The 57671-nt window shown below is 72.4% G+C and carries 47 protein-coding genes (2 of these 47 cut by a window edge); 15 read left to right on the forward strand and 32 right to left on the reverse strand.

The window, feature by feature from the left end; translation table 11 throughout:
- The 9 genes from WMF43_RS00210 to fadI form a co-directional block, all read right to left on the reverse strand.
- On the reverse strand, positions 1 to 914 hold the 5' portion of the coding sequence (locus tag WMF43_RS00210; RefSeq protein ID WP_437676484.1) for a tetratricopeptide repeat protein. 103 nt of this gene lie to the left of the window's left edge; 914 of the gene's 1017 nt are visible here — the first part of the coding sequence; its start codon is at positions 912 to 914; its stop codon lies off the left edge, out of view.
- Positions 901 to 2316 (reverse strand): serine/threonine-protein kinase, encoded by a 1416-nt coding sequence (locus tag WMF43_RS00215; RefSeq protein WP_437676485.1) that lies wholly within the window; start codon positions 2314 to 2316, stop codon positions 901 to 903. The genes WMF43_RS00210 and WMF43_RS00215 overlap by 14 nt, the downstream gene beginning before the upstream one ends.
- A gap of 152 nt (positions 2317 to 2468) precedes the next feature.
- Positions 2469 to 3452: a M14 family metallopeptidase gene (locus tag WMF43_RS00220; RefSeq protein ID WP_437676487.1), complete on the reverse strand. Its 984-nt coding sequence runs from the start codon at positions 3450 to 3452 to the stop codon at positions 2469 to 2471.
- Between the two features lie 214 nt (positions 3453 to 3666).
- Positions 3667 to 4626 carry an agmatinase gene (gene speB, locus WMF43_RS00225; RefSeq protein ID WP_437676489.1) on the reverse strand — a complete coding sequence of 320 codons (960 nt, stop codon included), beginning with the start codon at positions 4624 to 4626 and terminating at the stop codon, positions 3667 to 3669.
- An 8-nt stretch (positions 4627 to 4634) separates the two neighbouring features.
- Positions 4635 to 5414, reverse strand: a complete 780-nt coding sequence (locus tag WMF43_RS00230) for a lysophospholipid acyltransferase family protein (protein WP_437676490.1) — start codon at positions 5412 to 5414, stop codon at positions 4635 to 4637.
- A 12-nt stretch (positions 5415 to 5426) separates the two neighbouring features.
- Positions 5427 to 5996, reverse strand: coding sequence for a GNAT family N-acetyltransferase (locus WMF43_RS00235; RefSeq protein ID WP_437676492.1), 570 nt, complete (start codon positions 5994 to 5996; stop codon positions 5427 to 5429).
- Positions 5997 to 6164: 168 nt separating this feature from the next.
- Entirely contained in the window at positions 6165 to 7139 is a 975-nt protein-coding gene (locus WMF43_RS00240; RefSeq protein ID WP_437676493.1) for an SDR family oxidoreductase, read from the reverse strand.
- 241 nt (positions 7140 to 7380) lie between these two features.
- Complete coding sequence (gene fadJ, locus WMF43_RS00245) at positions 7381 to 9618, reverse strand: fatty acid oxidation complex subunit alpha FadJ (RefSeq protein ID WP_437676495.1); 2238 nt, start codon at positions 9616 to 9618, stop codon at positions 7381 to 7383.
- The gene (fadI, locus tag WMF43_RS00250; protein WP_437676497.1) at positions 9615 to 10925 is read right to left on the reverse strand and encodes an acetyl-CoA C-acyltransferase FadI; all 1311 of its coding nucleotides are present in this window, start codon (positions 10923 to 10925) and stop codon (positions 9615 to 9617) included. The genes fadJ and fadI overlap by 4 nt, the downstream gene beginning before the upstream one ends.
- 278 nt (positions 10926 to 11203) lie before the next feature.
- Here fadI and WMF43_RS00255 point away from each other — a divergent pair, with 278 nt between their 5' ends.
- Entirely contained in the window at positions 11204 to 11413 is a 210-nt protein-coding gene (locus tag WMF43_RS00255) for a hypothetical protein (RefSeq protein WP_437676498.1), read from the forward strand.
- A complete protein-coding gene (locus WMF43_RS00260) occupies positions 11410 to 11616 on the forward strand; it encodes a hypothetical protein (protein WP_437676499.1) in 207 nt (68 codons plus the stop codon). The genes WMF43_RS00255 and WMF43_RS00260 overlap by 4 nt, the downstream gene beginning before the upstream one ends.
- Before the next feature lie 199 nt (positions 11617 to 11815).
- On the opposite strand, the gene WMF43_RS00265 is transcribed toward WMF43_RS00260, so the two are convergent.
- From WMF43_RS00265 to WMF43_RS00310, 10 genes are all read right to left on the reverse strand, one after another.
- Complete coding sequence (locus tag WMF43_RS00265; protein ID WP_437676501.1) at positions 11816 to 13765, reverse strand: glutamate-cysteine ligase family protein; 1950 nt, start codon at positions 13763 to 13765, stop codon at positions 11816 to 11818.
- 157 nt (positions 13766 to 13922) lie between these two features.
- A complete protein-coding gene (locus WMF43_RS00270) occupies positions 13923 to 14819 on the reverse strand; it encodes a hypothetical protein (protein WP_437676502.1) in 897 nt (298 codons plus the stop codon).
- Between the two features lie 183 nt (positions 14820 to 15002).
- A complete protein-coding gene (locus WMF43_RS00275; protein WP_437676503.1) occupies positions 15003 to 15857 on the reverse strand; it encodes a hypothetical protein in 855 nt (284 codons plus the stop codon).
- A gap of 47 nt (positions 15858 to 15904) precedes the next feature.
- Entirely contained in the window at positions 15905 to 17596 is a 1692-nt protein-coding gene (locus tag WMF43_RS00280) for a CHASE3 domain-containing protein (RefSeq protein ID WP_437676505.1), read from the reverse strand.
- A complete protein-coding gene (locus WMF43_RS00285) occupies positions 17593 to 18591 on the reverse strand; it encodes a CheR family methyltransferase (protein WP_437676507.1) in 999 nt (332 codons plus the stop codon). The genes WMF43_RS00280 and WMF43_RS00285 overlap by 4 nt, the downstream gene beginning before the upstream one ends.
- The gene (locus tag WMF43_RS00290; protein WP_437676509.1) at positions 18588 to 19142 is read right to left on the reverse strand and encodes a chemotaxis protein CheW; all 555 of its coding nucleotides are present in this window, start codon (positions 19140 to 19142) and stop codon (positions 18588 to 18590) included. Before WMF43_RS00290 ends, WMF43_RS00285 begins: the two co-directional genes overlap by 4 nt.
- 64 nt (positions 19143 to 19206) lie before the next feature.
- A complete protein-coding gene (locus WMF43_RS00295; protein ID WP_437676511.1) occupies positions 19207 to 20895 on the reverse strand; it encodes a chemotaxis protein CheA in 1689 nt (562 codons plus the stop codon).
- Between the two features lie 5 nt (positions 20896 to 20900).
- Positions 20901 to 21365 (reverse strand): chemotaxis protein CheD, encoded by a 465-nt coding sequence (locus WMF43_RS00300; RefSeq protein WP_437676513.1) that lies wholly within the window; start codon positions 21363 to 21365, stop codon positions 20901 to 20903.
- Between the two features lie 148 nt (positions 21366 to 21513).
- The gene (locus tag WMF43_RS00305; RefSeq protein ID WP_437676515.1) at positions 21514 to 21885 is read right to left on the reverse strand and encodes a response regulator; all 372 of its coding nucleotides are present in this window, start codon (positions 21883 to 21885) and stop codon (positions 21514 to 21516) included.
- A gap of 488 nt (positions 21886 to 22373) precedes the next feature.
- Positions 22374 to 24179 carry a hypothetical protein gene (locus WMF43_RS00310; RefSeq protein ID WP_437676517.1) on the reverse strand — a complete coding sequence of 602 codons (1806 nt, stop codon included), beginning with the start codon at positions 24177 to 24179 and terminating at the stop codon, positions 22374 to 22376.
- Positions 24180 to 24259: 80 nt separating this feature from the next.
- Between WMF43_RS00310 and WMF43_RS00315 the strand changes: the two genes are divergently transcribed.
- Positions 24260 to 25594 carry a hypothetical protein gene (locus WMF43_RS00315; RefSeq protein ID WP_437676519.1) on the forward strand — a complete coding sequence of 445 codons (1335 nt, stop codon included), beginning with the start codon at positions 24260 to 24262 and terminating at the stop codon, positions 25592 to 25594.
- 84 nt (positions 25595 to 25678) lie between these two features.
- Positions 25679 to 29581, forward strand: a complete 3903-nt coding sequence (locus tag WMF43_RS00320) for a DUF4215 domain-containing protein (RefSeq protein WP_437676520.1) — start codon at positions 25679 to 25681, stop codon at positions 29579 to 29581.
- Between the two features lie 104 nt (positions 29582 to 29685).
- Here the strand turns inward: WMF43_RS00320 and WMF43_RS00325 are convergent, their stop codons facing one another.
- The 5 genes from WMF43_RS00325 to WMF43_RS00345 form a co-directional block, all read right to left on the reverse strand.
- The gene (locus WMF43_RS00325; RefSeq protein ID WP_437676522.1) at positions 29686 to 30708 is read right to left on the reverse strand and encodes an ABC transporter substrate-binding protein; all 1023 of its coding nucleotides are present in this window, start codon (positions 30706 to 30708) and stop codon (positions 29686 to 29688) included.
- A gap of 355 nt (positions 30709 to 31063) precedes the next feature.
- Positions 31064 to 31696, reverse strand: coding sequence for a hypothetical protein (locus WMF43_RS00330; protein ID WP_437676524.1), 633 nt, complete (start codon positions 31694 to 31696; stop codon positions 31064 to 31066).
- A gap of 601 nt (positions 31697 to 32297) precedes the next feature.
- A complete protein-coding gene (locus WMF43_RS00335) occupies positions 32298 to 33032 on the reverse strand; it encodes an STAS domain-containing protein (protein WP_437676526.1) in 735 nt (244 codons plus the stop codon).
- 251 nt (positions 33033 to 33283) lie between these two features.
- Positions 33284 to 34639, reverse strand: a complete 1356-nt coding sequence (locus WMF43_RS00340) for a cyclic nucleotide-binding domain-containing protein (protein ID WP_437676528.1) — start codon at positions 34637 to 34639, stop codon at positions 33284 to 33286.
- A 233-nt stretch (positions 34640 to 34872) separates the two neighbouring features.
- On the reverse strand, positions 34873 to 35547 hold the full coding sequence (locus WMF43_RS00345) for a dienelactone hydrolase family protein (protein ID WP_437676530.1): 675 nt from the start codon (positions 35545 to 35547) through the stop codon (positions 34873 to 34875).
- 254 nt (positions 35548 to 35801) lie between these two features.
- On the opposite strand from WMF43_RS00345, the gene WMF43_RS00350 reads away from it, so the two are divergent.
- Positions 35802 to 36587, forward strand: coding sequence for a hypothetical protein (locus WMF43_RS00350; RefSeq protein WP_437676531.1), 786 nt, complete (start codon positions 35802 to 35804; stop codon positions 36585 to 36587).
- A gap of 57 nt (positions 36588 to 36644) precedes the next feature.
- On the opposite strand, the gene WMF43_RS00355 is transcribed toward WMF43_RS00350, so the two are convergent.
- Positions 36645 to 37829 carry a PLP-dependent aminotransferase family protein gene (locus WMF43_RS00355; RefSeq protein WP_437676533.1) on the reverse strand — a complete coding sequence of 395 codons (1185 nt, stop codon included), beginning with the start codon at positions 37827 to 37829 and terminating at the stop codon, positions 36645 to 36647.
- Positions 37830 to 38383: 554 nt separating this feature from the next.
- Complete coding sequence (locus tag WMF43_RS00360; RefSeq protein WP_437676534.1) at positions 38384 to 38779, reverse strand: RidA family protein; 396 nt, start codon at positions 38777 to 38779, stop codon at positions 38384 to 38386.
- A gap of 164 nt (positions 38780 to 38943) precedes the next feature.
- Between WMF43_RS00360 and WMF43_RS00365 the strand changes: the two genes are divergently transcribed.
- The 4 genes from WMF43_RS00365 (at position 38944) to WMF43_RS00380 (ending at position 41498) form a co-directional block, all read left to right on the forward strand.
- The gene (locus tag WMF43_RS00365; protein WP_437676535.1) at positions 38944 to 39840 is read left to right on the forward strand and encodes a LysR family transcriptional regulator; all 897 of its coding nucleotides are present in this window, start codon (positions 38944 to 38946) and stop codon (positions 39838 to 39840) included.
- Between the two features lie 47 nt (positions 39841 to 39887).
- Positions 39888 to 40586 carry a helix-turn-helix transcriptional regulator gene (locus WMF43_RS00370; protein ID WP_437676537.1) on the forward strand — a complete coding sequence of 233 codons (699 nt, stop codon included), beginning with the start codon at positions 39888 to 39890 and terminating at the stop codon, positions 40584 to 40586.
- Between the two features lie 103 nt (positions 40587 to 40689).
- Positions 40690 to 41058, forward strand: coding sequence for a VOC family protein (locus WMF43_RS00375; RefSeq protein WP_437676539.1), 369 nt, complete (start codon positions 40690 to 40692; stop codon positions 41056 to 41058).
- The gene (locus WMF43_RS00380) at positions 41055 to 41498 is read left to right on the forward strand and encodes an EVE domain-containing protein (RefSeq protein WP_437676541.1); all 444 of its coding nucleotides are present in this window, start codon (positions 41055 to 41057) and stop codon (positions 41496 to 41498) included. The genes WMF43_RS00375 and WMF43_RS00380 overlap by 4 nt, the downstream gene beginning before the upstream one ends.
- Before the next feature lie 203 nt (positions 41499 to 41701).
- Here WMF43_RS00380 and WMF43_RS00385 read toward each other — a convergent pair whose 3' ends face one another.
- On the reverse strand, positions 41702 to 42211 hold the full coding sequence (locus tag WMF43_RS00385; RefSeq protein WP_437676543.1) for a cellulose binding domain-containing protein: 510 nt from the start codon (positions 42209 to 42211) through the stop codon (positions 41702 to 41704).
- Here WMF43_RS00385 and WMF43_RS00390 point away from each other — a divergent pair.
- Positions 42183 to 42596 (forward strand): hypothetical protein, encoded by a 414-nt coding sequence (locus WMF43_RS00390; RefSeq protein ID WP_437676545.1) that lies wholly within the window; start codon positions 42183 to 42185, stop codon positions 42594 to 42596. The two genes, WMF43_RS00385 and WMF43_RS00390, sit on opposite strands and share 29 nt — an antisense overlap.
- 481 nt (positions 42597 to 43077) lie before the next feature.
- On the opposite strand, the gene WMF43_RS00395 is transcribed toward WMF43_RS00390, so the two are convergent.
- A complete protein-coding gene (locus tag WMF43_RS00395) occupies positions 43078 to 43881 on the reverse strand; it encodes a nucleotidyltransferase domain-containing protein (protein ID WP_437676547.1) in 804 nt (267 codons plus the stop codon).
- Positions 43882 to 44142: 261 nt separating this feature from the next.
- On the opposite strand from WMF43_RS00395, the gene WMF43_RS00400 reads away from it, so the two are divergent.
- The 3 genes from WMF43_RS00400 to WMF43_RS00410 are packed head-to-tail and all read left to right on the forward strand — an operon-like array spanning position 44143 to position 47323.
- Positions 44143 to 45288, forward strand: coding sequence for a sugar ABC transporter substrate-binding protein (locus WMF43_RS00400; RefSeq protein WP_437676549.1), 1146 nt, complete (start codon positions 44143 to 44145; stop codon positions 45286 to 45288).
- 23 nt (positions 45289 to 45311) lie between these two features.
- Entirely contained in the window at positions 45312 to 46082 is a 771-nt protein-coding gene (locus WMF43_RS00405; protein ID WP_437676551.1) for an ATP-binding cassette domain-containing protein, read from the forward strand.
- Entirely contained in the window at positions 46082 to 47323 is a 1242-nt protein-coding gene (locus WMF43_RS00410) for a sugar ABC transporter permease (RefSeq protein ID WP_437676553.1), read from the forward strand. Before WMF43_RS00405 ends, WMF43_RS00410 begins: the two co-directional genes overlap by 1 nt.
- A 42-nt stretch (positions 47324 to 47365) precedes the next feature.
- On the opposite strand, the gene WMF43_RS00415 is transcribed toward WMF43_RS00410, so the two are convergent.
- A complete protein-coding gene (locus tag WMF43_RS00415; RefSeq protein WP_437676555.1) occupies positions 47366 to 47830 on the reverse strand; it encodes an SRPBCC family protein in 465 nt (154 codons plus the stop codon).
- Positions 47831 to 47992: 162 nt separating this feature from the next.
- Between WMF43_RS00415 and WMF43_RS00420 the strand changes: the two genes are divergently transcribed.
- Positions 47993 to 49627: an FAD-dependent monooxygenase gene (locus WMF43_RS00420; protein ID WP_437676557.1), complete on the forward strand. Its 1635-nt coding sequence runs from the start codon at positions 47993 to 47995 to the stop codon at positions 49625 to 49627.
- Between the two features lie 205 nt (positions 49628 to 49832).
- Positions 49833 to 50468, forward strand: a complete 636-nt coding sequence (locus WMF43_RS00425) for a TetR/AcrR family transcriptional regulator (RefSeq protein ID WP_437676559.1) — start codon at positions 49833 to 49835, stop codon at positions 50466 to 50468.
- Between the two features lie 27 nt (positions 50469 to 50495).
- Here WMF43_RS00425 and WMF43_RS00430 read toward each other — a convergent pair whose 3' ends face one another.
- From WMF43_RS00430 to WMF43_RS00440, 3 genes are all read right to left on the reverse strand, one after another.
- Positions 50496 to 51359, reverse strand: coding sequence for an Hsp33 family molecular chaperone HslO (locus WMF43_RS00430; RefSeq protein WP_437676561.1), 864 nt, complete (start codon positions 51357 to 51359; stop codon positions 50496 to 50498).
- Between the two features lie 205 nt (positions 51360 to 51564).
- A complete protein-coding gene (locus WMF43_RS00435) occupies positions 51565 to 55839 on the reverse strand; it encodes a hypothetical protein (protein WP_437676563.1) in 4275 nt (1424 codons plus the stop codon).
- A 14-nt stretch (positions 55840 to 55853) separates the two neighbouring features.
- On the reverse strand, positions 55854 to 57671 hold the 3' portion of the coding sequence (locus tag WMF43_RS00440) for an OmpA family protein (protein WP_437676565.1). It continues 3 nt past the right edge of the window; only the last 1818 of its 1821 coding nucleotides appear in the window; its start codon lies beyond the right edge, outside the window; its stop codon occupies positions 55854 to 55856.

The following is a 57671-nucleotide window of genomic DNA, read 5'->3' on the forward strand; positions in this document are numbered from 1 at the left end:
GAAGGGCTCAGCAGGAGCAGCGTGACGCCGGCGCCGAGCCCGACGATCCCCACGCCGGCGAAGACGCTGGCGAGGGTCGAGGCGGTCGAGCCGGTCCGGTGCTCGTCCGCGAGCTCCGGCGGGCACACGTAGGTGCCCCCGGCGCGCGTGCACCCGTCCTCGACGGCCGACAGCGCGCTCGCGCGCACGGCGGCGGCCACGACGGTGGCGATCGCGCTCGCGCCGCCGACGCCGAGCGCGACGTAGCCCGCGACGCGGTAGCCGCTGGACGACGAGGAGGAGCCGAGCGGCGCGGGCGCGTCCGGCGCGGCGCGCGGGCCGGGCGGCGCCGGGACGGTGAGCGTCACGACGCGGCGGGCGCCGGGGGTGAGATCCACGCGCTCGGTGAGCGGCGCGGCGCCGCCGTAGAACAGCTCGACCGTGTGCGGGCCGAGATCGCGCTCCAGCTCGACGCCGAGCAGCCTCGGATCGATGGGCTTGCCGTCCAGCGCCACGCGGACGTTCGGGGTCCGCTCGGCGCCGCGCACCTCCAGCGTCAACGTCGCGACCTTGTCGCCCAGCGCCCGGAAGCGGCCCTCGGCGTCCTCGCTCCACCCGGCGTACTTCGCCTCCGTGGACTGGAGCGCGGCGCGCCGGAGATCCCACCAGTCCCGCCGCGCCGAGGCGTAGAGGCCCAGCGCCTCCTCGCACTCGGCGATGTTCCGCAGCGCGCCGAGGCCCTCGGGGTAGACCTCCAGCGCGCGCCGGAAGGCGAGGATCGCAGGCTCGCACTGGCCGGCGCTGCGCAGCTCGCGGCCCCGGGCGAACAGCGTCTTCGCGTCCTCCTCGGCGCCGGCGGCGCGCGCGGGCGCGGGCGCCGCCGCGAGCAGGGCGGCGCCCGCGAGCGCGAGGAGGTGTCGCTCAAAGGATCTCACTCTTGTCGATCTCCTTGCGGCGAGGGATGGCAGGCGGGGGCGGCGTCCTCGGCGCGGCCGTCGCGGTGGCGCGGGGAGCGGCCCTGTCGCCCGCAGGGCGGGGCCAGGTCGAGCGCGGCTGCGCGGACGCGGCCGCCGACGCGGCCTCCGGCGCAGGCGGAGCGACGGGCGCCTCCGCGGCGGCCGGCGGCTGCGCCGCGGGCGCCGCCGCGGAGGGACCCGCCGCGGCCGCGGACGGCAGCTGCGACGGCGGCCGCGACGCGAGCTCCTGGAGCGCGCCGCGCACCCCGGGGGACACGCGCCGCGCGGCTGCCTGCGCGGGGCGCGGCGCGTCCAGGAAGCGCGAGGCGACGAGGGCGGCGGCGGCGACCGTGCTCGCGCTGGCCAGCGCCACCGCCGCCAGCGCGGCGACCGGACGCCGCGCTCGCGCGGGCGACGCCGAGAGCGCGGCGCGGTAGGCGCGGGCCATCTCGCCCACCGAGGCGAACCGCCGCGCCGGCTCCTTCGCGAGGGCGCGCGCGAACCACCCGTCGAGCCCCCTCGGGAGCGACCGCCGGATCTTCGTGGCAGGCTCGATCTCGCGCGTGCTGATCGCGATGATGATCTCCGCGATGGTGTCGCCCTGGAAAGGCGGCCAGTCCGTCAGCACCTCGTAGGCGAGCACGCCGAGCGCCCAGATGTCGGAGTGCGCGTCGACCTCGAGCGGCGACGTGAGCTGCTCCGGGCTCATGTAGTTCGGCGAGCCCAGCATGACGTGCTCGTCGGTCTCCTTGGGCCGATCCAGGCCGAGATTGCCGCGGATCGCCTTCGCGATGCCGAAATCCGCGACCTTCACCGCCGGCGCGCCGTCGGGGTCCTCGAAGAGCATCACGTTGGACGGCTTCAGGTCGCGGTGCACGATCCCGAGCTCGTGCGCGACGGTGAGCGCGTCCGCGATCTGATCGAGCAGGTCCGCGAAGCGCAGCGGATCGATCGGGCCCTTCTCGGTCACCTCGGCGTACAGCGTCCGTCCCTTCACGTACTCCATCACGAGGTACGGGATGTCGTCGTGGACCCCGGCGTCGTACACCGCGACGATGTGCCGCGTGCGCGCGCTCAGGCGGGCGGAGATCTGCGCCTCGAACCGGAACCTCTCGAGGATGGTCCGGCTCCGCTCCGGGTCGCCGGTCAACGTGACGCTGAGGAACTTGATGGCGAGCTCGGTCTTGAGGTGCACGTGCGCGGCGAGCCAGACCTCCGCCATGCCCCCGCGCCCGAGCGGGCGGACCAGGCGGTATTTGCCCTCGACGAGCTCGTCCGGCTCGTGCTGCCAGATGTCCGATTCGTCTGCGGAGGGCGCCTTGACCGTCCCGTGCGAGCTGACCCGGAGGGTCGTCGGCGTTCGGCGCGAGGCGGCGTCCACGCCTTGAAGGATAGTGGATGGCGCCTGCGGGAACGGCACTATTCGACGGCGCTCGCGCGCGGGTGCCGCGGAGCGTAGGCCCGGAGCGCCGAGGTTCGTTCCACGGCGCGCGCGGCGCGAGGCCCGGGCTCGCGGAGCGCGGGGCCGGCCTGCTACTCGGCGGCGTCGGCGAAGAGCTCCGCGGGCGCGGCGTGGGGCAGCGGCGCCGCTGCTCCCACCTCGAGCGCGTCGAGCGCAGCGCAGAGCAGCGCGTGCACGCCGGGGACGACGTTGTCGATCGCCGCGTCGGCCTCCCGCGGGTTCAGCCACCAGAACGGGTTCAGCAGCCGGCGGAGATCGCGGTAGGAGCGCGAGGGGCGGCTCACCTCGACCGTGAACGCGAGCGCGCCGAGGTTCGCGTCCAGCCAGTCGTCCATGTCGCCGACCGTCGGGTACCAGTCCGCCGCCTGCCGGACCGCGTACGGCTCGCGCGGCAGCGCGCGGCAGAAGGCGTCGCCGAGCGCGCGGTACAGCGGCGCGCGCGGGTTGGGCGCGGCCGTGTGCGCCCACGGATACACGAGGAGGTTGCCGCAGCTGTGGAAGCCGAGCGCGAGCGCGGGCCTCGTCTCCAGCGCGACGTCGCGCAGGGCGCGCGACTCGGGCTCGGAGAAGGCGTGGGGGCCGGTGTAGTGCGGCGACCAGCGGAGCCGCGAGCCCGCGAACGGGTGCAGCGGCCGCGACGCGGACAGCGGCGCGAAGTTCCGGTTCAGGTCCACGCCGCGGGCGTTGCACCGCTGGGCCGCCACCCGATCGCTGCCGAGGCGCTCCAGGTTCTCCGCCACCGCGTCGGGGTTGACCACCGGCACGACCACGAGCCGCGCCCGCGCCGCCGCGCCGCCACGCCCGCTCGCCAGGATGGCCCGGACCGCGTCGAGCAACGCCAGCCCGCCGATCAGCTCGACGCCGTGCATGAGCGACGTCAGCAGGATCGTCGGCCCGCGCGGGTCGCCGAAGTCATACCGCCGTAACGGTCTCCCGTTCGCGGACGTCCCGACCGTCATCTCCCGTCCACCATAGGCGTTCGCCAGGCGCGCCCAGGAGTCGTCAATCTGCGGAAGATCCGCGTAGCGCCCGAGGAGGTGGAGAGAGCATGCCATCCCAGTGTCGTTGATGTGACACCGGGGTGGCGGCGGACGCCAGCGGATTGAGCCGCCGCGCGGCGCGGCGGAGGGGCGCGTCAGGCGCGTCGGTCGGGCCGTTGCGCGTGGTTGCGCGTGGTTGCGCGTGGTTGCGCGTCGTTGCGCGTGGTTGCGCGTCGTTGCGCGTCGTTGCGCGTCGTTGCGCGTCGTTGCGTCTGATTGCGTCAGCGCATCAGGGCGATCCCTTCTTCGCGGCCAGGAGGGCGAGGCCCTCGAACAGGAGATGCGCGCCGAGATGGAGGGTCATGTCGGCGTGGTCGAGCGCGGGACACACCTCGACGAGATCCATGCCCACCAGGTTGATCCCCGCGAGGCCACGGAGGAGCTGGATCGCCTCGCGCGAGGTCAGCCCGCCGGGCACCGGCGTGCCGGTGCCCGGGGCGAAGGCGGGATCGATGCCGTCGATGTCGAACGACAGGTAGACCGGCGCGTCGCCTACGGCGGCCGCGATCGCGGCCGCGACCGCGCTGGCGCCGTCGTCGTCGATCCGGTCCATGTCGTACATCGTCGCCCCGGCGTGCGCCGCGAACGCGCCCTCCTCGGGGTGGCCCCACGTCGCGCGGATGCCGATCTGGTGGAGCGCGCCGCGCGCGAGGAGGCCTTCGTCGATCGCATTGCGGAACGGCGTGCCGTGGTGGAACGGCTCGCCCCACACCTCCGAGGTGCTCGTGTCGAGGTGGGCGTCGACGTGGACGACGGCGACGGGGCCGTGGTGCCGCGCGAGCGCGCGGAGCACGGGGAGCGCAATGGAGTGATCGCCGCCGACGACGAACGGGACCGCGCCCGCCGAGACCACCTCGTCGACCGCGGCCTGGATCAGGTCGCGGACGGACTCGGCATGGAAGGGCGGGAAGGCGACATTGCCGCCGTCGAGCACGTTGAGCGCGCGGAACACGTCGATCCGGTGGCCGGGGTGAAACGACTGCACGAGCGCGCTCACGCGGCGCAGCTCGTAGGGGGCGAAGCGCGCGCCCGGGCGGTAGGTGACGCTCCCGTCCCAGGGGACGCCGAGGAGCACGGCGTCGGCGCCGGCGTAGGCCGCGGCGCCGGCCTCGTGGAACGCCGCGGTCGCGAGGCGGAAGAAGGGGGTTTGCCCGTGCCGCAAATAGGCGGCTGCACGTTGCTGAGGCATGAGAACTCCTAGAGGCTCAAGAGGTCCACGATGACGGCGCGGGCGCGCTCGGCGAGCTCGGCCGCGCCCCCGTGCTCGCCGAGCGGCGGACCGAAGGTGACGAAGGCGGTCGCCTCGCGGCGGCGGGCGAAGCGGAGGTAATGGGGGACGAAGGTCTCGTCGCCCGCCCAGCAGAGCTCCGGGGCGTCGTAGGTGACCGCCGCGGGCACGATCGGGACGCCCGCGATGCGGGCGAGGCCGAAGATGCCTTTGCGGAAGGGGAGGACCTCCTCGCCGCGCGTGGTGGAGCCCTCCGGGAAATTCAGCACCGGGACGCCGTGGCGCAGGGCGCGGAGCGCGCCCCGGAGCACCCGCGCGCCGCTCGCCGGGCGCGCGCGGTCGACGAGCATCACGCCGAGCTCGCGCGCGCGGTCGCCGATGAGAGGCCAGCCGCCGACCTCCTGCTTCGCGATCGCGGTGCAGGGGGTGAGCGACGCGAGGACGATCGGGTCGAGGTAACTCACGTGGTTCGCCACGAGCACGAACGGCGGCTCGGGCGGGGAGCCGGTCACGCGGACGCGCAGGGCGTGCATCGCGCAGAGATCCTGCGTGACCCGGTGAAGGAGGTGCGCCCTGGCGCGGGCGCGGTAGGCAGGCACCTCGGGCAGCCGGCTCGTCCGGAGCACCGTGTCGAGCGCGAGCCCCATCACGCCGGAGACCCGGCGCGCGACGGAGAACGCCTCGGTCCACAACCCGTCGAGAGGCCCGCCCAGGCGGCGGCCGGCGTCCAGCGGAGCGGTGGTCGTCATGGTCCGTCCGCCTCAGGCCAGCGCCGCCGCCGAGGCCATCGCGCCGCCCTCCGCCGGCCGCGGCTCCGCCGCGCCGACCGGGCGGTCGACGAGCCCCACCTTCTCGAAGCGGGCGCGGAGGGCCATGAAGGCGTCGCGATCGATGCGCGAGATGATGCGCGGGTGGCCGGTGCCATAGAAGTCGGGGCGGACCTCGATCTCCTTCGCGCCGAGCATCGCGTGGAGCGCCCGCGCGGCGTGGTTGTCCTCCTCGACGGTGAACCAGCACGACTCCGCCCAGCCGAGGATCGAGCCGACGAACGCGCGGAGCAGCGTGTGCGTCGCCCGGGACCCCTGGTACGCGGGGAGGACGGCGAGCGTCGTGCAATAGACCTCCTTGCCGCGCGCGAACGAGAGCAGGTAACCCGCAGGCTTGCCCGCGGCCTCGACGACGAAGCAGGAATCCTTGAAGAAGTCGCAGCAAAGACGGATGTAATACCGCCCGAGCTCCCCTTCTCCAGCGCTCCCGAAGAGCGTCGATTCCATTTCCATCAGCGTCGAAAAGTCATCGCTCCGGAGCGTGCGCGCCACATAACGGCTCATTGTTGCGCCTCCTACCGTGGTTGGCTTGCTGTGCGGCGGGCAGGATGGCGGCAATCGGTGGAGAACAGGTCACAGAATCCCCGAGGTTGAGCGGCAGCCCGGGGGCGGCGGCGCGTCAGAATGGATGTCGGCGCGCGTAGGGAAGGTGCCAGAGGCGCACTGGCCTGGTCACGGCTTGCGCGACAGCACCGCGGCGGGGATCTCGCGCGCGATCCGGGCGGCCGCGCGCGCCGCGTCGCGGACGGCCGCGAGCGCCGAGGTCGCGCGCCATCCGCCGGTCACGCCGGTCCAGTGTTTCATCGGCGCGAAGATGTTGCCGTCCGTGTGCGGCGCGGCGCGGTCGAGGAACGTCGCGCCCGTCATGTAGGCCGCCAGCACCCGCTCGGTGAGGCCCGGCAAGGCGAAGAACGCCGCGGTGATGATGCGGCCGGCGGCGCCGACGTAGACGTCGCGCCGCGGACGCTCGGCGAGGGAGATCATCGCCGCGACGACCCGCTCGGGGGAGAGCACCGGCCGCATCGGCTGGACGGCACGGCCGGTGTAGTTTCCCGCGTGCTGGTAGATCGGGGTGTCGACCGACGCCGGCAGGATCGTGCAGACGTGGATGTCCGGGGCGTCGGCGAGCTCTTGCCTCAAGCAGGAGGCGAGGCCGACGACTCCGAACTTGGAGATCACGTAGGCGCTCATCGTCGGCCCGCCGAACTTGCCGAGGGCAGAGGCGTTGTGGATGAGCACTCCCGAGCCCTGCGCGCGGAAATACGGCAGCACGGCCCGCGCCCCGTGCAGGGCGCCGAACAGGTTCGTCTCGATGACCTGACGGTAGGTGTCGTAGGGCGCCTCGTCCGCGCGCGCATAGAGGAACACCGCGGCGTTGTTCACCCAGACGTCGATCCTGCCGAACGCCTCGCACGCGAGGCGGGCGAGGTCCCTGACCGCGCACTCGTCCCGCACGTCCGTGGGGACGGCGAGCGCCGGATGGCCGACGCTGGCGCACTCGGCGGCCACCTCCGCGAGGGCCGACGCGTTCCGCGCGGCGACGACCACCCTCGCGCCCCGGCGCGCGAACGCGATCGCCGCGGCTCGACCAATTCCCGAGGACGCCCCGGTGATAACCACCACCGCATCGCGAACACACTTCCGCATGACTGACAACCTCCCGCGCGGTCTGCTCCTCGCCACGAGGAGAGCAATGCGCGGGCCACGAGAGGCTGGCGGTCGCTGCGGACGTGATCGCCGATCTCGATAGAAACGGTGAGCGTGGTGGGTAGATAAGAAGTTGAACGCAAAGGCGCAAAGGCGCAAAGGCGCAAAGAAGAGGTAGAGAAGGCTTCTTTCTTCTCCTTGCGTCTTTGCGCCTTTGCGCCTTTGCGTTTTTTCTCTCTCTTCAGTCGTAGAAGCGCTTGCCCGTCCTCGCCGCCTCGACGAGCGCCGGCGCGGGGGCCCAGCGCTTGCCGAAGCGCCGCTCGTAGATCTCGATGCGGCGGAGCACGTCGGCGGCGCCGAGGGTGTCGACGTAGCGGAACGGGCCGCCGCGGAACGGCGGGAAGCCGAGGCCGAAGATCGCGCCGATGTCGCCGTCGCGCGGGCCGCGGAGGATGCCCTCGCCGAGGCAGTGCAGCGCCTCGTTCACGAGCTGGAGCGAGCACCGCATCTGGATCTCCTCGACCGGGACCGGCGGCTTGTCCTTCGCCTTCGGCACCGGCAGGCCGAGCACCGCGTAGACGCTCTCGTCCGGGTGCTTGCCCTTGCCCTTCTTCCTCGCCGCCGCGCCGTACAGGTACATGCCCCGCTCGTTCTTGCGGCCCTTGCGGTCGTCGGCGACCAGCTTGGCCATCGTCGGCGGCGGGGAGAGCCGGTCGCCGAACGCCTCGATCATGATCGGGCCGACATGCGCGGCCACGTCGATGCCGACCTCGTCGAGCAGCGCGAGCGGTCCGACAGGCCAGCCCCACGCGACCAGCGCCCGGTCGATCTGCTCGATCGCGACCCCCTCGGCGAGCAGCCAGCTCGCCTCGTTCATGTACGGGCCGAGGATGCGGCTCGTGTAGAAGCCGACGCCGTCGTTCACGACGATGACCGTCTTGCCCTGCCGCTTGCCGACCGCGACCGCCGTCGCGACCACCTCGGGCGACGTCTGCGGCGTCCGGATGACCTCGAGCAGCGGCATCTTGTGCACGGGGCTGAAGTAATGCATCCCGACGACGTTCTCGGGACGCCGGGACGCGGCCGCGATCCGGGCGATCGGGATCGAGGACGTGTTCGACGCGAAGATGAGGTCGTCCTTGCCGTTCGCCTCGACGTCGCGCAGGACCGCGTGTTTGACCGCGAGATCCTCGAAGACGGCCTCGATCACGAGGTCGGCGCCGCGCAGGCCGGAGCTGTCCGTGGTGGTCGTGAGCAGCGCGAGCTGCTGATCGCGCTCCAGCGGGGTGAGCTGCTTCTTCTTCACCCGCTCGGCGAGGATGTCGGTCACGTACTTGAGCCCGCGGCCGAGCGACACGTCGTCGCGGTCCTTGAGGCGCACCGGGATGCCGGCGCTCAGGCTGACGGAGGTGATGCCGGCGCCCATCAGGCCGGCGCCGAGCATCGCGATCTTCTCGACCTTCCTCGGCTGCACGACGGGGTCGTCCACGCCGGTGTCCTTCTTCAGCGCCGTCGTCGCGAAGAAGAGCTCCATCAGCCGGTGCGCCGTGCTCGAGACCGCGAGCTCGCCGAAGGCGCGGGCCTCGGCGGCCTTCGAGGCCTCGAGGCCCCGGTCGGCGTAGGTCCGGAGCACCTCGATGATCCGCTCGGGCGCCGGGTAGTGCCCGCCGGTCTTCTCCCGCGCCTGCTTCTGCGCCTGCTGGAACAGGACGGACCGGCCGATCGGGTTCTGCTCGAGCGCCGCCCTCGTCAGCGCGGCGGCGTCGAGCTTCGGGCCCTTCTTCTTCGCCGCGCGGTCCGGCCGGAGCGGCGCGCCGGCTTCGACACGCGCGAGCTTCAGCGCGAGCGCGGCGGCCGTCTCGCGGAGGATGGGCGCGGGGACCACGTCGTCGGCGACGCCGAGCTGCCGCGCCTTCGACGGCCGCATGTTCTTGCCGGTGAGGCCGTGATCGAGCGCCGCCTGCAGCCCGGCGCGCTCGGCGAGCCGCTGGAGCCCGTTCAGCCCGGGGAGCAGGCCGAGCTGCACCTCGGGCAGGCCGAGCACCGTCTTGCGGTCGTCGCTGAGCACCCGGCCGTGGCAGGCGAGCGCCACCTCGAAGCCGCCGCCGAGCGCGGCGCCGTGGACCGCGGCGACGATCGGCTTGGGCGAGGCCACGAGCCGCTGGATCGCCGCGTGGCCGGCCCGGCAGAGCGCCTCGGCCTCGGCCGCCGTCGTGACGCTCTTCAGGAGCTCGATGTCGGCGCCCGCGATCCAGGTGTCGGGCTTGCCGGAGACGAGGATGGCGGCCTTGATGCGCGGATCGCCCGCGATCTCGGCCATGATCCGCTCGAGATCGGCCGCGAACGTGGGCTTGAGCGTGTTGACCGCCTCGCCCGGGACATCGTAGGTGACGACGGCCACGCCGTCGGGGCGGACCTCCAGGGAGATCGGGCCGCGCTCCGCGGGGGGCGGCGTCGCGGGATCGAGGGGCGTCGTCATGCTGCCTCCAGGACGACGGCGGCGCCGAGGCCGCCCGCCGCGCAGACGGTGAGGAGCGCGTGCTGGCCGCCGCGCTTCTTGAGCTCGCGGAGCGTCGAGAGCACCATGCGCCCGCCGGTGGCCGCGAAGGGGTGGCCGAGCGCGATCGAGCCGCCGTTCACGTTGAGCCGGTCCGGGTCGACCTCGCCGACGGCCTCGGACCGGCCGAGCTTCTCCGCGGCGAACGTCGGCGAGGCGAGCGCCTTCAGGTTGGACGCGACCTGGGCGGCGAAGGCCTCGTGCATGTCGACGAGATCCATGTCGCGGAGCGAGAGGCCGGCGCGGTCGAGCGCGCGCGGGACGGCGAGCACCGGGGCCATGAGCAGCTGCCAGCCCGGGTCGACGGCCGCGTAGGACCACGACTTGACGTAGCCGAGCGGCTGGTAGCCGAGCGCCTTGGCCCGGGACTCGCGCATGAGGAGCAGGGCGCTCGCGCCGTCGGTGAGCGGCGACGCGTTGCCCGCGGTGATCGTGCCGTGCCGCCGGTCGAAGGCGGGCGAGAGCTTCTCGTAGGCCTCGAGGGTGGAGTCGTCCCGGACCACGTTGTCGCGCTCGACCGGCTTGTCGTAGGGCGGGGGGAGGACGTGCATGACCTCGGCCGCATACGTGCCGTCGCGCCAGGCGCGGGCGGCGTTCGTGTGCGAGCGGTGGGCGATCGCGTCCTGCTCGGCGCGCGAGATCCCGTTCTGCTTGGCCATCTTCTCGGCGGCCTCGCCCATCTGCTCGCCGGTGGTCGGCTCGCGGGAGAAGCCCGGGATCGGGGGGACGAGATCCTTCAGCGAGAGGCGGGAGAGGGCCTTCAGCTTGCCCTGGACCGTCTTCTGCTTCTGGAGGTCGGTCAGCGCGGCGGCGAGCTTCCTGGAGACGCCGAGCGGGACGTCGCTCATGCTGTCGGCGCCGCCGACGACCGCGACGTCGTGCTGGCCGGCGAGCATCGCCTCGGCGGCGCTCGTCATGGCCTGGAGCGAGGTCGCGCAGGCGCGCGAGACGCTGTAGGCGTCGATGTCCTTGGGCAGGCCCGTGCGCAGCACGACCTCGCGCGCGATGTTGAGCCAGTCGAGCGTCGGCACCACCTGGCCGTAGACGACGAGCGTGACGTCGCGCGGGTTCACCTCGCTCCGCTGGATGAGCTCCTTCACCACCGTGGCGGCGAGATCGACCGTGCGCAGCGCCCTCTGGGCCGTGCCCGCCTTGGTGAACGGCGTGCGCAGCCCCGCCACGACCGCCACCCGGTCCTCGCCGCCCATCCCCATCGTGCCTGAAGCCATGCCGACTCCTCTCCTGCCGCGTCCTGCCGCGAGCGCGCCCCGCGCCGCCCCCGGATCCCGGCCGGAAAGCAGCCCACCCGCCGGGAGGAACTCTCTAGGTGGGGTAACGCGACGTGTCAACCTTGCGCGGGCCTCGCGCGGGCCTCTCACGGGGCGAAACGCGAGGCAGGGAACGCTCCTCTCGAACGAGGGTGGAAGGCAGATGGCGGACGATCCGTCCAGAGGACCAATGTCGCTAATTTGGCCTACATCGTCGCTCCTCGATAACGTAATGGGCCATGCGGAAACTCATTCAATTCAGCGCATTGCTGTGCGTCGGCTCGGCGCTCGCGGGCTGTGCGACGTGGGCGAGCAGCTCTGCGCCCGCGGCGCCCGGTTACGTGTATGTCACCGGTCACAAGAACAACATGCCTGCGATCTGGATGTGCCCTGATCAGCCGGGCAAGGCGGAGTGCACCCAGGTCGAGGTGACGGAGGTCGGCGAATGAAACGTGCTTGGATTTTCGGGCTCTTGCTCGCGAGCCTCGGCGCCGTCGGCTGTCAGGGGAGCTACACGAGCATCCGGCAGGTCGACGCGGCGCGGTACCACATCACGCGATCGAAGCAGGGCTTCTTCCACACGTACGGCACGGTGCTCGACTGCCAGGCGAAGGGCGACGAGATGACGTGCACCGAGATTAGCGACATGTGAGCCGCGCGCGGGGCGCTCGCCCCGCGCCGCGCCCCACGGGCGCTCGTCCGGAAGGAGGGCCGCCAGGACACGAGACGAGGCCAGGCGTGAATCACGGCCTGGCGTCGCCTCCTGTCCTGGCGGCTCCTTCGTTTTGTCGCGGAGCCGCGGCGCTCGCCTCGTCGCGGAGCCGCGGCGCTCGCCGGCCGCCGGCGCCCGCTCACCCCTCGCGCAGGTACGCCTCGAGCAGCCTCGCCGACACCTCGAGGAGGTCGCGCTCCGTCACGATGCCGACGAGCCGCTCGCCCGCGACGACCGGCAGGCAGCCGACGCGCTGCTCGCGCATGATCCGCATCGCCTCGAGGGTCGGCGTCTCCGGCGCGACCGTCACCGGATCGGGGCGCATGATGGACGCGACCGTGGGCGGCGCGGCGCCGCCGGCGGGGGCCGCGGCGGCGCCGCGCGCGACCAGCCGGAGCAGCGCGCGGTGCGAGACGACGCCGACGAGCCGGCCCTCCGCGTCCTCGACCGGCACGTGGCGCACGTGCCGCCAGTCCATGACGCTCGCGGCGAAATCGACGATGTCGGTGGGGCGCACCGTGAAGAGATCGGTCGACATGAACTGCCCCACGGTCTGGTAGCTGTCGCGCAGGAGGTCCCGATCGGCCTCGAGCGCGGCGGGCTCCCACGTGTGCACCGGGCCGCCGGCGCCGCCGCCCCGGGCCTCCTCCCGCTGGTGGGCGAGCATCGCGGCGCAGAGCGCGCGATCCTGCATCTCCGGCGTGCCCTTGCCGGCCATCGCCGCGAGCGAGCCGAGCGCCCACTGGGCGCCGGTCTGGCCGCGGCGCACGCGCTCCTCCACGACGCCGAGGTAACGGTCGATGTCCCCGGCGTCGATGCCCGCGGACGAGAGCCCCTCGCGGGCCGCAGGGAGCAGGCGCGAGAGGAGGAGCTCCGCGGCGGGGTAGCTCTGCCCGCCGACCCACGTGAGCTGCGCCTTGAGGCCGTGGCGCGCCGCCGCGAAGAAGTTCGCCTTGGCGTCCTCGAACGGCATCTCGAGGTCGATGCGCGGGTGCTCGCCGGCGAGGCCCGCGACGAGGCCGAAGAAGAGCGCGGCGTTGGCGACCTCGTCGAGGACCGTGGGCCCCGCGGGGAGCGCGCGGCTCTCGATGCGCAGGTGCGCGACGCCGTCGGCCACCCCGTAGCAGGGGCGGTTCCAGCGGTAGACGGTGCCGTTGTGGACGCGCAGGGCCTTGAGGTCCGGCGCCTCGCCGCGCGCGAGCACGACCGCGGGCGGCTCGCCGATCTCGGCCGTGATGATCACGCGGAACCGCGCGATGTCCTCGCGGAAGAGCTCGAGCGCGCCGTCCTGCACCCAGCCGTCGCCGAAATGCACGCGGGGCTTGTGCTGCCGGCGCTCGCGGGCGCTCGGGCGCGTGTCGACCGACGTCCCGAACAGGGCGATCCGCGTCTCGTGCCAGAGCCGGCGGCCGAGCAAGAGCGGCGAGTTGACCGCGGCGGCGAGGACCGGCGCCGTCACCGCCTGCGCGAGGTTGTAGAGCGGCGCGAACTCGCGCGCGCCGACCTGGAGGTGGACCTGGAAGCTCGTGTTGCACGCCTCGAGCAGGATGTTGTCGTGGATCATCTCGAGCTCGTCGATCCCGTGGATCCACACGTGGAAATCGCCCTGGCGCAGCTGCCGCAGCGCGCGGTTGAGCTCGTGGTAGCGGGGCATCGGCGTGAGGCGGTCGAGGTCGAGATCGCCGGCGCGCAGCGTGGGGAGGATGCCCGCGAGCAGCACCTCGGCGCCGACGGCGCGCGCCGCCTCGGCGGCCCGGCCGATGACGTCCGTGAGCTCGGCCTCGAGCCGCCGCAGGCAGCCGCCGCCGAACGGCAGCGGGGGGAGGTTCGCCTCGAGGTTGAAGCGCGCGAGCTCGGTCGTGAGCCGCGCGTCCGAGGCCCGCTCGAGCACCTCCAGGGAGAGCGGCGCGGGCCGGAGCGCGCGGTCGACCAGGAACATCTCCTGCTCCGCGCCGATGCGGCGCACGCCCGACTCGATCCGGTCCGCCTCGAGGAGGCGCTCGAGCGCGGTCACGTCGTCGAGCAGCGCCCGCATGAAGGCCTGAAGCTGCTCCTCGTTCACCTGCTCGGAGACGTGCTGCTCGCCCATGGCTGCCCCACCCCGCCTTTCACCCGGGCGTGTCCCCGGTCCGCCGCAGCCTACGATGCGCGGCGGCGCAGGGGGAGCCGGCACGGCGCGCGGGCCGCGAGGATCGGAGCAGGCCGGGCTTCGGCGCGGGGACGCGCGGGCGCGCCGCGGCGCGGCATCAGAACCTGCGGCCGACCGCGAGCCGCAACGTGGCGACCTTGTCGTCGGCGAGGCCGAACCCGAGCGGCGCGTCGAGCGCCACGAGCAGGCCGGCGCGGCCGTAGTAGCCGGGCTCCTCGGGCTCGTAGCTGACGAACGGCTCCAGCGCGAGCTGCGCCATGTCCTCGTCCGTGAGCGTCAGCGCCGCCTGGAGCCGGAGCCCGCCGCCGAGCCGGTCCTGAAAGCGCATCTCGAGCTCGGTGCCCTGCTCGAGCACGAGCTCGACGTCGCCGCCGCCGGTGGGCAAGGCGAACAGGACGGCGGTGTCCGTGCGGCAGAAGAGCCGCGTGGCGAGCTGGACCTCGATCCCGCCGCGCGCCCTCAGCGGGAGGTGCTTCGGGATGAGCCGGTGGAGGTCGAAGAACGCGCGCGAAGGGGTCGTCGCCTGCAGCGTGGCGCGCGCGTCGGCGCTGGGGTCGTCGAGGACGGGGACCGAGAGCGAGCCCCCGCCGAAGACGGCGAACCTGCGCGAGAGGGCGCGCGCGTAGTGGGCGCCGATCGTGGGGTTGCCGAAGAGGAAGCTGCCCGCGCTGCTCTGCTCGTCGACGTGGGGATTTTCGGCCTTGTACTCTGCGGAGACGTCGCCGTACGCGAGCGGGAGCTCCGCGTCGAGGTGGAGCCGGCCGAGCCACCGGAGCTGGCCGACGAGGGTGAAGCTCAGGCCGAACGTGCTCACCTCGGACTCGACGTCGGCCATGCTCCACTCCGCGGACTTGGCGAGCAGATCGAGCTCGAGGCCCGCGCTGTCCCCCTGGGACCGGACCCAGCGCTCCTTGTCCGCCTGCGCCCTCGCGGGAGGCGCCGCGAGCCAGAGCGAAAGGAGGATGGCGGCGGAGAGCGGCGGTTTCGCGTTCAATCAGCCCCAGAGGGGTAACTAACACGATCGGGCGACTCTGTGGTTATCGAACGGAGCCGCCCAGCGCTCCGCGCCGCACAGGCTGGTCTCGATTCGAGAGGTGTCACGGCGCGGGGCCGGAGGGGCCGCGCCTCCATGACCCTCGATGAGGGGAGGCGGGCGAAGGGGACCTACAAGGGCGCGTTACGGCCTGCGTGCGGCGGGGCGCGCGGAGCCGGGCGCCGCCTGCTCCGCGGGCGTGGGCTCCGCGTCGGCGTCGCGCTCGTCGGCGTCGTCCTCTTCGTCCTCGTCCTCGTCCTCGTCGTCTTCGTCCTCGGCTCCGCTGTCGCTGTCTTCCTCGAAGAGCAGGGAGGGCGCGCCGCCGGCGCCGTGCTCCCCGAAGATCTCGTCGGCGGTCACCACGAGCGCCTCCAGGCGCTCCGCGTCGACGGGGCCATAGGCCGCGACGGCCATGACGCGGTCCTGCACGAAGAGCCACGCGTCGGGGAACTCGCGCAGCGCGCCGCGGACGCGCCGCGAGAGCCACCGGCCGATGGCCTTCGCGTCAGGGCCCTCGACCAGGAACTGATCCATGAACTCCGGGTCCTTCTTGAACTGCACGCCGCTGTTGGGGACGGGCTTGCCGTCGAGGATCGGCAGCGGGCAGACGGTGAGCTGGGGCGCAGCCTTCTCCAGCTTCGTGACGACCACCTGGTACTCGCTGCCGTTCTTCGCGCTGGGACCGACGATCGCGACGTAGGCGAGCTTGGCGACGAGCTCGTAGCGGGCGATGACCGCGCCGCCGCCCGTCGCGTCCAGCGCCCGCTCGAAGCTGGGCGGCATCGCGCGCACCGGGCGAGGGCCGGCGATCTCGGCGGTGGTCTTCCGGGTCTTCCGGCCGCGGTACCCCGACGGTTCGTGCTCCTCGCGCTGCGGGATCATGAGCGCGCGCCAGCGCACGAGCTCGGCGTCTCGCCGCGACTCGTGCCGGGTGCGCAGTCCGGTCAAGTACCAGACGAAGAGCACCGCGAAGGGACCTACGTACCAGAGCCAGAGCATGGGGCGGCGATGCTAGCAAAACTCGCCGCGCCGCGTGAGACAAGCCGTCAGAACGGGACGAAGTCCTGATCGCCCGCGGCGTGCGGCGCGCGCGCCAGTTGCGCGATGCGCGGTGGGCCGCCGCTCGGGCCACCCCTGAGCGGCGGCTTCAACGGCGCCTTGCCGCCGTGGCGCTCCGGGAAACGCCCCGCCCCCGGAGGCCTGTGGCCCAGGTCGCCGTTGCTCTCCTGCGAGAGCCGGAACGACGCCATCACGTTCTGGAGCTGCTCCGCCTGCGCCGAGAGCTCGGCCGCCGTGCTGGCGAGCTCCTCGGCGATCGCCGCGTTGCGCTGCGTGGCCTGCTCGATCAGCTCCACCGCCCCGCTGATCTGGGCCACGCCGCTCGACTGCTCCTTGGACGCGACCGCGACGACCTGCACCAGCTCCGCGGTCTCCCGGATGGACGGGACGAGCTCCGCGATGAGCTGTCCCGAGCGCTCCGCGACGGCGATGCTCGACGCGGCAAACGCGCCGATCTCCTTCGCCGCGTCCCGGCTCCGCTCGGCGAGCCGCCGCACCTCCGTGGCGACCACGGCGAAGCCCTTGCCGTGCTCCCCCGCGCGGGCCGCCTCGATCGCGGCGTTCAGGGCGAGCAAGTTCGTCTGGTACGCGATCTCCTCGATGATCACGATCCGCTGGGTGATCGACTTCATCGCCTCGACCGTCTCCCGGACCGCGTGACCGCTCTGCTCCGCGTCCTTCGTCCTCCGGTGCGCCGTCTCCTCGACCTGCTTGCAGTTGGCGGCGTTCTTCGCGATCGTGCCGCTGAGCTGCTGCAGGCTGGCCATCGTCTCCTCCACGGACGCCGCCTGCTCGCTGGTGCCGTGCGACAGGCTCTGCGCTGTCGCCGACAGCTGCACCGCGACCGAGGAGACCGAGATCGCGCCGCTCCGGACCTCGCTGATGAGGCCCGCCAGGCGCTCCGACATGGCCTTCACGGCGACGAGCATCTGGCCGAGCTCGTCGGCGCTCTTCACCGTGACCTCGCCCGTGAAGTCGCCCTCGGCGATGCGCTGGTGGATCGATACGGCGTGGGTGAGCGGCAGCGAGATCATCCTGCTGAAGAGGACGGCGAGCACGACGGCGACGAGGAGCCCGAGCAGACCTCCTCCCTGCAGCGTCGTGTACATCGTCGTGACGAGCGCGTTCGTCGCCGCCTGCCGCTGGCCGAGCAGGGCGCGCTCCTCGTCGTCGATCTCCATGAGCGTCGCGCGCATCTGGTCCATGAGGCTCTTCCCGCGCCCCTGCCTGACCTCGTCGAAGCTGCGATCCGGCGGCGCCTTCGCCTCGGCCGCGCTGCGGCGGAGCTCGATGATCGGCTCCAGCGTGGAGGAGAGCCACTCGCTGTGCTCCCTCGAGAGCCTGTCGAGGCGCTGCTGCTGGCGCGGGTTGTCCCTGGTGAGCTCCTTGGCATGACTCAGGCCCTTGTCGAACCGGTCGCGCCCGCGGCGGTACGGCTCCAGGAAGGACTCCACCCCGGTGATGACGAAGCCCCGCTCCCCTGTCTCCGTGTCGAGCAGCGCCTCCATGATGTCGCTCGTCGCGAGGAGCACCTCGTACGTGTGCCGGTCCCATGAGCGGGCCTCGTCGAGCTCCGCAAACTTCTTGTAGGCCATGCCCGCCAGTCCAAGGACGATGATGACCATGGCGGCGAAGCCGAGGTAGAGCTTCCGGCCTACTCCGAGACGCGCAAGCATCATGCATGCTCCGGGCTAGATGTGATCGCGGCTTCCCCTGAGCCCCGCCAGGGCTGGAGCCGATAAACGGATGGCGCGACGCACCGCACGCGGTGGTCCGTCCCGTGGAGGCCCTCGGCGTGCCCGAGGAACAGGTACCCTCCGGGCGCGAGGCTGGCGATGAGCCTCGCCACGATCGACGCCCTCGTGGCGGCGTCGAAGTAGATGAGGACGTTCCGGCAGAAGATCAGATCGAACAGGCCGAATCGCTCGGGCGCCGCGTCGAGCAGGTTGAAGCGCCGGAAGCTGACGACCCGGCGCAGCTCCGGCCGGGCCTTCATCAGGCCCGCGCTCGCGCCCGTCCCGCGGAGCATGTAGCTGCGCAGGTGCCGGTCCGGGATCTCCGAGGCCCGCTCGATCGGCCACACCGCGCGTTGCGCCTGACCGAGCGCGCGGGTGGACAGGTCCGTCGCGAGGACGCTGACCCCCGGAGCGCCCGTCGACGCGCCGCCTGCCCAGGGCGGGGCCTGCCGCGCCGCGCCGCTGCGGTCCAGGGAGGGCAGGCCGCCGAGCAGCGCCATCGCGATCGAGTAGGGCTCTTCCCCGGTCGAGCAGGCCGCGCTCCAGGCGCGCAGCGGGCGGCCGGCGCGCGCGGGGGGCGCTCGGCGGCCCGGCGCGTCCGGCGCGCCGTGGCCCGCGTTCTCCTGCCACGCCGGGAGGATCTCGCGCTCGAGGAGCTCGAACTGCTCGCGCTCCCGGAAGAAGCGGGTCTCGTTCGTGCAGATGCAGTCGAGCATGTGGACGAGCTCGCCCTCGCCTCCCGGCGCGGCCACCCGGCGGTAGTACTCGCCGAAGCTGCGGAGCCCGAGCGCGCGCAGCCGGGGCGCGAGGCGGCAGACCAGGAGCGGCTTCTTCTGCGGGCCCAGCGCGATGCCCGAGAGGCGCTTGATGAGCTTCTGGAACAGCGCGAACTCGTCGTCGCTGAGGGAGCGCGGGGCCAGCTCGGCGATCGCGATCATGGCCTGTCCCCTTCGCCGGCCGGCGCGCCGTGGCTGCCTGGGAGCGCCGGCGGGGCGCCGGGGGCCGAGCGGCCGAGGTCCGTCGAGCCCAGCAGCTCCGCCGGCGAGAGGATGTGGTCGATGTTGAGCAGCAGCACGAGCTTCTCACCCACCTTCGCCACCCCGAGCAGCTGATCCGTGCGCACCTGCACGCCGAAGGTCGGCGCGGGCTCGATCTGGTCCTCGGAGAGCGTGAGGACGTCGCCCACGGCGTCGATGAGCAGACCGAGGCGGGTGCTCTCCCCGTCGAGATCGGCCTCGACGATGAGGACGCAGGTCCACCGGGTCACCTTCGTCGGCGGGAGCCCGAGCTTGATCGCGAGATCGATGACCGGCACGACGCGGCCCCTCAGGTTCATGGCGCCGACGATGCACGCCGGCATCATCGGGACCCGCGATGTGACGCTGTGCTCGACGATCTCCCGCGTGCGGAGGATGTTCACCGCGTACACGTCCCCCGCGATGAGGAAGGAGATGTACTGCGACACGGGGCTCGACGCGTCAGGGATCACGACGCCTCCACGGAGCGGGATGGGAAACGGGCGCGCCGCGCGCCGGGGCACCGGCTCATCCGGCTCATCCTGCGCTGCCTCCGGCGGCCGCGGGCGCTGCCGTGCCCTCGTCGAGGGCGTCGGCCGGGCCCAGCTCCCTGAGGACGCGGCCGAGCAGCGCGTCGACGTCGAGGATCATCGCCACGCTGCCGTCGCCGAGGATGGTCGAGCCGGAGATGCCCGGAACGCGGCGAAAGAGCTGGCCGAGCGGCTTGACCACCGTGCGGCCCTCGCCGTCGAGGGTGTCGACCACGAGGCCGGCCTCGGAGCCTTCGTGCGCGACGATGACGACGCGCTCCTCCGGCGGGGGAGGGCCGCCGAACCTGAAGAGCGCCCGGAGGCGGACGCACGGCAGCGCGCGCCCGCGCCGGACCATGAGCCCCTGGGCGCCGCCGTGCGCGAGCGCGCCGCGAGGCAGATCGCAGCAGGCGAGCACCGAGCGGAGGGGGATCACGTACCGCTCGTCGCCGATCCCCACCGAGAGCCCTTCGATGGTGGCCAGGGTGAGCGGGAGCTGGATCGACAGCGACGTGCCGCGCCCTTCCCGGCTCTCGATCCGGATCGTGCCCTGGATCGACTCCACGCGGCGCCGCACGACGTCCATGCCCATGCCGCGCCCCGCCAGGTGGGACGACTCCGCCGCCGTGGAGAACCCGGGCTCGAACACGAGGCTGAAGAGCTCATGATCGGGGAGCGCGTCGGGCGCAGGGTGCCTCCCCTGCGCGCGGACCCGGGCGGCGATGCGCTCGCGGCTCATGCCGGCGCCGTCGTCGGCGATCCGGAGCGCGATGCCGCCCCGCTCGTGCGCGGCGTGCAGGGTGATCGTGCCGCAGGGGTCCTTGCCCGCGGCGCGCCGCGCCTCGGGCGCCTCGATGCCGTGGCAGATGGCGTTGCGCAGGAGGTGCGTGAGGGCGTCCCGGAACCGCTCGATCACGGCCGTGTCCACCTCCACGTCGCCGTGCACGACGGCGAGGCGCGCCTGCCTGCCGTGCGCGTGGGCGAGATCGCGGACCGTGCGCTCGTAGTGCCGGAACCAGGGCCCCACCGGCACCATACGCGCGGCGCGCACCGCCTCCTCCAGCTCCTTGCAGAGCCGATCTTGCTCCTCCATCTCGTCGCGTAGCGCAGCGCCGGCCTCCCCGCGCGCCGCGCGGAGCTTCCGCGCGATCCTGTTCCGGCCGAGGGTGAGCTCTCCGACGAGATCCGCCATGTGATCCAGCTTCTCGACGGCGACACGGATGCTCTTGATGCTGGTCGCTCCCTCCGCGTCGTCCTCGGTCGCGCGGCGCGCGCTCGCCGCCCGCGCGTCCTCGGCCGCCTCCAGCCCTCCGCGCCGCGCTTCCTGGAGGCGCGCGACGACCTCTCGGTGGGAGGTGCTGAGCTCGACCTGTCCCTTCTCGATCTCGGCGACGAGCCGGCGGGCGGCGTCCACCGTCTCGAGCAGCAGCGAGACCACAGGCATCGTCAGGGGGAGGTCGCCGCGGCAGAGCGCCTCGATGACGTCCTCCGCGGCGTGCCCGAGATCGCTCAGGCCACCGAGGCCCATCGAGCCGGCGCTCCCCTTGAGCGTATGGGTGGCGCGGAAGACGCGCTGGAGGACGTCGTGAACGTTGCGGCCGGTCTCGAGCTGCAGCAGCGCGCGCTCGATCTCGTCGAGGATCTCGTGCGCCTCTGCCATGAACGTCTGGAGCAGCTCGTCGCGAGGGCTATCCATGCGGCTCACAGGGGCTGGATGGAGATGCCGCCGTCGCTGGTCCGGAAGACGATCTTGCGCCCCCGGGTGCCGCCCGTGTCCATCTGCGCGATCTGTATCCCCTCCGCGCGCAGGAACGCGAGCCCGGCGCGGACGTTCTGCGCGCCGAGGTGGGTGCCGCGATCCCGGAACGCGGAGATGAGGCAGGCGCCACCGACGACGTGCGCTTGCAGCGCCCGGCTGGAGACGCCGAGCTCCCTGAGCCGCTCGAGGAGGCGCTGACATGCGGTATCGGCGAAGCGGGCGGAGTCCATCCCCGGGCCCGGACATTCCGGGAGCACGTAGTGGTTCATCCCGCCGACGCCGGTCGCGGCGTCCCAGAGGCAGATCGCCACACACGATCCGACGATGGTGGTCACCGCGGTCGGCTCCGACGAGGCGAAGAGCTGGCCCGGCATGACGTGCTGGGACTTCGCCGGAAGCGAGCGCAAGCTGGGCGGTCTGACAGACTCCGGCGTCGCCGTGAAATCGGACGGCGTGGCCCTGTCCTCTCCACCGACATAGTCGGGCACAGAGCCGGATCGAGCGGCGTCGCCGGACGGAGCGCGGTATGCGCCATCGGATGCTCCGCCCGCCGCATCAGTCGCCAAGGCAGCTCCTCACTTTTTCCAGGAGCTCCATCGTATCGATGGGCTTCGCTACGAAATCCGAGCATCCGCATCGGAATCCCTGCTCCATGTGCTCGACGTCGTTTCGGCTGGTGACGAGCAGGATCGGCGTGCTGCGTGTCACCTCCTCCGCGCGCAGCCGCCGGCAGGCGTCGAATCCGTTCACGTGCGGCATGACGACGTCGAGGAGAATGAGATCGGGCCGCTGCTCCATGGCCACGGCAACGCCCTCGCCGCCGTCGGTCGCCGTGATGAGGTCGTAGTGCTCGCGCAGCACCATCTGCTCGATGCGCAGAATGGTTTGAGAATCGTCGACCAGCAGAATCTTCTTCCGAGACACCATTCCACCCCCTTGACCCGGTGCACCGGACACAGCCGCAGCCATGCCCCCACGCATGGTAGGATAGACCCTCCCCATCCACCCACCTACAGCACGCCTCCCCCTTGGTAGAGTCACCTTACCATGAGAGTTTGTTCAAGCTCCAAGTAATAATTTACAGCATGCACACATAGGCTCCCTGGGGCCGACCGGTTGCGATGTTTTGCCGGCGCGCGTGGAGAGGTGAGCGGCGCTGTCGGCCCGGGTCGCTCGTGACGTTCGCCACAGCCACCTACTGGTGCAGGGGTGAAGGAAAGCAGCACGAGTCGAGGTAACGAAGTAGACGGATGTGCGCCGCAGTGCACACCACGCCTGCAGGAGCGATGTGCGGGTTGCGTTCGGGCCGGAGCTCGGCGGGTCCTCCGGATCCGGGGCTCACCTCGCGTGTCGGGCGTGCACCACCCGGGTCGCGCCGGCTCGCCAATGCACCTTCGTCCCCGGGCGACGTGGCGCTAGCGCGGCGCCGCGTCGGCCGGCGGGGACGGCGGCGGGGCGTCGTCCCGCCGCTCGTAGACGCACCAGTAGCCGCCCTTCGTGTGCCGGATCATCCCGGCGACCTCGTAGACGCCCCGGAAGCGCCGGTCCTTGCGGAGCTTCTCCTGGGCCGGGAACGGGAGCTTGTCGCACGTGTCGGCGCTGCCGACGAACACGAAGTAACGCGGCGACTTGTCGAACACGCGCTGCACGTAGCCGGGGCCGGTCTTGCGCGTGTAGCCGCCCGGGAGCTTCGAGATCACCGGGTCGACCAGGCCGAGCAGGTCGAGCACCGGATAGTCGGTCGCGTACCCGATGTACCCGATGTCGCCGACGGCGATCTCGCCGGGCTTGCCGTGCTGCTGGAACCACGCGGCCGTGCCGCCGGCGGCGCTGTCCCAGAACCGCTTGTCGTCGTCGAGGATGTGGTGCTGCGCGCGCTCGATCTTGGTGGCCCGGAAGGCGCCGAGCGCCACGGCGCCGCCGACGGCGAGCACCCCGGCGCTCGCCGCGAGGGTGATCGCGCCGCGCGCGCGCTCGTCCATGGCGCGGGCCGAGAGCGCGGTGAGCAGCGGCTCGAGCAGCGCGCGCGCGCCGAGGCCCGCGAGGAGGAAACAGAACGGCTCGAACGGGCTCATGAAGCGGTAGAACGGCATCCAGTCCCCGCCCACGAGGAGCACGTAGCCGGCCACGGCGAGCGCGAGCGCCGCGACGCACAGGGCGTCGCGGTGCCGCGCGACGATCGCCACGCAGAGGCCGAAGAGCGCGAGCAGCAGCACCGGCCCGGTGTGCTGCGCGTACTCGGTGAGGTAGCGTTGCCCGCCGGCCAGCTGATCCGCGAGGCTCCCGGTCTTGGCGCTCAGGGTGTTCGGGAGCCAGGTGCCGTAATAGCTGTGCCGCCAGAGCATGTGCAGCGCGATCGGCGCGGCGAAGACGACGCCGCGGAGGAGGTTCTGCCGCCCGAAGAAGCGGAGGCCGAGGAACAGCATCGGGATGCCGATGAACAGCGGCGCTTCGGGGCGGGTCAGGCCGGCCAGCCCGAAGGCGAGGCCGGAGTAGGGGAAGCCGGTGCCCCGGTCGCGCTCGCGGAACATCATCTCTGTCCCGGCGAGGACGAGCAGGATGAAGAGCGGCGTCTCCAGGCCGAAGACGGCATAACCGCTCTGCACGATCGAGCTCGCGAACAGCCACGTGGCGATGCAGGGGATCACGCCGAGCGGGCGCAGCCGGTCCGAGAGCAGGTAGAGCGCGCCGAGCGAGCCGCAGGCGGCGAGCCCGCCGAGCACCTTGGCGAGCACGTCGGGGTCGAGGCCGAGCCGGACGCCGGCCGCGAGCAGCACGGTCCAGAGGAAGTTCGTGTACCCCTCGATGCGCTCGCCGGCGTTGTAGACGAGCCCGAGGCCCCGGGCGAGGTTGCGCGCGTAGCGGTACGAGATGTACGCGTCGTCGATCGTGAACGAGCGGACGCGCGCCATGTTCACGACGAGCAGGACCGCCGGCAGCACGAGGCCGAGCGCGACGTGCAGGCGGCGGGAGAGCGGCGCGCCGCGCAGCCAGTCGCCGAGGCGCCGGGCAACAGGCGCCTCGCCCCCGGCGCCGTCCGCCGCCTGCGGCTCGTCCTCGAGGCCGTCCGCCGCCTGCCCCTCGTCCCCGGCGCCGCGTTCGTGCTCTTCGCCGGGAGGGGCGCCCGCGGCGGGGCCGCGCGCCTCGTCGTGCGCTCCCTCGTCCGCCGCTCCGTGCTGCTCTTCGCGCCTGTCTTGGCGCTGCTCTTCCAGGGAAGCCATGTGATGCGTCTCCCTAGCATGGATGGTCAATGCCGTGGTCGTTTCTTGGTCGAGGCGTTCAATCCAGCTATCCTCGAGACATGCGTGCAGCCATTGTCGCCCTTGCCGCCTCCTCCGCGTTGTTCTGCCTGGCGCTTCCGGTCCGCGGCGCCGAGGGCGTGCCGTGCAGCTTCTACGGCATCGATCCCGGGGCGCCGGTCGCGGGAGGGGAGGTGATCCTCGACGACGGCTACGCCGAGCAGCTCGCGCGCGCCGGCGCCGGCGCCGCGCGGGTCGAGCTCCGGCTCGACGGCGCGGAGGGCTGGGGCGAGCAGCAGCTCGCCGCGTACGACGCCATCGTCGACGCCGTGCGTGGCGCGGGCCTCGAGCCGCTCGGGCTGCTCTCCCACCGCGCGGCGCGAGGAGGGCAGTCCGACTGGAATGATGATCCGGACGAGGACGGCAACAACACGTATGTGGAGGAGTTCGCCGGCGCGGCAGAGGCGATCATGACGCGGTTCGCCGGGCGCGTCGTCCGCTGGGAGATCTGGAGTCAGCCGAACTGCGTCGCCCGCCCGGACTACGCCGACGACCCCCAGAACGCCGGCTGCACCTACGTCCTGCCCCGGGTGCTCGCGCAGATCCTCGCGCAGATCCGCGCTCGCAACGAGGCGCTCTTCAACGCCGACGCGATCTCGCTGACGACGGGCGGCCTGCTCGCGACCGACGAGGCGGCGCCGTCCACGGCGCTCGACTACCTGCGCGAGCTCTACGCGCAGCCCGTGTGGGACGACCTCGAGGCGCGCTACGGCCGGCGGTATCCGTGGGAGTACCTGGGGTATCAGCCGTTCATCCACCAGGCCGGCGCGGTGGATCCGCTGGCGCTCGGCGGTTATCTCGACGAGGCGCGCGATCTCGCCGAGGAGCGCGGCGACCGGAGCGACCTCGTGCTCACCGGCATGTCGTGGGAGTCGGCGTTCGCGGGCGAGGAGCTCCAGGCGGCCAACCTGCAGGCCTCGTTCGACGCCCTCGCGGCGCGGGAGGACGTCGCCGGGGTGGTCTGGGCCCGTTATCGCGACGACCCGCGCGGGGACCACTACGACGGCCTCGCCGGCGAGGGCGGCGTTCCCAAGCGCTCGCTCGCCGCGTTCCGCGAGGCGGCCGCCGGCTGCGAGGCAGGCGGCGGGGGCGCGGGGGCGGGCGGCGGCGCCGGCGGGAGCAGCTCGAGCGGCGGATCGATCCCCGTCCCGTCGAACCCCGGCGGCAACGTGGATGGCAGACCCATCAGCGGGCAGCAGCGCGAGAGCGCCTGCAGTTATGCGGCGGGCGCAACCCACGACCCGCGCGGGCTCGCGGGTGTGGGCTGGATCGCGCTGCTGGCCGTCGCGGTGAGCGCGCTTGCACGCGCGAGCGCCCGCGCGCGGCGCGCCTCCTGAGCGCCCGCGCGCGGCGCGCCGCCTGAACGGCGGACGTCATGGGAACATCACACCGCCGGCGTCCGCATCGCCTAGAGTAGGAGTATGCCTCAACGGTCGATGCGCTTCGCGCGGCTCTGCGCCGTGCTGATGGGTTTTTTGTTGTACGGCTGCGGGGACGACGACCCGGGCGGGGGCCCCTCCGGCCAATGCGGCGACGGCGTCGTCGGCGCGGGCGAGCAATGCGACGACGGCAATACCGCCGCCGGCGACGGCTGTTCGCCGACGTGCGCGCAGGAGCCGCCCGGCGGACCTGGCTGCGGCGACGGCGTCGTCGGCGCGGACGAGCAATGCGACGACGGCAACACCGCCGGCGGCGACGGCTGTTCGGCGGCGTGCGAGCAGGAGCTCCCCCCGCGCTGCGGCGACGGGGCGGTCGATCCGGGCGAGCAATGCGACGACGGGAACGTGGTCGACGGCGACGGCTGCGAGGCCGACTGCACGACGACGGAGGTGCAGGAGATCGTCTGCGAGGAGCTCGCGCCGCTCGCGCAGGGGACGTGCGAGGTCACGCCCGGCGCCGGCGCCACGCTGATCCGGGGCGTCGTGCTCACCCCCGGCACGGTCTACCTCGGCGGGCGGGTGCTCGTCGACGAGCGGGGGGCGATCGCGTGTGTGGGCTGCGACTGCGAGGCGGAGGGCGCGACGGAGATCACGTGCCCGACGGGCGTCGTGTCCCCCGCGCTGATCAACACGCACGACCACCTCACGTTCACGCAGAACAGCCCGTACACGCCGACCGACGAGCGTTATGAGCACCGGCACGACTGGCGCACGGGCAACAACAACCACACGGAGATCAACACCCCCGGCTCGGCCAGCGCGGCGCAGGTCCGGTGGGGCGAGCTCCGCTTCCTGATGGGCGGCGCGACCTCCATTGTCGGCGCGGGCGGCGAGGCCGGGCTGCTCCGCAACCTCGACCGGGACGACCAGGAGGGCCTGGGCCAGAAGCGCGTCAACTTCGAGACCTTCCCGCTCCGCGACTCGAGCGGCCGCGAGCTCGCGAGCGGCTGCGGCTACTCGAGCAGCATGGTGACGGGGGAGGACATCGAGGGCGAGGACGCCTATTGCCCGCACGTCGCCGAGGGGATCGAGGCGTCGGCGCGCAACGAGTTCATCTGCCTGCGCCGCGATCCCAACGACGTGCTGCAGCCGCAGAGCGCCTACATCCACGGGATCGGCCTGACCGCGCCCGATTACGCGGCGATGGCGGTGAACGGGACGGCGCTCATCTGGTCTCCCCGCTCCAACATCACCCTTTACGGCGACACCGCGGTCGTCACCGCCGCCGCCCGGCTCGGCGTGCAGATCGCGCTCGGCACCGACTGGATCGCGACCGGGTCGATGAACCTCCTGCGCGAGCTCCGGTGCGCGGCGGCGCTCAACGAGACGTATTACGACGGCTTCTTCACGGACGCGGAGCTCTGGCGGATGGTGACCTCGAGCGCCGCCGCGGTCACGGCCACGGACGACGTGATCGGCGCGCTGTCGACGGGGAAGATCGCCGACATCGCGATCTTCGACGGCAAGGAGCGCGCCGCGCACCGCGCGGTCGTCGCCGCCGATCCCGAGGACGTCGTGCTCGTGATGCGCGGCGGGAAGGTCCTTTACGGCGACGCGGCCGTGGTGACGAAGGTCCGGGGCGAAGGCGCGTGCGACGAGCTCGACGTGTGCGGCGTGGCCAAGCAGGTCTGTCTGCAGGACGAGATCGGCATGGATCTGGCCGGCCTCGAGCAGGCGGCCGGGGAGATCTACCCCGCGTTCTTCTGCGGCGCGCCCGAGCGCGAGCCGCTCTGCACGCCGTCGCGCGCGGGGGCCGAGCCGGTGATGGCCTCGGTCAACGGCTCGACCGTCTATGCGGGGCAGCCGACGGACGGCGACCGCGACGGCGACGGCATCGCGAACGACACGGACAATTGCCCCGCCGTCTTCAACCCGATCCGGCCGCTCGACGGCGGCGCCCAGGCCGACTTCGACGGCGACGGCGACGGCGACGCCTGCGACGTGTGCCCGCTCGACGCCGGCAGCACGGTTTGCTCCGAGCTGGATCCGAACGACGGCGACAACGATGGCGTGCCGAACGGCGCGGACAACTGCCCGGAGCGCCAGAACGCCGAGCAGGCCGACGTGGACAACGACGGCAAGGGCGACGTGTGTGACCCCTGCCCGGCGCAGGCCAACCCGGGGGCGCAGGGGTGCACGGTGTCGATCTACGACATCAAGAACGGCACGGTCGCGGAGGGCGCGACGGTGGCGCTGGAGAACGCGCTCGTGACGGGGCGGTTCGCGAGCGGCTTCTTCGTGCAGGCGAAGATCGGGGACCCGGTCTACGCGGGCGTCGCCAACTCCGGCGTCTATGTCTACAGCCCCGAGAACGCCGTGGCGGTCGGCGATCGCGTGCGGATCTCGAGCGCGGTGGTCACGAACTTCTACGGTCAGATCCAGCTCGGCTCCGCCGTCGTCGAGGTGGTCTCGTCGCTCGGCGAGGCGGTGCCCGCGCCGGAGCGCGTCGCGCCCGCCGACATCGCGACCGGCGGGCCGCGCGCGGCCGAGCTGGAGGGGGTGCTCGTCGAGGTGGAGGACGTCGACGTGGTCGGGATCGAGACGATGTACAACGAGTTCCTCGTCACGGGCGACCTGCGCGTCGACGACCTCCTGTACCTGGCCAGCCCGTTCCCCGCGGTGGGCGACAGCTTCGCGAGGATCCGCGGGATCCTCACCTACCGCAACGAGAACTCGAAGATCGAGCCGCGCAGCGCGGGCGACCTGCTCTGGGGTGAGCCACGGCTCGCGGCGTTCGGGCCGGCGACGTCGTTCGCCTACGTCGGGCAGACCGCCGCGCCGTCTTTCCCGGAGCCGCTCGAGGTGACGCTCTCCTGGCCGGCGCCGGCCGACACGTTCGTGGCGGTGACGTCGGCCGACCCGGCGCTCGCCGTGGTGGGCGGCGGCGTGACCGTTCCGGCCGGCGCGACCAGCGCCCCCGTGCTGCTCGACGGCGCGATGGCGGCCGAGGAGGTGACGCTCACGGCGGCGCTCGGCGACGCGAGCCTGACCGCGGCGGTGCGTGTGCTCGACCCGAGCGAGGCGCCGGTGTTGGCCTCGATCGACCCGGCCTCGGCCAGGGTCGCGCCCGGCGGCACGGTGTCGTTCACGGTGACCCTCGACATCCCGGCGCCGCCGGACGGCATCGAGGTGGCCCTCGCGGTCGATCCGCCGGACGCTGGCGCCCTCCCGGCGACGCTCGCCATCCCGGGCGGGCAGCTCGGCGCGAGCTTCGACTACGTGGACGGCGGCTCCGGGGCCGCCGCCACCGTGACGGCGGCGCTCGGGGCGAGCTCGCTGACCGCGACCGTGCGGGCCGCGACCGCGACGGGCGGGCTCGTGATCAACGAGGTCGATTACGACCAGCCGGCCGGCGATTCGGCCGAGTTCATCGAGATCTACAACGGCACCGGCGCGCCCGTGGCCCTCGCGGACCATGCGCTCGTGCTGGTCAACGGCGCCGGCGCCCGGACCGACTACGACACGATCGACCTGAGCGCTGCCGGGACGCTCGCCGTGGGTCAGTACCTCGTGGTCGGCAGCACGGCGGTGGTCGGCACCGCCACCACGCCGGGCGTCGTGGCGGCGGGCGCGCTGAAGATCGCGTTCACCGGCGCCCAGACGGACCGGGTGCAGAACGGGGCTCCCGACGGGATCGCGCTGATGAACACCGAGACCGGGGCGGTGATCGACGCCCTCTCCTACGAGGGGAGCCTCACCGCCGGAACCATCGACGGGACCGCCGTGAACCTCGTCGAGGGCACGGCCCTGCCGGCAACGGAGGCGGACAGCAATTCGGAGGTCGGCTCGCTCTGCCGACTGCCCGACGGGGCCGACACCAACCAGGCCGCGGACGACTGGGCGTTCACCGCCACCATCACGCCGGGCGCGCCGAACGTCCCGTGAGCCTCGGCCGGGCGCGCCGGCCTGTCCCTTGAGCGCCGCGGAGCTCGAGCGATCCCCGTTTCCCCGGGGATCGCCGGGCTTCCGCGGCGAACCCTCCCGCGGTGCTACTCGATCGTGACGAGGTAATCGTCGACGGCGGGCGCGCGCTCGAGGACCCCGAGCTCCACGAGCTGCTTGCCCATCGTCTCCCAGCGCTCGCGGGTCATCTGGCCGAGCCCATTCGGCTTCTTCTTCGTCTCCTCGGTCTCGACGAACTTCTCCTGGAGCTCCGCCGCCGTCTTGAAGGTCTCGGCGTCCATGCTGGTGTTGAGCTTCGCCATCACCGCGTTCGCCGGCGCCGGATCGTCGAGGTAGGCGCGCCAGCCCTCGCGCGAGGCACGCACAAATGCCCGAACTTGCTCAGGATCTTTCTTCCAGAGCGCCTTGCTGGCGATCACGACGCCCGCGTACGGGTTGAACCCCTCGTCGGCGACGAGGAACACGGTCGGCTCCACGCCCTTGCGCCGCGCCGCGACGGGCTCTGCGGTCACGAAGCACTGCTGCGCGAAGTCCTTCTCGGCGATGAAGCGCGCGACGCCGCCGTCGTAGGGGACGATCTTCACCTTGTCGAAGCCGAACTTCTTCTTGAGGAACGCCGCGTAGGGCACGCCCGGCTCGATCGCGAGGGTGCCTGACGAGAGCACGTCGGCCATGCTCTTCGCCCCCCGCGAGGGGTGCGCCATGATCCCCTGAGGGAAGGTCTGATAGATCGTGAAGAGCGCGACGATGTCCGCGCCGCGCGAGACGGCGGTGATGATCTCGTCCGCGTTGGAGATCCCGAACTCGGCCTTGCCCGTGGCGACCATCTGGAGGACGGGCACGCCCGCCCCGCCGCCGAGGATCTCGACGTCGAGTCCGTTCCGCTTGTAGGCGCCGATCTCGCGCGCGGCGTAGAAGCCTCCGAACTCGGGTTCGGGGACCCAGTTGAGGGCGAGCTTGACCTTGGCCGGCGCCGCGGCGGCGCTCCCTCCGGCGGCCGGCGCCGAGCCGGCGGTCGCTCCAGCGCTCGGGGCCTGCTCTCGCGAGCAGCCGAACGCAGCAAAGACGAGGCCGAACCAGAATAGAAATCCGAAGACGCGCGCGTTCATAGGAGGCTCATGCGGGTAGAAATTTCAGTGAGACCAGGGAATGCTGCCTTGAGTGTGAATCAGGCGGCGATGGTCTCATGAATTTCGGCAGGTCGTCCAGCGGGCGTGCTCCCGGCCTGCTCGAGGGGCACCTGCGCACCTGGGTCCGCACGAGCCGCCGTGGAGCCCGACTGGCTGATTTGCCATGGCGACCGAACGCGGCGTGTTCACCGCGCGGAGCGTGCGTGTCCGCTCGACGGCGCGGAGCGTGCGTGTCCGCTCGACGGCGCGGAGCGTGCGTGTCCGCTCGACGGCGTGGAGCGCGTGTGTCCGCTCCGATTCGCGCGTTTCGCGGCGGCGTTTGCGCGGGTGCTGCTCAGAGGCAGCCGCAGAGCGGGTCGCCCTGCTTGCACACGCATTTCCCGCCCTTCTTGCCGCGCGTCCCGGGCAGGGCGCTGCTCGCCCCGCGTCCCTGCGCCGCGCGGCCGCGCCTCGCCGCGGCTGCCTTGGGCGCAGCCTTCGCCGCCTTCGCGCCGGCCGCCGGCGTCTCCTCGCCTTCGGCCTCTTCTTCCTTCGCCCTCGCCTCTTCCGCGGCCTTGTAGGCGGCGATGGCCTTGGCTGCCTTCTCCGCGTCGCTCTTCGCGGCCTCGAGCGCCGCCGTGAGCTCCGCGACCTTCTTGTCGCGCGTTTCGATCTGGAGGTTGAGCTGAGCGATCCTGTCCTGCTCGACGATGCGGGCCGCCACCGCCTCGGCCTGAGCCGCCTCAGCCTCTTTGATCTTGCCGGCGGAGACGAAGACCGTGGCCGCGAGCAGCCCGACCCCGAGCAGGCTTGTCGCGACGAGGATCCGATTGCGCTTCTTCTGCCGCGCGCCTTGCGCGAGCAGCTCGAGCTCCAGATCCAGATCTCCCGCCCCCGCGGGCGGCACGCTGGCTGCAACAGGCGCTATGCTGACAGGTGTCATGGGCCTGTGGCCGTCCGCTCCCGAGCTCTCGTGTTGGGTGATCATCACGCGCGACCCTCCTCCCGCTGGACCGCCCCACCGCAAGCAAATGTAGTACCAGGTGCGATGCCCCGACAAACGCCTCGCATCCTGCCTTCGCCGGTGTGATCGCGCCGCGAGGACACGCCCCCTCCGCGTCGCACCGAAGCCGAGTCGTCGCCGATCCGGGTGGATCCTCCGTGCTGGTGCGCGGACACCTCACCCGGACGCCCGCGCGTCCCCCCGCCCCGCTCAACCCTTCTGTCCCGCGCGCCCCCCGCTCACCCGATCTCGCAAACCCCCCTTGCGCATCTCCACCTCATCTCCCTCCCCAACGGACCAACGCAAGCGTCGTCGGGTGGGGCGGCGCTCGCCGGCGTGGCGCGGGTGGGCGCGTCGAGCACCGACCGAGGTACCCTAAGGTCTCTCACGGCTCCACGCCTCAGGCGCGCCTTGTGTGGCGCGCACCATAACGTCTCAGCCATCAAGGCCCGAAGGGAGACATGCCGGGTGGTGTCTCCTGCGCAAGCTCTCTCGTCCCAGCCTCGCCGATTGGCCAGCGCCCACCCGCGCCACGCCGGCGAGCGCCGCCCCACCCGACGGCGCTTTCGTCTGGGCACTCCGTCCTTCATTCACCTTCTGCCGCTCGCGTCCTCGCCCCCCCCGCCGCCGCGCCCGGCTCCGCTCCTCCGTTCCGCCCCCGCGCCGCCCCCGCCCCCGGCGCTCTCCTCGCGAGGCAGTACCGGAGCCCTTCCCGCAGCGACCGCATCGGATTGAGCTCCTGGAGGTGCACCCCGAGGTCGACGAGCGCCCGCGCCACCTGGCTCCCGAGCCCCGTGAGGATGCACTGGGCCCCGAGGAGCCGCACCGCGCTCGCCAGCTTGAGCAGCCGATCCGCCGTCTCCGTGTCGACGATCGGCACGCCCGTCATGTCGATGAGCACCCATTGCACGTCGCTGTCGGCCACCCGCGTGAGGAGCTTGTCCATCATGTCGGCCGCCCGGTCCCCGTCGAGCGGCCCGACCAGCGGGACCGTGAGGATGCCCTCCCACACGTCGATGATCGGCGCCGAGAGCTCCCGGAGCGCCTGCCGCTGGAGCTCGATGGTCCGCAGCTTCTCCTCGATCTCGCGCGCGGCGCCGGAGAGCTCCTCCATCGCCTGGGCGTTCTGCCGGGCGGCCACGGCGAGCTCGTCCAGGAAGAGGCGCATCGACCCCTCGAGCATCCCGAAATCGTCTTCGTCCGCGACCTCGATGCACTCCTGCGCGACTTCGAGCCTGCCCGCGGACGCCACGGAGAGCGCGGCCACGAGGCGCTCGATGCGCTGCCTGTCGATCGAGTGCTTCCCTCTGGGTTCGCTCATGACATCCCCTCCCACCGTCCCTGGACCACGCGCCGGCGCTGCCCGTCGACCCCGGGCCCATGGCCGGGGCGCGCCAGGATCGCGCCGGTTGAGCCCTGATCGTACCTTGAATCGCGCGCGTTGCGATCCCTGAACACACCGGGCGTGTCGCCCCGGTGCGCGGCGGGCAGCGACCTCGGCGAGCGACGGTGAGCCCCGGCGAGCGCGGCCGCTCGCGCGTGACGCCGCGATGGATGGAGGACCCCGCGCCGCTAGATCAACACGAAGTCCTCGGCCACGGAGACCTCCTCGGCGATGATGCTCGTCGTCTCCTCGTCGCGCTGCACGGCGAGCTTGTAGAGCTGCGCCAGCAAGGTCGGGTGATCCTCGACGAGCCCCATGAACTCGGTGGCCGGAAGGTAGAGCGCCACGGTCGGGTGGGCGGCGATGACGTCGGCGTTCGCCGGGCGGCGCAGGACCATCGCGATCTCGCCGGCGACGTCGCCCGGGCCGAGCGTCGAGAGCACGAGCGGCTCGCTGCCGGCGTCGCCCGCGGCGTCGCGCCGGACCACGGCGACCTCGCCGGACGCGATGAGGAAGAGCCCCGAGGGCCGCTCGTCCTGCACGAGCAGCCGCTCGTTCTTCTCGAAGGTCCGGGTGCGGAAGCGCTTCACGAGCGCGGGCCTGTCCGCCTCGGGGAGCACGCGGAGCACGTCGCTCATCCGGACGAGGTTCTCCACCATGCGGTCGCGGCAGTAGGCCGCGAGCTCCACGCTCACCTCGGGCTCGCGCTGCGCGATGTCGTCGATCGCGTCGCGCTTCACCTCGAGGATGATCGACGGGCGCGTGGCGACGACGCTCCCGGTGCGCGGCGCCCGCGAGAGCAGCGCCATCTCGCCGAACATGGCGCCGTTCGTGAGCCGCGCGAGCACGATCTCCTCGTCCCCGCGCCGGCGCCGCGCCTCGAGCTCCCCGCGCGCGACGAAGTACGCCTCGCTGCGCGCGGCGCCCTGCTCGATCACGGTCGTCCCCGCCGCGACCCAGACCGGCGAGAACGCCGCGCACAGGGCCCGCAGCGCGTCGCGCCCGACGGCCGAGAACACCGGCTGCGGCGCGATCCCGGGGGGATCCGTCTGGGCCGCCAGCTTGCGCGTCGCCTCGTGGATGATCTCCGTCGCCTTGTTGAGCAAGAGCGCGCCGGTGAGCACGGAATGGAGCGGCTGGAACGCCTCCGCCGTGGGCAGGGGCGGCGGCGGCGGCGCGCCCTCGCCGAGCCGCGGCGAGTCCTTGCAGAAGGCCGCGGCGATCCGGTCGAGCTCGGGCTCGGGATCGCCGCCGAACCGCTCGAGCTCGCGCGCGGCGGCCACGGCGAGCGGCAGGTTCTCCAGGTCGATCGCGCGGGCGATGGCGATGGCGCACGCCTTGCGCGCGGTCTCCTGCCGGTTGAGCTCACCGAGCAGGCGCCCGCAGAGGCAGAGCGCCGACGGCATCGTGGGGTCGTGTCGGACCAGCGCCGCGGCCCAGCGGAGCGCGGCGTCGTGTTCTCCAGCGAGCGCGAGCGAGAGCGCCCGGTCGATCGGCGACTCCGCCTGGTTCGTCGAGCCCGGGAGGACCGGGGGGAGGGCCATGGGAGCGTCTATATCAGGGTTCGTTGCGCGGCGGCAAAGAAGGCCGAGCCCGGCAGCAGGGCGCGGCGCGCGCAACCGTCCGGCGTGCGCCGGGCTTGCCGCCGGGACGGGCGCCGGGCGGCGGCCGCCGACGTGGCTGGCGCGGCGGTCGGCCGGCGCGGACCTGCCGGCGGCCGCCGCCCGGCGCGGACCTGCCGGCGCGGACCTGCCGGCGCGGGGGAGGGGAGCTGCGCTCAGCCGAGGTGCTGCCTCAGGAACTCGATGCTGCGCTCCCAGGCGATCTTGGCCGCTTCGGGGTTATAGACCTCGGGGCGCGTGTCGTTCGCGAAGGCGTGGTCGGCGTCGTAGACGTGGAGCTCCATGGGCTGGCCGCGCTCGGCGAGCTCCTTCCGGATCGCCTCGGCGGCGGCGGGCGTCGCCCACCCGTCGCGCGCGGCGAAATGGGCGAGGATCGGCGCCTTGACGCGCGAGTAATCGGGCGCGCGGCTCGGGACGCCGTAGTACGGCACCACGGCCGCGAGCTCCGGGATGTTCGCCGCGGCGGCGAAAGCCAGCGCGCCGCCCATGCAGAACCCGATGACACCGACCTTGCCGTTCGTCCGCTCGTGCCCCGCGAGGAAGCTCACGGCGCCGGCGATCTCGTCGTGGGCGCGCGCCTTGTCGAGCTCGGTCATGAGCCGGTTGGCCTCGGTCGGGTCCTTGGTGACCGTGCCGTGGTAGAGGTCGGGCGCGAGGGCGACGAACCCGGCGGCGCCGAGCCGGTCGAGCAGCGAGCGGATATGATCGTTCAGGCCCCACCACTCCTGGATCAGCACGACGGCAGGCGCCTTGCCGCCCTGCTTCGGCCAGACGATCTCGCCGGTCGCCGAGGACCCATTCTTCGCGGGGAAAGAAACCTTCTCGGACATGCGACTCCTCCCTGTTGTCGTGTGAGCAGCCGGGGATCGGCTCCGCCGTCCTCCGTGTGAGCAGCCGGGGATCGGCTTCGCCGTCCTCCGTGTGAGCAGCCGGGGTCGGCTCCGCCGTCCTCCGTCTGACCCATCGGGGATCGGCTCCGCCCTCCCCTCCGGCGCGGCGCAGGATACCCGCCGAGCCAGCGTCGCGCACCGCGATCCGCCCGACCACACTCCTCGCAGGCGCGCCGGCGTTGTAAATTGACGGCGTGGATCCGCTGGCGGAGCGATGGAGGCGGGCCGTCCCTTCCTTGAAGGAGCTCCGGCTGCGGGTCGCGTTCCTGCGGAGCGAGATGCTGCGCGCCGAGGCCGTCGCCGTCGCCCGCGCGCTCGACGACCTCTGCCGCGACGCCGAGCAGGCGAGCCCCGTCGCGCGCGACGTGCTCAGCGCCGCGGTGCCCGTGCTCGCGGATCCGGCGTTCGCCGAGCGCGTCGAGCAGCTGCGCGAGCTCGCCGCGTCCTCCGCGCTGCTGTCGCTCTCGCGGCTCCTGCGCCGCAAGGCGCGGCGGCACGAGGCGGCGCCGCCGCCCGCGCCGCCCCCGGACGAGCGCCGCCTGGCCGCGTCGAGCGCCGGACGCGCGCTCACGCTCGGGGAGCGGCGCGCGCTCGCGCGGCGGCCGACGCGCGCCGCCTTCGACGCCCTGCTCCGGGATCCGCACCCGCTCGTCATCCGCAACCTGCTCGCGAACCCGCGCATGACCGAGGACGACGTCGTCCGCCTCGCGGCGCGGCGCCCCGCGACGCCGGAGGTCATGATCGAGATCGCGCGCCACCCCGAGTGGTCCCAGCGCGCCCGCGTGCGCATGGCGATCGTGCAGAACCCGGGCGCGCCGCCGGAGATCGCGGTGCCGATGGTGCGCCTGTTGCTGCGGCCCGAGCTCACCCAGCTCGTGGCGGCGCCGGACGTGCCCGGCGTCGTCCGCGCGGCCGCGAAGGAGCTGCTCGAGCGGCGCCCGCCCGTCCCCCACAAGCCGGGCGGCGCGCTGGAGCAGTGAGCGGCCGCGCGCTGACCCCTGACGCGCGCCGACCGCTGGATCGACGTCACGCCGCGGTCACGCCACCTCGGACCAGCATCGCGCGAGGCGTCGAACGCCCTCGTCCAGGTCCTCGTCGCGCGCCACGGAGGAGTAGCAGAGCCGGAGGGCGAACGGGCGGACGGCGCCGCTGGCCCGGAACAACGAGCCTGGGTCGAAGGCGACGCCGTGCTCGATGGCGGCGGCCAGGAAGAACGCCTCGTTCGGCTCCGCGTCGGGCTCGACCCAGATCGCGAACCCGCCGGCCGGCGGCTCGAACCTCCACCGCGGCAGGTACCGGCGGAGCGCCAGCTCCATGCGGGCGGCGCGGCGGGCGTAGAACTCCCTCAGGCGCACGAGCCGCTGATCGAAGTCCTCGTTGCGGAGGTAGTCCTCGAGGATGGCCTGCGGCAGGCTGGCGGCCTGCAGGTCGGCGGCCTGCTTCAGCTTGAGGACGTCCGCCCGGAGCGCGCGCGGCGGCACGAGCCAGCCCACGCGCAGCCCGGGGCACAACGTCTTCGAGAAGGTCCCCACGTGAAACACACGATCCGGCGCCTCGGCCAGGAGCGGCCGCGGGGCGGCGCCGTCGAAGCCGAGATCGGCGTAAGCGTCGTCCTCGATGATGGGCCGGAGGGTCGAGAGCACCTTCGCCCGCTCGTGGGCCGAGAGCCTGCGCCCGCGCGGGTTGGAGATCGCGGGCATGAGGTAATAGGCGTCCACGTGGCTTCCGTCGTCGACGACGCTCATGCCGAGCGACCGGAAGAGGTCGAGCGCGCCGGGGTAACTCTCGGGGTCGACGCCGATCCTCGCGCGCGGTCCGCGCACCATCTGCGCCGCGAGGGAGACGGCTTGTTGCGCGCCGCTCGTCACGATGATGTCGTCGCGCGCGACGTTGGCGCCGCGCCGGCGCAGCTGTCCGGCGATCCACGAGCGCAGGTCCTCGTCGCCCTCCGGCCAGCCGTACTGGAGCGCCGGGCAGCTCGGGGCCTGGAGCGCGCGGACGAACGAGGCCCCGAGCTTGGTGCGCGGGAACTCGCCCGGCGCGGGCAGCCCGCCCGCGAAGCTGATGAGCCCAGGTGTCTCCGCCGCCCGCCGCGTCAGCAGGTCGAACCGGCCGACGCCCAGCCGCTGACCGCTCCGCGGCGGTTCGGAGGGTGTCGGTGCCTGTGAGCGCCGGGTCTCGGACGAGGGGGGGAGGTTTCTTGCGAGCGCGGTGGCATCCATATCGTTTTCGAGGTCCGGAGCCCTCCCCATTCAAAGACGGTGCCGTCTACGCTGTCCGTCTCCAGACGGAGCGGACGCCCTCGTCCTCCGTGACAGGACGTATTTCCATGGGGTCCTTCGTCACCTGGCTTCCGCCTGAACGGGTGAACGTGCACTTCAGGGTGTGGCGTGCGTGCGCGGCGTGTCAGCCTGCCACGGTGCAGCGCCCGGCCAGCGGGACGTCTCCAGGCCGGATACATCCTGGAAATACGGCCGTCATGGTCTGAGCGGCGGCGGTGGCAGGGTGGGTGCGCGCGGCTGATGTGCGGCGGACACGAGGGAGGGGAGCAGGGGGTGTGCCGGGCCGGCGGCAGCTGCACGCGGGCATGGCGGCGCGCCCGGCTGCCCGGCCGCCCACGGCGTAGCAAGGCTCCGTGGAGCTGCTGACGTGGGCGGACCGGCGAGCTCCTACCGTCTTGGAGCGTCCCTGGTCGCACGGGGTGCTGTCAGCGCTGGGCGGCTCCTTTTGAGCCGCATCGAAGATCTCATGCGGCGGAAGCTGACCGCCGTCGAGGTCAACCGGCGTGCGCAACGGCGCGGATTTCAATCAGTTGATGAGGGAATGCCAGACCGGACACGCCGATGAGGGTGCCTGCCGGGCGATGTTGCCCCACATACTCCTTGTAAAGACGAACGCATCGCTCGAAATGCTCGCTCGGGTTCGTCAGGTAGATGACCATCTCGGCGATGTTGGACCTCGTGAGGTTGAATCCCGCCAGCACCCGATCGAGGTTCTCCAGCGTCTTCCGGGTCTGTGCCTCGAAGTCGCCTTCTCCGATGAACGCGCCCTGCATGTCGTGGGAAAATTGGCCCGAAATGTAGACGGTCCCGTTCACGTTATACCCTTGGGTGACGCCGAAGCCCTCTTCCCACGGGACGCCGTGGTTGTAGGTGGTGGCAGTTGTCGTCATGCTCGTTTCCCTTCTGCTGGTAGTCCCCCGCCGCGACATCGACGAGGCGTGGAGGACTGTAGCCAGCCGATTGGCGAACGGATTTCTACACAGACGCGAAGAACTTTCTTGAGGCGTTCCAGACGCCCTGTTAAGCCCAGCGTCGGAGCAGGTGGAGTTGCACTGTGCTGCGCGCGAACCTGAACGAGATCCTCGTCTTCATGGCGGTCGTCGATGAAGGGAGCTTCATCGCCGGGGGGCAGGCCATGGGCCTGACCAGGTCGGCGGCGGGCAAGGCCGTGAACCGCCTGGAAGACAGGCTGGGCGTGCGCCTCCTGAACCGCACGACAAGGGCGCTGAGCCTCACCGATGAAGGTCGGGTGTTCTACGACCACGGTTTGCAGATCCTCGCGGCGGTCGATGACGCCGAGGCGAGCGTGGCGGGGCGTCATGGCACGCCGAGGGGAGTCCTGCGGCTCACCGTCCCCGATGCCTTCGGGCGGCTCGTGGTTCTTCCGCTGCTGAAGAGGTATCTCGAGGCCTGGCCCGACATCCAGGTCGAGGTGAACCTCACCGATCGCCAGGCCGACATCGTCGAGGAAGGCTTCGATCTGGCCGTACGAATCGGAGAAGCGCCCCGGGACACGCGGCTGGTCTCCCGGGTGGTCGCCACGTACAAGGCCCTGCTCTGCGCCTCTCCGTCCTACCTCGCCGAGCGCGGCGAGCCGCTGGACGTCGACCAGCTGGCAGCACACGATTGCTTGATCTTCTGTAGCCGCAATCGCAGGCAGAGCTGGCGTTTTCTCGACGACGGTGGATCCTGGATCAAGGCGCAGGGGCGAAGCCGCTTGCGGCTGGATAGCGGAGAGGCCCTTCGCAACGCCGCCGTCGCAGGGCTCGGCATCGCGTTTCTTCCGGACTTTCTGGTCGCCGAGGACCTGGCTGCCGGTCGCCTCCAGCAGGTGCTACCCGGCCTCGAGGCTGAGGACGTGAAGATCGTGACGATCTACCCGACCCGACGTCTCCTGGAACCCCGTGTCAGGCGCTTCATCGATCTCATGATCCAGGAGCTTGGGACGTGACGCGCCACGTGCTTCGCGATGCTGTCAATCCATGACATGATCCCCTCGTGTCCCGCGCCAACCGCCTGCTCCGCCTGGTGCAGCTCCTTCGCCGCCACCGCCGGCCGGTGAGCGCGGCGTCCCTCGCGGACGAGCTCGGCGTCTCCGTCCGCTCCGTCTACCGCGACATCAACGCCCTGCGCGAGCAGGGCGCCAGCATCGAGGGGGCGGCGGGCGCGGGGTACCAGCTCCGGCCGGGCTTCCTGCTGCCGCCGCTCATGTTCACGGACGAGGAGCTCGAGGCCATCGTCCTCGGCCTGCGCCTCACCGCGGAGCACGGCGACGAGGCCCTCGGGCGCGCGGCCGCCGAGGTGGTCGCGAAGCTCCGGGCGGTGCTGCCGCGCGATCTGAAGACCCTGGTGGACGAGACGGCGCTCCTGGCGGGCCCGTCGCAGCGGCGCCCGCCGGAGCAGGTCGACCTCGCCGAGGTGCGTCGTTGCGTCCGCGAGCAGCGCAAGGCGCGGATCGTCTACGCAGACGGCCGCGGCGCGGCGAGCGAGCGCGTCGTGTGGCCCATCGCCATCGGGTTCTTCGAGCGGGCGCGCGTGGTGGTGGCGTGGTGCGAGGCGCGCGCGGATTTTCGCTCGTTCCGGGCCGATCGGATCGCGCGCTGGACGACGTCGGCCGACCGCATCGGCCGGCCGCGCGCCGTGCTCCTGACCGAGTGGAGGGCGCGCGAGGCCATCCCGGCCCAGCTCCCCGGTTGAGCGCCTCGGCCCCGCTCGACGCCTGCTGACAGAATCTGTCACTGGCCGGTCGCATGCTCTCCGTCGTCCGGGCCACCTCTCCCCCGGGCGCTCGGAGAACGTCATGCCTGATCCCAACTTCGTGCTGCTCTACGTCGACGACCCTGCGGCGAGCGCCGCGTTCTACGCGGGCCTCCTGGGGCGGCCTCCGGTCGAGGCGTCGCCGACCTTCGCGATGTTCGCGCTCGAGTCGGGCGTCATGCTCGGGCTGTGGTCGCGCCACACCGTGACGCCGGCGGCGACGGCGCCCGGCGGCGGCGAGATCGCGTTCACCGTCGCCGACGCGGCCGCGGTGAGGGCCACGCACGCGGCGTGGACCGAGCGCGGCCTCGCGATCGCGCAGGCGCCGACGCAGCTCGACTTCGGCTACACGTTCGTCGCCCTCGATCGCGACGGCCACCGCCTGCGCGTCTTCGCGCCGGAGGCCGCGTGAGCCGCGCCTTCCTGGCCGTCGCGTCGGGCGAGCACGTGGAGCGCGGCCGGGCCGGCGGCTTCATGCAGGTCTGCCATGGCAAGCGCGCGCCGCTCCGGCGCATGCAGCCGGGCGATCGGGTAGTGTACTACTCGCCGACCGCGTCGTTCCAGGGCCGCGATCGGCTGCAGGCGTTCACGGCCATCGGCGTCGTGAAGGACGGCGAGCCGTACCCGTTCGACATGGGCGGGGGCTTCCGCCCGTTTCGCCGTGACGTCGCGTGGCTCGCCGCGCGCGCGGCGCCCATCGCGCCCCTGCTCGCGCGGCTCGAGTTCTCATCGGGGTCACCGAGCTGGGGAGCTCGGCTGCGAGCGGGGCTGCTGACGATCAGCGATCGGGACATGGAGACGATCGCGCGGGCGATGGGCGCGGTGCTCCCGGCGGCCGTCCGGGCCGCGTGACGGTGTGTCTCGAGGAGGCCAGACCGCAGCGACCCAGACCGCCGCTCTAGTAGGACACCGCTCATGTTGATCGAGCGAGAAATCAAGCGCCAAGGACGCCAAGGACGCCAAGAGTTTCTCTTCTTCTTGGCGTCCTTGGCGCCTTGGCGTCCTTGGCGCTTCGAATTCTGCTCGTTTCAGGCTGGTTCACCCCGTTTGTCGCTCTAGGGCTCCGTACCCCAGGCCAGCTCGCCGTCGTGGTAGACGGTTATCCGCGGCGAAGTCGTCCAATCCGTCATCTCCGCGTCGAAGGAGTAGTCGTTGGCCTGCATCAGGTTGTTGTACGCCTGGGTGAAGATGCGGATCTCCGCGTGTCCCCCCGTGGCGCCCGGGGTGATGCTGCCCGCCGCGGCGGTGAAGCCGAGCTCGAGGTAGTGATCGGCGTACATGCCCGACGTATCGCTGAACGTCTTCGTGACGTTGGCGCACGCGACCGACGCGAAGTCACATTCGCTCTGGAGCGGCGACGTGAAGCCGTCGGCCGTGAACCAGTAGCGAATCGTCAGATCGCTGAGCGGGAGGCTCTCCGTTCCGGTGTTTCTGATCCGCACCTTGAACGACACGTTGGTGGTGCTGGCGCTGGCGTCTTTGACGGCGTACTGGAGCTCGAGCGCCGGCGTGGTCCCGCCGCCGGTGGTGGAGCTCGTGACACCGCCGCCCGTCGTGCTGCTCACGGCGGAGGTCGCCGAGGTCGTGGCGGTGGAGGTCACCGAGGTCGTGGCGGTGGAGCTGACCGAGGTGCTCACCGTGGAGCTGACCGAGGTGCTCACCGTGGAGCTGACCGAGGTGCTCGCGGTCGAGCTCGTCACGTCAGCGCCACCGTCGCCGCCAGCGCCGCCGTCGCCGCCGGCCCCCCCGGCCCCCCCGGAGCCTGCCGAGCTGCTCCCCGTGGTGCCTGCGGCGTCGCCGCCGGAGCCTGCCGAGCTCGTCGCGGAGGTGGTCGAGCTGCTCGCCGTGGACGCCGTGGAGCTCGCGCTGGTCGAGCTGGACGAGATCGCCCCGCTCGAGCTGGAGCCGGCGTTGCCCCCGCCCCCCGAATTCTCGCCGCCGAGGCTGTAGCCCTCCGCGCAGGCCGCGAGCGCCAGGAGAGAGGCGGCAGAGAGCGCCCTCGTTCCCCTCGACCAGGCGCTCGACGCCCGGACGTGATCGCCGCGGCGGCCGGACCGCCGCGGCGCTCCTGCCGGCGCCGACGCCTCCGTCCGAGAGCCCCCGACACACGCTGCTCCCGAGGTGGTAGGGCCGAGCAGCGACTCACACCTTGGCATCGGTCGCATCGCGAATACCCCCAGAAGCGCCCGACCGAGTCCGATGGTCGAACGGCAAGGAAGTGGAGAGCGGGAATCTATACAGATCCTCCTGGCGCCAGCAAGAGGCTCCGTGTGGGAATTTTCTGCTGGTATCGTAGCCGAACAGGGTGTTCACCGACGTGCGGACCGATCAGCAGATTCAGCAAATACCGGCCCGCGTCCCGTGGGTCAGTGTCCGGCGCGCGGAGCGCCGGGCGCCTCCCGGCGAGACCGGGCTCGTCCGCTGGGCCGCGTCACGCGTCCTCCAGCGGGGGCGCCGCATGGAGCCAGTTGAGCTCGGAGTCATCCATGAACCGCGTCTGCCACTGCGCGGGCCTCTCCCACTCACGGAACGAGAGCACCGCGCCGCAGAACGCCTCGCCCGTGCGCTTGCCCGGCGCCTCTATCAGCTCGTCGGAGAGGCGCAGGAGGTCCGCAGGCTTGTCGGGCGCGTCCGCCACGAAGGCCCTCATCCACTTGTGGTACGGATACAGGATGCGGTTGTGCGCCAGGATCAGCCGGTAGCCGAAGAGCACCGCGCGCGCCGCGGCCCACGTCAGGAGATACCGGTTGCCGTGCTGCTCCGCCGTGTCGAGGTAATAACGCATCGCCTCCAGCTGGGCGACGAAGCCCAGCATCTTGTGGGCGCGCTCGTGCTCCGGATAAACCGGGATCGCGCGCACCAGCTCGTCGACCTCCGGGCTCCGCGACCAGGCCACCATCGACCCCAGGAACGCCGCGCGCGCGGGCTCGCTGCCGCGGTCGCGGACCTTCCGCAGGAAATCCAGGGTGATGATCTTGCCGTCGACGTACCCGCCCGGATAGTCCACGAGGCCTTCGTCCGAGGCGACATAGACCAGCTCACCCGACGCCTGCCGCCGCCGGTGCTCCTCCTCGGTGACCACCCAGCAGAAGTCGACGTCGGACGACTCCTTTCCCAGGCCCTTCGCCTGGGAGCCCCCGACGATGACCGCCAGGGAGCTCGGATCCGGGCTCAGCCGCTCGACGAGGCGCGATACGGTCCGGAGATGATGTGCGTGGAAGTTCGGTTCTCGCATGGAGGCCCTCCCATCATGTCATGGCCGAGGGATGTCTCGGTCCCGACATCCGTCGCACAGCTGCGCAGCGCGGAGAAGCCTTTCGCACAGGACCGGCAGAACGGCCGAGGCCGCGGACACGGCCGGCCGCGGCTCAGGGCCGGGCCGCGCGAGCGCGCGGCGCCGGAGGTCGGCCGTGTCCGGAGCGCGGCCGGCTATGGACGGGACGGCCCAGCGAGGGTATAGGTCCGTTCAGCCGTAGCTTACGTCAGGGGAAACTTCATGAAGACCAAAGCGATCAGCGGTCGACTGACAGCGTGGGCCCTGAGCCTCTTCGCCTTGACCTCGTGCTCTCAGCAACAAGGAGGGTCCGCCGAGGGCGACAAGGGGGCAGCCGCGGGGGCCAAGGCGCCGGCCGCGGGCGACAAGGCCGGCGCTCCGGGCGCGCCCAAGATTGCCCTCCTCCTCCCGGAGTCGAAGACGGCCCGCTACGAGTCCAAGGATCGCCCGTTCTTCGAGGCCAAGGTGAAGGCCCTCTGTCCGGACTGCCAGATCCTCGCGAGCAACGCGAACCAGGACGCCTCGCAGCAGCAGGCCCAGGCGGAGGCGGCGCTCACCAACGGCGCGAAGGTGCTCGTGCTCGACGCCGTCGACAGCGCGTCCGCGGCCGTCATCGCGACGAAGGCCAAGGCCCAGAAGGTGCCCGTCATCGCGTACGACCGCCTCGTCCCGGGGACGGACGCCATCGATTATTACGTCTCGTTCGACAACGAGTCCGTGGGCAGGCTCCAGGGCGAGTCGCTGCTGACCGCGCTCGGCAACAAGCCGAACGCCCGCGTCGTCATGATCAACGGCGCGGCGACCGACAACAACGGGATGCTCTTCAAGAAGGGCGCCCACAGCGCGCTCGACGGCAAGGTCCAGGTCGTCAAGGAGTACGACACGCCGGACTGGAGCCCCGACAAGGCGCAGGACGAGATGACCCAGGCGCTCACCGCCCTGAACAACCAGGTCGACGGCGTGTACGCGGCCAACGACGGCACCGCCGGCGGCGCGATCGCCGCGATGAAGGCCGCGGGCATCAAGCCGCTTCCGCCCGTCACCGGCCAGGACGCCGAGCTCGCGGCCGTCCAGCGGATCCTGCTCGGCGAGCAGTACATGACGGTCTACAAGGCCATCAAGCCGCAGGCGGAGGCCGCGGCGGTCATCGCGTTCCACCTCGCCACGGGCAAGCCCGTGCCCACCGACATCACCGGCGGCAAGACGGTGAACAACGGGAAGAAAGACGTCCCCTCGGTGCTCCTGGTCCCCCTCGCGGTCACCAAGGAGAACCTGAAGGACACGGTCATCGCGGACGTGTTCTGGACCCAGGAGCAGATCTGCACGACCCAGTACGCCGAGGCCTGCAAGGCGGCGGGCATCCTCTAGCCCCGGATCTCCCACCGACGCCCATGAGCACGGCGCAGCGAGCTCCGATCCTGGAATTGCGCGGCATCAAGAAGCGATTCGGCGCAGTGCAGGCCCTCTCTGGGGTCGATCTCGAGGTCTTCCCCGGCGAGGTCGTCGCCCTCGTGGGGGACAACGGGGCCGGCAAATCGACGCTGATCAAGACGATCGCGGGGATCTTCCCGCCCGACGGCGGCGAGCTCCGCTTCGCCGGGCAGCCGGTCGCGCTCCGCGGGCCCAAGGACGCGTCGCGGCTCGGGATCGCGACCGTCTATCAGGACCTCGCCCTGTGCGACAACCTCGATGTCGTGGCGAACCTGTTCCTCGGCAGGGAGGAGATCGACCCCCTCTCGCGGGCCATGGACGAAGAGCACATGGAGCGGCGCGCCCTCGAGGTGCTGAGGACGCTCAACGTGAACATCCCCGCCGTGCGCACCCCGATCGCCGCGCTCTCCGGCGGGCAGCGGCAGTCCGTGGCCGTGGCCCGCGCGGTCATGGGGGACGCGAAGGTCGTCCTGCTGGACGAGCCCACCGCCGCCCTCGGCGTCGCCCAGACGAGGCAGGTCCTCGAGCTCATCACGCGGCTCAAGCAGCAGGGGCTGGGCGTGCTCGTGATCAGCCACAACCTCGCCGACGTCTTCCAGGTCTCCGACCGCATCGTCGTGCTCCGCCTCGGGCAGCTCGCCGGCACGTTCACCACGAGCGCGGCCTCGCGCGAGCAGGTCGTCGCCAGGATCACCGGCGCGGACGTCGTCGAGGCGAGGAGGGCAGGGTGATGGCTGCACCGCAAAAGGCCGGCGAGATCGCGGCCCCGGTGCCGCGGGGAGAAGGCCTGTCGCCGCGGGGAGAAGGCCTGTCGGCGCTCGCGCGGCGCCTCCGGCAGGGGGACGCGAGCTCGCTGCCGGTCCTGCTCGGGCTGGTCCTCATCTGGGGCATCTTCGCGTCCCAGAACGAGAACTTCCTCTCGGCGCGCAACCTCACGAACCTCGTCCTCCAGATCGCGGCCATGGGCACGATCTCGGTGGGGATCGTGCTCGTCCTGCTGCTCGGAGAGATCGACCTGTCGGTCGGCGCGGTGAGCGGGATGAGCGCCGCGGTGATGGCCATCCTGAACGTGCAGCACGGGGTGAGCCCGGCGCTGTCGCTGCTCGCCGGGGTGACGACCGGCTCGCTGATCGGCCTCGTGCAGGGGTTCTGGTTCACCCGGTTCCGGGTCCCCTCGTTCGTCGTCACGCTCGCAGGGCTGCTCGCCTGGCAGGGGGCCCTGCTCTGGGTGCTCGGCACGACGGGCACCGTGAACGTCTATGACCCGATCATCTCGGGGCTGGCCGGGACGTTCCTCTCGCCCTCGCTCGGGTGGGCGCTCGGCGCGCTCTGCGTCGGCCTAGCGATCTTCGGCCAGGTGGTGACGCTGCGGCGCCGGACCAAGGCGGGCCTGCCGCCCGGCTCGAGGGGCGCCGTGATCGCGCGCGTCGCGATCGTGGCCGTCCTGGTCCCGGCCGTCGTCGGCCTGCTCAACGCGGACCGCGGGGTCCCCCTCGCGCTCCTCCTGCTGCTCGGCTTCGTGATCGGCTTCGACCTGCTGCTCCGGCGGACCCGGTTCGGGCGCCACGTCTTCGCGGTGGGCGGCAACGCCGAGGCCGCGCGCCGCGCCGGCATCCGCGTGGACGTGATCCGCGTGGCGGTCTTCACGTTGTGCGGCGCGCTCGCGGCCGCGGGCGGCATGCTCGCCACCTCGCGGCTGCTCGCGGTGAACCAGTCGTCGGGCGGCGGCGACGTGCTGCTCAACGCCATCGCCGCCGCCGTGATCGGCGGGACGAGCCTGTTCGGAGGCCGCGGCACGGTCTGGTCGGCGCTGACCGGGGCGCTGCTGATCGGGTCCATCTCGAACGGGATGGATCTCCTGGCGCTCCCCTCGTCGGTGAAGTTCATGGTGACCGGCGCGGCGCTGCTCGCCGCCGTGACCATCGACGCGCTCGCGCGGTCGGGCCGGCAGCAGCCGGCCGGGCGCCCCTGACGGCGCGCGCCGGCCCGGGGATGGTCCCCCGGGGTGCGCCCGTCAGGCGGCCTGGCCTGCCCGCGGGGACTCGAGCCGCGCCTTCTCGGCGAGCAGCAGCTCGGTGAACGCCGCGACGAACATGCGCCTCGCGAGCGAGCCGAGCGCGCTGCCGACGAGCGGCACCGGGACCTCGAAGCGCGACGTCCAGTCGACCTCCGTGCCGTCGCCGCGCGGGGTGAAGCGGAGGCGCGAGCCGTGGTGCCGGAGCGGCTGCGAGCTCTCGAGGATCCGGTAGTCGAACGACGAGGGCCGCTCGAAGGCCGTGATCTCCTCGACGTAACGGATCCTCTTGCCGACCCGCACCTCGCGCAGGGCGCCGAGGCCGTTGCGCTCGGTGAGCCCCGGCCGGACGACCGTCGTGCGGGTGCTCTCCCCCGCGCGAAGGAAGCGCTCGTGGTCGGCCACCGCCTCGAAGACGCGCTCGACCGGGGCGTGGATGTAGACGTTCACGTGGACCTCTTCCATGCGGGCGACCATCGCATGGACCCCGCAGCGCGAGCACGCCCGCCCGACGTGCCCGAGGGCTGGCCGCGGACGGCGAGGACACCCGCGGGCTGCGGGAGCCTTGCCAACCTCATCCGGCATACCTAAAGTGAGTAAGTACTCACTCACCTGATGGAGGCAGCCATGGCGGGAGCATTGGACGCGCTGGTCGTCGGCGGGGGGCCGACGGGGTTGACGATGGCGGGGGAGCTCGCCCGGCGAGGTCTCGCAGTGCGGATCGTGGACAAGGCGCTGGAGCCACCGCCGGACCACTCGCGGGCGCTCGCGGTGCAGGCGCGGACGCTGGAGCTCTTCGACAGGATGGGGATCGCCGAGGCAGCGACGGCGCGCGGCCTGCGCGTGGAGGCGTTCAACCTCCTGCTCCAGGGCGGCCGGCGCGCGCGGCTGCCGATGGTCAGGCTCTCGGAGCTGGCCACGTCCGCCCCGGGCCTCTTCGTCATCCAGCAGTTCGACACCGAGCAGGTCCTGGCCTCGCGGCTGTCCGGCCTGGGCGTGGCGCTCGAGCGCGGCGTCGAGCTCGTCTCCTATACGCAGGACGACGACGGCGTCACGTGCACGCTCCGCCGGCCCGACGCGGGCGTCGAGGAGGTGCGCGCGAGGTGGCTCCTCGGCTGCGACGGCGCGCACAGCCCGGTCCGCAAGGGCGCGGACATCACCTTCGAGGGCGACACCTACAACGATCACTGCCTGCTGGGCGACCTCGTCGTCGACTGGCAGCTGCCGGACGGCGAGCTCTACGTAAGCCCCTCGCGCCGGGGCGTCGCCGCGGCGTTCCCCGTGCCCGGGAGCCACCGGTTCCGGGTCATCCTCATCCTGCCCGAGCTGCCGCCTGCGCGGGGCGCCGCGCCCTCGCTCGAAGAGTTCGAGGGCACGATGCGCAGCCTGATCCCGGTGCCGTTCAAGGTGGAGAAGGCCATCGTCCTCTCGCGTTACCGGCTGCATCACCGCGTCGCCTCGCGGCTGCGCCGCGGGCGGGTGTTCCTGGCCGGGGACGCGGCGCACATCCACAGCCCGGCCGGCGGGCAGGGCATGAACACCGGGATCCAGGACGCCTGCAACCTGGCGTGGAAGCTCGCCGCGGTCGCGCAGGGCCGGATGCCGGCGTGGCTGCTGGACACCTACGAGATGGAGCGCCTGCCCGTGGCGCGCCGGCTGGTCGACAGCACGGACCGCATGTTCGGCCTCCTCGCCGGGCACGGCCCGTTCGGCCGCGCGGTGCGCCTGGTCGCGCCGACCCTCATGGCCCGCGCCTTCGGCCTCGCCGCCGTGCAGCGCCGGATCCTGGGCTTCGTCTCGCAGCTCAACATCCGGTACCGGAAGAGCCCGCTGTCGGTGCAGATCGGGAGCCCGCCGGCGCGCGGGCCCCGCGCCGGCGACCGCGCGCCGGACGTCGCGCTGCGCGGCGCGGCGGGCGAGGTGGTGCGCCTCTTCGAGCTGCTGCGCGGCGTGGAGCACGCGCTGCTGCTCTTCACCGGCCCGCGATCGGACGGCGGAGCGGGCGAGGCGGGCGCGCTCGCGCGGCGGCTCGCGGCGAGGCTCGGCGGGCCCGACCTGAAGGTGCTGATCCTCGGCGCGCCCGAGGCGGGCGGGTACGCAGACCCGGACGGGCGCGCCCACGCGGCGTACGGCGTCGAGGCGACGGCGGCCGTGCTCGTCCGGCCCGACGGCTACGTCGGCGTGCGCAGCGATCCGATCGACGAGGGCGAGCTCGGGCGGGCGCTTGGCCGGCTCTTCCCGCGGCGGGGCGAGGCCAGCTAGTTTCATGCCTCACAGGTCTGGCCAGGGATCCCGAGAGATTTGAACGCAAAGGCGCAAAGGGCGCAAAGGCGCAAACCAGAATTTTCTCTGTATTTTTGCGCCTTTGCGCCTTTGCGCCTTTGCGTTCAAATCTCTCTTCTCTCGCCGTGATCCCTGCCCAGACATCTGACAGGCCGAACCAGAGGTGAGCAGCAAGAGGACGCCCATGAGCCGCCGCCCGCGCGCGAACGACACGTTGACCGAGGCGCAGAAGAAGATCGTCGAGGCCGCGGTCAACGCCTTCGCGGAGCAGGGCTTCGCCGGGACCGCGACGAAGGACATCGCCCGGCGCGCCGGGGTCGCCGAGGCGACGATCTTCAAGTACTTCCCCAGCAAGCGGGAGCTCCTGCTCGGCGTGCTGGGGCCCGCGATCGAGCAGCTCGTGGGGCCCGCGATGACACGCTCCATGGACCCGGTGCTCAGCGCGACCTACCCGAGCTTCGAGGCCTTCCTGCGGGCGCTGCTCGCCGAGCGCGTCGCGTTCGTGCGCGCGCACCCCCGGCTCGTGCGCATCCTCGCGCAGGAGCTGCCGTTCGACGCCGAGCTCCGGATGGGCATCCTCCGCCGCGTGTACGCGCCGCTGCTCGCGAAGGGGCTCGCCTTGATCGAGCGCTTCCAGCAGGAGGGGCAGGTCGTCGACTGGCCGGCGCCCCTCGTCGTCCGCTGCATCGCCTCGACGTTCATGGGGTACATCGTCCACCGCGTGTTCATCGCGCCGGACGCCGCGTGGGACGACCAGGCCGAGGTCGACCGGATCATCACCTTCCTGGTCCGCGGCCTCTCGCCCGGGCAGCCGGCGTGACGCCGGCCGCCGGGCGCGGCCTCCGGCTCAGCTCGTCGTGAGCAGCGACCGGAGCTGCGTCGGCGACACCTGGTAGTCCTTGCCGCAGTAATCGCAGCGGATGTCGAGGACCTTCCCGTCCTCGACCATCTCCTCGACGTCGCTCCTCGGCAAGCTCGCCAGCGTGGCCATGACCCGGAGCTCGCTGCAGCGGCAGCTGAAGCTGAGCGGCGAGTCGTCGAGCCGAGAGAACGGCATGCCGTAGAGCAGCTCCTCGAGCAGCACGTCGGCCGAGGCCCCCTCGTGCGCGAGCACGTCGTCGAGGCGCTCGAAGTCCTTGAGCCGCTCGGTCATCACCATGAGCGGCCCGCGCTCGACCTCCGGGAGCAGCTGCACGAGGTAGCCGCCGGAGGCGCCGACGCCGTCCGCGCCGATCAGCGTGGCCACCGCGATCATCGAGACGACCTGCTCCGACTCCTGCATGTACGTCATCAGGCCGCCGGAGATGCCGCCCTCGGCCGGGACCTCGACGACGCCCTGGTGCAGCATCCCGCTCGGCAGGGTGCGCATGACCTGCAGCAGCGACCCTTCCCCGATCTCCACGCCGCTCCCCTCGGCGCCCTTGCCCAGGTTGACCAGGCCGCGGCTCGTGCCGTCGGGGTGCGAGTCGGCGACGAGCGTCCCGCGGCCGGCGGCGCCCTTGACGATCGCCTGCACGCGCAAGGTCGGCGCCATCGCCTCGCGCACGAGGATGGCGCCGGTGATCAGCTCTCCCAGCCGCTGCGCGGTCGTGCCGGTGGCCGACTGCACCGCGACGGCGCCGCGCACGGTCTCGGTGGTCAGCGCGGTGATGACGCGGAAAGCGCCATCCATCGTGATGGCGCGAACGACAGAATCAGAAGGTCGGAGCAAGATGCACTCTCCCGTGGAAAAATATCGTTAAGCCATGGACGGCAGATGGCAACCCGCGGCGCTCGGCCGCGGCTCAGGCCGGCCGCGACCTCGGCGCCGCCGGCGGCGCGGGCCATGGTCGAAAAGCGTCGTTATTTCGATAGGTTAGAGCACCGGCACCCCCGCGCGTCCTCCGCGGGCGGGGGTGCCGGCGCGTGGCCTTCGGTCAGCCGCGCCGGCGGCGCCGGTGGAGCGCGGCGGCGCACGCGCCGGCCGCGAGCAAGGCCCACGGCGCCGAGCGGCTGCCGCCCTCCGCGCCCACCGTGCAGGCGCAGCCGCCGCCTTGCACGACGACGCCGCTGCCGGGGGGCTCCGGAGCGCACGGGACGATCGCGCCCGCGGCGTCGCGGCAGCCGGCGACACATTGCTTCGCCTCGTTGCACACCATCCCGGCGCCGCAGTCGCTGTCCCGCTCGCACGTCGCCGGCTGATCGTCCGCGGGATCGAGCGGATCGCGCTCGCCGGCGTCGACGGCGCCGTTGTGGTTCGCGTCCTCCTCGCCGTCGATCGCGCCGCCGCCGTCGGTGTCGGCCTTGAGCGGATCCGTCGTGGTCTCGCCCTCGTCCGCGTCGGGCACACACGTCCTCGCGGCGGGGTCGGTGTCCGGGTTCGAGCAGTCCTTGCCGAGCTCGGTCCCGTCGAACAGCCCGTCGCCGTCGCTGTCGGGATCGAGCGCGTTGATCTTCCCGTCCTCGTCGGTGTCCGACCCGGGGCGGATCTCCTGGCCGTCGATCGCGCCGTCGTCGTCGCTGTCGGCGTCGTCCGGATCGGTGCCGAGCTCCGTCTCCTCCGTGTTCGACAGCCCGTCGTGGTCGCGATCGCCGCGATCGTCGCCGGCGTCGTTCGGGTCCGTCTCGCCGCTGCCCTCGTCGACCGCGCCGTTGTGGTTCAGGTCCTCCTCGCCGTCGCTGATCCCGCCGCGGTCCGTGTCCCTGTCCACCACGCTCGTCGTCGACTCGCCGCCGTCGGCGTCCGCCGTGCAGGTCGCGGCGTCGGGCGCGGTGTCCGCGTCCGAGCAGTCCTTGCCCGCCTCGGTGCCGTCGTGGAGGCCGTCGCCGTCGCTGTCCTCGTCGAGCACGTTGAGCTTCCCGTCGCCGTCGTGGTCGTCGCCGGGGTTCGGCTCGTCGCCGTCGAGCAGGCCGTCGTCGTCGGCGTCGCGGTCCGCCGGATCCGACCCGAGGAACACCTCCAGGTCGTCGCTCAGCCCGTCGCCGTCGGCGTCCACGTTCTGGGCGTCGTCGTCGCCGTGGCCGGCGCCCGGGTCGGTCTCGCCGGCCTCGACCGCGCCGTTCAGGTTGGCGTCCTCGGACCCGTCACGCGCGTCGCCGCCGTCCGTGTCGGCGTTGACCGCCGACGTCGTCGTGGTCCCGCCGTCGGCGTCCGCCGTGCAGTGGCCGCCCTCCGCGTCGGTGCCCGCGCCGTCGCAGCCGAGGCCGCGCTCGGTGCCGTCGTAGAGGCCGTCGTCGTCGCTGTCCACGTCGCGCGCGTTGACGAGCCCGTCGCCGTCGGTGTCGTCGGCCGGGTTCGCCTCCCGCCCGTCCAGCACCCCGTCGTCGTCGGAGTCCGCGTCGGCCGCGTCGGTGCCGAGCGTCGCCTCCAGGTCGTCGCTCAGCCCGTCCTCGTCCCCGTCCGCGTTGCCGGCGTCGTCGTCGCCGTGGCGGCGGGTCGGGTTGGTCTCGCCGTTGTCCGCGACGCCGTTCAGGTTGGCGTCCTCGGACCCGTCGCTCGCGCCGCCGCCGTCCGTGTCCGCGTCGATCGGCGACGTCCGCGTGGTGCCGGCGTCCGCGTCGGCCGCGCAGTGCGCCGCCTGCACGTCGGTCGCCGGGTCGCCGCAGCCGAGGCCGAGCTCGGTGCCGTCGTAGAGGCCGTCGTCGTCGCTGTCCACGTCGAGCGGGTTGACGAGCCCGTCGCCGTCGGTGTCGTCGGCCGGGTTCGGCTCGTCGCCGTCGCGCACGCCGTCGTCGTCCGTGTCCGCGTCCTCCGGATCCGTGCCGAGCGTCGCCTCGAGGCCGTCGCTCAGCCCGTCGTCGTCGCCGTCGGCGTTCTGCGCGTCGTCCGATCCGCGGCCGGCCCGGGGGTCGGTCTCGCCCGCGTCGCGCACCCCGTTGAGGTTCGTGTCCTCGGAGCCGTCGCTCGCGCCGCCGCGGTCGGTGTCGGCCTCGAGCGGCGAGGTCTTGGTGGCGCCGGCGTCGCCGTCCGGGATGCAGTCGCCCGCCGCCGCGTCGGTGCCCTCCCCGCTGCAGCCGAGGCCGAGCTCGGTGCCGTCGAAGAGGCCGTCGTCGTCGCTGTCGACGTCGAGGGCGTTGACGAGCCCGTCGCCGTCGTTGTCGTCCGTGGGGTTCGGCTCGGCGCCGTCGCGCACGCCGTCGTCGTCGGAGTCCGGGTCGTTCGGGTCCGTGCCGATGTACACCTCGAGCGGGTCGCTCAGCCCGTCGCCGTCGGTGTCGACGCTCCCGCTGTCGTCACGCCCGTGCCCGTCCGTGGGATCCAGCTCGCCGGCGTCGAGCACGCCGTCGAGGTCCGCGTCCTCCGAGCCGTCGGGCACGCCGCCGTTGTCGGTGTCCGAGTCGAGCGGATCGGTCGTCGTGGCGCCGGCGTCGCCGTCGGGCACGCAGTGCCCCGCCAGCGTGTCGGTCCCCGGGCCGTTGCAGTCCGTCAGGCCGATCTCGGTCGCGTCGAAGAGCCCGTCGTTGTCGCTGTCCACGTCGCGCGCGTTGACGAGGCCGTCGCCGTCGGTGTCGCGGTCCCAGAACTGCTCGTCGCCGTCGCTGATGCCGTCGTCGTCCGTGTCGGCGTCGTTCGGGTCGGTGCCCGCGGCGGCCTCCTCGCCGTCGCTCAGCCCGTCGCTGTCGCTGTCGACGAGGATCCCCGTCGGCGGCGCGCCCGCGCCCGCGCCGTTGCCGTCGGTCGGGTAGTCCTGCGACGCCCCGCCCGCCGGGCTCGCCGGGCTCGCCGCGCGGATGATGGCCTGGTTCTCGATCAGACCGTTCGTGCCCGGATCGATGGTGACGCGGAACCGCACCGTCGTGGTGTCTTCGACCCCGAGCGACCCGCCCTGCGCCGCGCCGGCGCCTTCGCCGAGCCGCACGCGGACCGTCCGGGTGCCGGCGATGTACTCGCCCTCGTCGTCGCCGGCGGCGTCGGTCAGGCCGCCCGCGTTCGGGCCGGTCGTGATCTCCAGCGAGCCCGGCGCGTAGGTGACCCCGGCGGGCAGCACGTCGTTCATCACCACGTACGCCGCCTGGTCGTTCCCCGAGTTGGTGACGATGATCGTGTACTCGAGCGTGTCCCCCGGCGACACGCCGCCGCCGTCGAGGTCCAGGACCGTCTTGGTGGACGTGGAGAGGTCCGGCAAGAGCGTCGGGATCGACGTGATGATGCCGCCGAGCAGGTACGTGTCGACGCTCGTGACGACCGCCGAGACCTCCGCGGACGTGTCGCCGGCCTCCAGCAAGGAGGCCGGGATCTGGACGACGTCGAGGTCGATGCCGCTCATGCTCTGCGGCGCGCCGGTGAGCCTCGGGAGATCACCCGCGGTCGACGTCGGCGCGCCGAGGTACGAGCGGGTGCTGTTGAAGAAGTTGCTCGCGGGGTTCTGCAGATCGGACAGCGCGGTCCCGTTCCACTCGAGCGCGTCGCCGGTCGAGCTGTCGCCGTCGTAGCCGATGACGCCGAGCTTCGCCTGGCCCACGTCGGGGGGGACGACGAACCCCGAGATCGGCCAGCCCACCGCCGCGCCGTCGATCACGGGGTCGAGCCCGTCGAAGACGGCGAGGTTCCGGGCGGGCGCGGTCGTGAGCTCGTAGAGCACGACCATCCACCAGCCCGCGAACGCGAACGCCTGGTTCACGCCGCTGAGCGCCGCCGCGTTGCCGATGCCGCCCAGGCGGTAGGCCCCCGCGCCGCGGGTCTGCACGATCGACGTGACGTCGGCGACCGCCTGGGAGTGGGTGGGGCCCGAGAGCGCCGTCTCGCCCGAGAGCTCGCCGGTCACCTCGGAGGTGAAGGCGCCGGCGCCGGGCCGATCGAGCGTGACGCGGAGGTCGGCCGCGCCCGAGGTGCGGCTCGCCGCCCAGTAGAGGTACGCGTGGGTCACCCGCGCGCCCGCGGGCAGCTGCAGCACCGCGGTGCTGCGGGCCGCCGACGGCGCCACCGTGGAGTTCGCCTCCGCCTGGCCCGCGAGCGGGCTGTCGGCCCGCCAGTAGACGTCGGGCGCCGAGTCGCTCGTGTTGGCGCCGCACATCATGATGTTGACGTCGCCCACGAGCGGGGTCGGCGTCCCGGAGACGCAGTCGTGCGCCAGCGTGTTGCCGATGAGGACGAAATCGCCCCGCTGCGCCACCTGGACCCGGGGCGTCCGCGAGCCCGCGCTCGCGGTCCCCGCGAGCGCCCCGAGCAGCGCCGCGCTGGCGAGCCCCGTGATTGCCAATCGCCTTGCCATCGAAGCCTCCAGCCTCACTGCTGCTTCTTTGCCTTCTCGAGGATGTTGAACTGGACGCGCCGGTTCTTCTGGCGCCCCGCCTCGGTCTTGTTCTCCGCGATCGGGACGTCGGGGCCGTAGCCCTTCGCCTGCAAGCGCTCGGGGGCGATCCCGCGCTCGACGAGCGCCTTGACCACCGACTCCGCGCGGCTCTGGCTCAGCTTGACGTTGAACAGGCGCGCGCCGCGGTCGTCGGTGTGGCCCTGGACCTCGAGCTTGACGATCTCCGGGTGGTCCTTGAGCACGCCGGCGACCTCGTCGAGCAGCTCGTTGCTCACCGGCCGGATCGTCGCCTTGCCCGTGTCGAACTGCACCTGCTGCAGGATGACGATCTCGGTCTCGGTCACCCGGACCGCGACCGGGCACCCGTTCTGCTTCGGATCCTCGTCCGCCTTGCCCTTCTCGTTCGGGCAGGCGTCCTTGTCGTCGCGGATGCCGTCGCCGTCGGTGTCGCCCGGGCAGCCGTTCGTCGCCGGATCGGTCGTGACGAGCCCGGGGATGTCGGGGCACGCGTCCGACGGATCGGGGACCTTGTCGCCGTCGCGGTCCGGCGGCGGGCAGCCGTTCTTCTTGGGATCCGGGTCGGCGACGCCGGCCACGTCGGGGCAGGCGTCCACGGGGTCGACGAAGCCGTCGCCGTCGGTGTCCCTGGGCGGCGGGCAGCCGTTCTTCTTGGGATCCGGGTCGGCGACGCCGGCCACGTCGGGGCAGGCGTCGACCGCGTCGATGAGGCCGTCGCGGTCGGTGTCCTTGGGCGGCGGCGGGCAGCCGTTCTTCGCGCGATCCGCGCTCCCGACGCCGGGGACGTCCGGGCAGGCGTCGACCGCGTCGACGATGCCGTCGCGATCGCGGTCGTGCACGGGCGGCTTCACCTCGGGCGTGTACGCGACCATCGCGACGGCGCGGAACGAGGGCGTGCCGACGCCGGCGGAGAGGCCGGGGCCCACGCCGAGCCCGGCCTCGAAGTCGCTCGCCACGCGGTAGCGCCCGCCGAGCAGGGCCTCCACGTTGATCGTGCGCTGCTGCACGTCGGAGATCGTGACGTCGCCCGTGAGCTCGGGGCCGATCTGCAGGCGCCGCTCGTCGTCGAGCAGCAGCCCGAGGCCGGCGCCCCAGTGCACCATCATGCCCTGCTCGACGTTGGCGAACGGCTTCGTGGCCCGGAACTCCGGCCCCGCGGCGATCGACCACACCACGCGGTCCGCGTTCCCGCCGAGGACGAGCTGGGGCGAGCCGCGCAGGCTGCCGTCACCGGCGTACGCCTCGGGGCTGCCGGTCGGCACCCAGACGTAGCCGGCGATCGCGAGCTGGAAGGGGTCGTGGTAGCCGCCGAAGAGCGTCGCGCGCGCGCCGAGCCGGAGGTCGCCGAGCGCGCTGCTGCTCGGCCCGGCGAGCACCGCGCCGGAGGCGGCCCCGCCGTCGCCGGACTGGAGCGCGAGCGGCAGATCGGCGCTCACGGTGACGCGGCTCCAGAGCGAGAGCGAGGCGCTCAGGTGGAGCAGGAGCTGGTTGCTGACGACCGCGCCCGCGTCCTCGTTGCCGTCCTCCGTGCGGAGCACGAGCGGATCCTGGGCGTAATCGCCGAGGATCATGATGTGGGGCGATGCGTCCCCCGCCGTGTAGGCCGACTGGACTCCGAACATCCTGTCGCCGGCGGGCGCCGGCTGGAATCGGTCGAGCGCGAAGCCCTCGGATCCCGCTCGTTCCTGCGCGTGGGCGCGGCTTGCTGCGCCGAGCAGGCACAGCGCTGCCGCGAGCGCGGCCGTCGGATAGATCCCCTGTGTACGAGCCTG

The sequence above is a fragment of the Sorangium sp. So ce131 genome (assembly GCF_051519095.1).
Classification (GTDB): Bacteria; Myxococcota_A; Polyangia; order Polyangiales; family Polyangiaceae; genus Sorangium.

Coding starts and splice junctions, on each gene's coding strand:
- WMF43_RS00310 (WP_437676517.1), bottom strand. CDS start 24,179: ATGGCTTCCCTGGAAGAGCAGCGCCAAGACAGGCGCGAAGAGCAGCAC.
- WMF43_RS00315 (WP_437676519.1), top strand. CDS start 24,260: ATGCGTGCAGCCATTGTCGCCCTTGCCGCCTCCTCCGCGTTGTTCTGC.
- WMF43_RS00320 (WP_437676520.1), top strand. CDS start 25,679: ATGCCTCAACGGTCGATGCGCTTCGCGCGGCTCTGCGCCGTGCTGATG.
- WMF43_RS00275 (WP_437676503.1), bottom strand. CDS start 15,857: ATGCTCTGGCTCTGGTACGTAGGTCCCTTCGCGGTGCTCTTCGTCTGG.
- WMF43_RS00325 (WP_437676522.1), bottom strand. CDS start 30,708: ATGAACGCGCGCGTCTTCGGATTTCTATTCTGGTTCGGCCTCGTCTTT.
- WMF43_RS00340 (WP_437676528.1), bottom strand. CDS start 34,639: ATGGCCCTCCCCCCGGTCCTCCCGGGCTCGACGAACCAGGCGGAGTCG.
- WMF43_RS00345 (WP_437676530.1), bottom strand. CDS start 35,547: ATGTCCGAGAAGGTTTCTTTCCCCGCGAAGAATGGGTCCTCGGCGACC.
- WMF43_RS00265 (WP_437676501.1), bottom strand. CDS start 13,765: ATGGGCGAGCAGCACGTCTCCGAGCAGGTGAACGAGGAGCAGCTTCAG.
- WMF43_RS00420 (WP_437676557.1), top strand. CDS start 47,993: ATGGCGGGAGCATTGGACGCGCTGGTCGTCGGCGGGGGGCCGACGGGG.
- WMF43_RS00330 (WP_437676524.1), bottom strand. CDS start 31,696: ATGATCACCCAACACGAGAGCTCGGGAGCGGACGGCCACAGGCCCATG.
- WMF43_RS00360 (WP_437676534.1), bottom strand. CDS start 38,779: ATGACGACAACTGCCACCACCTACAACCACGGCGTCCCGTGGGAAGAG.
- WMF43_RS00260 (WP_437676499.1), top strand. CDS start 11,410: ATGAAACGTGCTTGGATTTTCGGGCTCTTGCTCGCGAGCCTCGGCGCC.
- WMF43_RS00230 (WP_437676490.1), bottom strand. CDS start 5,414: ATGACGACCACCGCTCCGCTGGACGCCGGCCGCCGCCTGGGCGGGCCT.
- WMF43_RS00255 (WP_437676498.1), top strand. CDS start 11,204: ATGCGGAAACTCATTCAATTCAGCGCATTGCTGTGCGTCGGCTCGGCG.
- WMF43_RS00305 (WP_437676515.1), bottom strand. CDS start 21,885: ATGGTGTCTCGGAAGAAGATTCTGCTGGTCGACGATTCTCAAACCATT.
- WMF43_RS00240 (WP_437676493.1), bottom strand. CDS start 7,139: ATGCGGAAGTGTGTTCGCGATGCGGTGGTGGTTATCACCGGGGCGTCC.
- WMF43_RS00415 (WP_437676555.1), bottom strand. CDS start 47,830: ATGGAAGAGGTCCACGTGAACGTCTACATCCACGCCCCGGTCGAGCGC.
- WMF43_RS00400 (WP_437676549.1), top strand. CDS start 44,143: ATGAAGACCAAAGCGATCAGCGGTCGACTGACAGCGTGGGCCCTGAGC.
- WMF43_RS00285 (WP_437676507.1), bottom strand. CDS start 18,591: ATGATCGCGATCGCCGAGCTGGCCCCGCGCTCCCTCAGCGACGACGAG.
- WMF43_RS00435 (WP_437676563.1), bottom strand. CDS start 55,839: ATGGCAAGGCGATTGGCAATCACGGGGCTCGCCAGCGCGGCGCTGCTC.
- fadJ (WP_437676495.1), bottom strand. CDS start 9,618: ATGACGACGCCCCTCGATCCCGCGACGCCGCCCCCCGCGGAGCGCGGC.
- WMF43_RS00295 (WP_437676511.1), bottom strand. CDS start 20,895: ATGGATAGCCCTCGCGACGAGCTGCTCCAGACGTTCATGGCAGAGGCG.
- WMF43_RS00405 (WP_437676551.1), top strand. CDS start 45,312: ATGAGCACGGCGCAGCGAGCTCCGATCCTGGAATTGCGCGGCATCAAG.
- WMF43_RS00375 (WP_437676539.1), top strand. CDS start 40,690: ATGCCTGATCCCAACTTCGTGCTGCTCTACGTCGACGACCCTGCGGCG.
- WMF43_RS00335 (WP_437676526.1), bottom strand. CDS start 33,032: ATGAGCGAACCCAGAGGGAAGCACTCGATCGACAGGCAGCGCATCGAG.
- WMF43_RS00220 (WP_437676487.1), bottom strand. CDS start 3,452: ATGGCATGCTCTCTCCACCTCCTCGGGCGCTACGCGGATCTTCCGCAG.
- WMF43_RS00410 (WP_437676553.1), top strand. CDS start 46,082: ATGGCTGCACCGCAAAAGGCCGGCGAGATCGCGGCCCCGGTGCCGCGG.
- WMF43_RS00395 (WP_437676547.1), bottom strand. CDS start 43,881: ATGCGAGAACCGAACTTCCACGCACATCATCTCCGGACCGTATCGCGC.
- WMF43_RS00280 (WP_437676505.1), bottom strand. CDS start 17,596: ATGATGCTTGCGCGTCTCGGAGTAGGCCGGAAGCTCTACCTCGGCTTC.
- WMF43_RS00355 (WP_437676533.1), bottom strand. CDS start 37,829: ATGGATGCCACCGCGCTCGCAAGAAACCTCCCCCCCTCGTCCGAGACC.
- speB (WP_437676489.1), bottom strand. CDS start 4,626: ATGCCTCAGCAACGTGCAGCCGCCTATTTGCGGCACGGGCAAACCCCC.
- fadI (WP_437676497.1), bottom strand. CDS start 10,925: ATGGCTTCAGGCACGATGGGGATGGGCGGCGAGGACCGGGTGGCGGTC.
- WMF43_RS00235 (WP_437676492.1), bottom strand. CDS start 5,996: ATGAGCCGTTATGTGGCGCGCACGCTCCGGAGCGATGACTTTTCGACG.
- WMF43_RS00425 (WP_437676559.1), top strand. CDS start 49,833: ATGAGCCGCCGCCCGCGCGCGAACGACACGTTGACCGAGGCGCAGAAG.